This window comes from Robertmurraya mesotrionivorans (assembly GCF_050971805.1).
GTDB lineage: Bacteria > Bacillota > Bacilli > Bacillales > Cytobacillaceae > Robertmurraya_A.
The window spans coordinates 300679-358349 of sequence record NZ_JBPCCH010000004.1 but is presented as its reverse complement, the minus strand read 5'-3'; the positions used below and the strand labels follow the sequence as shown (position 1 = coordinate 358349).

The window sequence follows — 57671 nt, the reverse complement described above, 5'->3', positions numbered from 1 at the left end:
GGAACAATGGTACGAGGATCAACTACTTCTACACTGATTCCTTCTTTTTCAAGTTCCACTGCTGCTTCCAGTGCTTTATGGACCATAATTGCCGTAGCTACAATTGTTACATCTGTTCCCTCACGTTTGATATCTGCTTTACCTAATTCAATTTTGTAGGATTCCTCAGGAACATCACCCGTCGTTTTATACAATAGTTTATGTTCGTAGAAAATAACTGGGTTATCATCGTCAATGGCTGCTTTTAACAAACCTTTTACATCATAAGCTGTGGACGGCTGAACGACTTTTAATCCTGGAATATGAGCCATCCAAGCTTCAAGACTTTGTGAATGCTGGGCAGCAGCACCAGTTCCCGAACCAGCTGGTGTTCGTAATACCATTGGTACTTTTCCTTTGCCTCCAAACATATAACGGGTCTTCGCAGCTTGGTTCACCATTTGATCCATAGCGATCGTAATAAAATCAGAAAATTGAAGTTCTAATATAGGACGCATTCCTGTTAATGCCGATCCTATTGCCGCACCAGCAATCGCCGCTTCTGAGATGGGTGTATTACGGACACGTTCAGGACCAAACTCTTCAATCATTCCACGTGTTACACCAAAAGCTCCTCCATAAACACCGATATCTTCACCAAGAATAAATACATCATTGTTTTCCCGCATTTCTAAGCTCATTGCTTCCCTTACTGCTTCTAAATAGGTTATTTGTCTAGTAGCCATATTTTCTACTCCTCTCTTTACGCGTAAACGTCCTCTAGTAAACTATCAAGGGATGGTTCGGGGCTGCTTTCAGCAAATTTCACAGCTTTCTCGATTTCCTGGTTTGCTGCCTCCTGAAGTTGTTTTGCGGTTTCTTCTGTTAATACACCAGCTTCGATTAACGTTTCTTTAAAACGCTTGATTCCGTCTTTTTCTCTCCATTCTTTTTCTTCCTCACGAGTACGATATTTTTTTGCATCGCTCTTAGAGTGACCTTTCCAGCGGTAAGTTTTCATTTCGATTAAAGTTGGGCCGTTGCCACCCCGTGCATGTTCAACTGCTTCATGAACGGTATTCATGATTTCAATCATGTCAAGACCGTCAACCACATGACCAGGGATTCCGTAACCACTAGCACGATCAGCAATATTTTCCACACGAGTCATTTCTTTAACCGGACCTGACATCCCGTATTGGTTGTTTTCACAAATAAAGACAACGGGAAGGTCCCAGATGGCTGCTAGATTCACAGATTCATGGAAACTCCCTTCATTAGATGCACCATCACCGAAGAAACAAAGAACCACATAATCTTCTTTTTTCATTTTCGACGTTAGAGCTGCTCCTACAGCAAGAGGAAGACCCCCACCGACAATTCCATTTGCCCCTAAATTTCCTTTTTCTACATCGGCAATATGCATTGATCCGCCTTTTCCTTTACAATACCCTGTTACCCTACCGAAGAGTTCTGCCATCATCTTGTTAACATCGCCCTCTTTTGAAATACAGTGGCCGTGTCCTCGATGTGTGCTTATGATCTTATCTTTTCTGCCAATGACCGCTATAGAACCGGCCGCAGATGCCTCTTGGCCCACACATAAATGTGTTGTACCGTGGATCATCCCCTTCGCAAAAAACTGGTCAACCTTCTCATCAAAATAACGGATTAACCACATTTCTTTATATAAATCTTTTAATTTCTGTTCTGTAATCATCTCAGGAAGCTTTAATGTTTTAACCATCATTATCTGTTCCTCCTTTTACATTTGTTCTATACTGTTACATTTGTAAACATCATATAATCTATCCTCATTTTAGTCAAGTAAAAAACGCTAATTTTCTGATATTTTTTATTGGACAAAGATTGATACGACAGCATTGGTAACGGTTCCAAATGTGACCGTGAGTTTTAAAAAAGGGAAAAAGGGATCAAGTTTTTATGAAACTAGATCCACCTTTTCCCTCTTGTTTATTTCACTGAAATTACTGTTCCTTCATTAATAGTATTAGGGAAGGAATATGGGGCTGCAAACACTGCTCCAGGCAGAACTTCTTCCATAGGCTCCTGGAAGTAAATGGATACATGCCCTAATTCCTTAAAATTCTTGTTAGCAAGGTCACCTAATGCGGTAATGGTAAAACTCTCTTCACCAAACTGTATCGTACCACCCTGCTTTAATGGCTCCTCTTCTAGATTTTCAAATTCATGAATAACAGCCATTTCTCTTAATTCCTTCGGAGCTTGTGGACCAAATAAAATCAATATTTTATCTTCTTTAAACGTTGATACTAATACCCCAATTTCTTTTACTACTGATTTTGTCATCTTTATCCTCCCATTTGTTCGCTTGTCTCTTTATAATGTCACAAGTGGACGTTGTTCTGTGCTTGTTGGAAAAAGCTGATCTTGAAGAGATCGTAACTTCCAAACGGTTGTATTTGTATCTAATTCCACATCATCTTGAGTTAGGAATTGACCTGTCTTGATATCTCTTTTCGCAACTACTTTCCCACTGATTAAACCAATTGGAATATGGCCGTTTGCCTTCATGTCACGATGTGTTTCAAGGACACCACGCACGCTATAGCCACCAATTCCATCTAAGGTCTCACCTGCTTTAATGTCCCGTTTTGCCACAGCAACGGTTTCAGAAATCGGAGCTCCAAGTGGATGAATAGAAGAATCATGTTCTAATACTGCTTTTGCAATTGTGATTGGAGTTTCTAAACTAGCTAAGTGGTATGGACGATAAAACACATAGTGTGGTCCGTTACCAACTTTTAAATAGCGAAGTTCTTCGTCAACTGGCTCAAGATCACTTTTTACAATGACGAATACTCCTGGTGCTAAACCGTTTACATATTCTACAACGCCGAAGTTATCTAGTACTCCTCCATTTTCCTTTAGGTCTAGTTTATCAGCGACATCTTGAACAGTTGCAGATACACCGTGCATTCCGACTTTATCTGGGACTAAACCAATCGCATTACTTAAAAGATTCATTTCAGCCATAGTTTTTGTTCCATCTTGGAATGCAGCTAGCATATGTGCACTCATGTGCTTTGCCTTGGCTTCTGCTGCAGCTACGTCTGGATTAGATAGCGGGTTGAATGGATTGTTTTTTCCTTTCCCAGCAACCAATACTTCTAATCCCATTGTTTTGGCAAATTCATATAATTCTAGAGTCGCAGCTGGCTCATCCCCTGCAGAGCCTGTGTATACCAATCCAGCATTCGTAAACATTTGATACATAATTGAACCGATTGTTATATCAACTTCTACGTTAAGTAGGACAATATGTTTTTTCGAACGTAAAGCCTCCAGTGATACGTTTGCTCCTACTTCTGGAACACCCGTTGCATCAACAATCACTTCTACATGGTTTGACTGGATAACATCCCTGTAGTCATTCGTTACAACCATTGGATCTTTTCTCGTAGATTGTGAGGAATAATAATCAGCTGCTCTTTGTGCCGCCTGAACATTTACATCACAAACACCTGTTACGATCATACCAGGGATTTTTGAAATTTGTGCAATCATCCCAAAACCCATTTGCCCTGCACCGATTACCCCTACTTTAATTGGTGCATTTTCACGTTCACGTTGTAAAAGCTTAGTGTAAATTGACATGAATAAATTCCTCCCAAAAAATTTAATTAATACGCTTACATTTTCTTTTAGAATAGAAATCTTTTAATTACATTTTTCAGCCATATACAAATGTTATTGATTGTAACAATTCATTCACTTACGTAACATTTGTTACAATGCATATCATTTGTTCCGTACCCTTAGTTTAAGTGCTTGTGTAAGCCCTGTCAAGTCATAATATTCAAATATATCAGATAAAAGGGTAAATTAATGGAGTAGTTGAGGGTTGAAAAGGTTGTTTACGATTGCTGTTTAAGCCACTAAATATATTTGGGGAGTGTAGACCTATTCGACGTATTAAAGCCCAAACTAGAAAAAAGCTGCACAGTTGGAGTGCAGCTCGACTATTATCCTTCTACCAGCGCATTTCCTGTTGCTTCATCTGTAATCAGTACATGAATCAAGCCGCCTTCTAATGCAGCTTTGATGGCTTGAACTTTTTCTAAACCAGAAGCAACCCCTATTACTAAGGGAATCGCTTTCAATTTTTCTAGTTCAATAGCTATCACTCTTTCATTCCATGAATTGTCTACAGGTTTTCCAAATTTATTGATGAAGTTATAGCAAATATCCCCTACAATTTCGTGATCATTAGTGATTTGCTGATGATCTGAACCCATGTATGCTTTAACCATGGTAGAGTCCTCAGGACGTCCTCCAATCCCAACAACTGCGATATTGGATTGTTCTGCTAGATTTAGAGTGCAACGTATGGAAGGCTGGCGAATCAATACTTCCTTCCCTTCCTTTGTATCGACCATTACTGGAACATGGAGCAACTCATACTTGGATTGAAGTGCATTTCCCACTTTGGAAACAATACTATTGGAATGAATATCCACTTGTTCGTTCCCCATTCCCCCCACTAAAGGGACAACCGTAGCAGATGGAAATACCTGCACTGAATTGATTGCCTTAGCAACTTCTTTTAATGTTGTACCCGAAGACATCCCGATGATTTGACCATCCCTAATTACTCTCTGCAAATACTCAGAGGTCGCTTCACCTAATTGTTTTTTTGAAGACTCATGACCTACACTCTCAATACACACTACTTCACGTAAATTATATAGACGCTCAATTTTCCGTTCTAGATTTCTAAACTGATGAATTTGATCATCATGAATGATTATTTCAACAATGCCTTCCTCCCTCGCCTTTGTTAACACCTTTGAAACGAGGGAACGGCTGATTCCTATTTTTTCTGCAATTTCCGACTGAGTCGCTCCTTCGTCATAATACATTTGTGCGACTTTCACTAGAATCCTTCTATCTTGAATAACCATAGCGATCCTCTTCTTTCATAACATACTGCCCTTACAAAAACCAAAATTTTAATACATGCCAAAACTAGCAAAGTAGGCAATTACAACGGATACAATACCTGTGACTAAGCGGCTGTATAATACGGCAGGTACTCCGTAACGCACCGTTTCAGGTTTTGCCTCTCCAAGAGATAAACCAACGGGAATAAAATCACAACCTACCTGGCCGTTGATGGCAAATAGTGCAGGTAAAGCGTATTGTGGTGGAATATTCCCTAATGCGATTTGTGTACCGATTAATACCCCAATAACCTGTGCAATAACTGCCCCTGGACCTAATACTGGTGATAAGAATGGCAGAGTACAGACGATAACGATAACTAGAAGCCCCCACAGAGAACCAGCGAGTGGAGTTAATGCCTGTGCAATCCAATCACCGACACCGGTATAGTTGATAATTCCCATTAACATACTAACGAAGGCCATGAACGGAAGAATATTTTTAATAAGAATATCCATTGTGTCACGTCCAGCCTGATAGAAAGTTCCGGTAACGTTACCGATTCCTTTCGAAAAACGCAGCAAGAGATTATCTTTTTGCTGGCTAGCTACTTCTTTTTTCAACTCGGTATAGCTTTCTTTGAATTTCTCTTTATCTTTTGTATCGAATTTTGGCTCATCCGTTACTTCTTGTGCACCGGCGGACTGACTATAGCCTTCAGCAACCGCAACCTCTTTTGGTGTAACACCTGATACAAAGATATCATCCGTAATATATTTTGAAAGTGGACCTGACGGAGAAGATGGAAGAACATCGACTGTTAAGATACGTTTCATCGGATATACGCCAATCCTTGCTGTACCACCACAGTCAATAATGACACACGCCATTTCTTCTTCTGGATAAGATCCCTTAAACCCATCAACTGCCTCAGCACCAGTCAATTCTGCAATTCTTGCAGCAACGGGATGGATTCCTCCTCCTGTAATTGAAACAATTTTATTCTTCTTTGCATTAGGTTCGATATAAAGTCCAACACCCCAGCCACCTGATCCTTTTGATACAAATACTCCACGATATGTCGTCATCTACAACCTCTCCCTTCTATGCTAAGTCTGCGCCCTCTTTTTTCGCTAAATATTTTGTAATTAATTCTGTCACTATGCCACGAATTAAGATAACAACTACACCGACGATAAAATAGCGGACAGCTAAGTCGGCTACTGGCAGACCTAATTCTTGAATACCGTTTGCAATACCTAAGTATACAAACAGTTCACCTGCATTAGCGTAAGGAAATAACCCTGTTACCGGATGAACGAAAGATACCGCTGAATCATAAAAAGCTGGTTTTTGCTTTTCAGGTAAAAAACGACCGAAAGTATATGCCATCGGGTTTGTTAACATTAGAACTGAAAGAACTGGCATTAGTGTATATCGAAGGATAGTATATTTTGCAGCAAACTGAATGATTCTTGTTACTCTTTCTTCCCCGACGAATTTCATCATTGCATAAGTAAACGTTAATAGTACAACCAGTGTTGGAACAATTCCTGTTACTAGTCCCATAAAAGTTTCGCCACCAGCCTGGAACATCCCGATAAAATGTTCCCCTAACCATTTAATCCATTCCATTTGTTTGACCCCCTTTTTATACTCCCATTGACACTTTGTTCTTAGATATCGTTAACAATGCATTTTCACTCGCTTGTAACAATGCCTTACTATAAGCAGGAAGTTTGTTCTTCCCCTTTTCAGGAATCACATCATTCACATCACTTACAATTTCGCCCACATGTCTACCCTTGTATTTCTCCAACGGCTTGAACTTAGTTAGAACGGATATCCCCTTTAACATGTGACATTCATGTATAATGTAGTTGCGATCAACAACCAAAATGGCAATTGCTCCCGGCTTGAACTTTCCTCGTTCCATCCCTGAGAACATAAAATAACCATTATCGCCTTTGTAAACGCTAACAATTTTATCGATATTTCTCTTGTATTGCTTAATTTGAAAAAACGATAAAAGATACTGAACAATGAGAATCGTACAAAGTATAAAAGCAAGCTGCATAAAATCTCTCCTTTTCCCACTTCATAGTTTAGTAGATTCCTAGGCCTCCTCTCTTATAATAACGCTTTCATTTTACTTTAATTCGCGAACCAGGAACAAATGTTACAACTTATAACTTCAGCGAAGTTGTTTTTACATTTGTTACAGCGTTTAACATTTGTTATAAACTAAGAATAATAAAAAGTCCCTCCACTTGTCAATAATCTATAAAAGTAAAATTCTAATAATTCTGTAAGTGGGTAAATTTTGGTTGGTTATGATATTAAAAAGGAGTTGCCTCAGCAACCCCTTTTTCTTCTTACACCTATGATTTATCTTATTTATTTTTCTATTACCGCATAGCTATAGCTAATATTTCAAATGAATTTCCCCAAACATCCCAGTAGGCTCAATCACTTCAAACATAGAAATAAACTGTTCTTCTATTTTCTTTACTTCACGGTCTGCAGTGGTTGCCACTTCCACAACGATTTTGTTTTTCCCGTTTTTTAATAACCCTGTGAAGTCAATGCAGTATGGTGGATTGATTCTCTTTCCGATACTGACCCCATTAATCCAAACCTCCATAGCATCATATACGGATTCACATACTATTCGGGCTTGGCCGTTCACATCGACTAAATCGATTTCTTTCTCATAGCGAATAATTCCTGAGAAATTAGGTAACTTTCTTGAAATAGGGACCAATTCTTCCATAGTATCAAATAATTTAAAGTTGGGATATTCAATACTTCTAGCTAATGAGATAGACCAATTATTACTAATATCCATCTGGTTTTTATAATATGAATTTGGTCTCACAGATAAGTTAATTGGGAGTTCTTTATTGGAAGAGACAAAAACCTTGAAATCAAATGGAGGAATGTCTAGCTCTATTTCTAAACGGGATTTATTAACATCGAACGAAACTTCATACCATTCATCTTTTAATGCATTATATTCATAAACATATTTACTTTCAGGAATAGATACGCCACCGGAAAACTCATTGTACTCATCTTCATTATTGAACGTATAGATTTCATAATCCTTTTTACAATAATGCATGGTAACCAATTGAGTAAAGGGAGTTGATAGTTTTATTTCATCCAGATTTTCACTCTTAAGTTTTACTGGTAATTCATCTAAAGATAGTACTAAACAATGATCTAATTTAGAGAAATCTACCTTTTCTTCGTTCCCAATAATCGCTTCTGGAAACGCCTCAACAAAATAAATTTTCCCATGCTTATATTTTTCAATAAACGAAAGTAACTCTTTCGTAATAAATTGGGTATAAGGAACCACTAAGCACTTAAAGTTAATTGAATTTATTGTAAAAGTTTCGTCTTGAATAGCTGCTTGACTTTCAAGCATATCAATACTTACAAAGAGATAATTGATTTGTGATTGAGTAAGTTTTTTAGCAGGTTGTTGCATCTGCATATAATTCCCCGCCCACTCGGCTTCACCATGGTAAAGTATTCCTACCTGTGTGGATGGAACTCCACCGTTAAGCAATCCACTCAAACGGTTCGTATATTTCATCAGATGTGCAAAATGATTATACATTGGATTATTTCCACCTGCGTAGAAATGCGGTGGACAATCATCGTCTGGATATGAACTCATTGAAAAGGCATGAGGGACAAAGTGATTGATTCCCCTTACTAATAAGTGATCAACAATCCATTTCATATCTCGAATGCTTAATTTCCAGCCGTATGCACCAAACATTTCGCACATGGCACGTCCCTTTTTTAGAGGATCCAACACAGCCGCTGATGCACCTAGCTTAGCAAGGCAATAGTGATAGAATTCGCCATCCCCTTTAGAAGAATTTGCTCTTAGAAATTTATCTCCACCAAATAGTATTTGGCCCCCGATTACGTCTATTCCAGACATATGCTGTCCTGTCATTGCACGGAAATAATGCCCTGCACCTGTACCTAAGCGAGCATGCTGATTGTTATCTTCTATAATATGACCAATATATTCAACCTTGTGTTCCTCACACCATTTACCTAACTGTTCTGAAAAATTCTTGGCATATAATGCAGTGACGTGATCCATATAGGTCATTCGGAATGCAATGGTTTGTTTAGACTGTATACTATCTGTCCAAAGGAATGGTAGAAAACGTGGATAGTCATTTCTATTCTCTTTTAATCTATGTTTTAATTCCTCACTCCAAGGTAATGCCATCAGTTTTTTTCCAATAATCTCATCTTTTGCAAACCCTGTTGTGTTACCGAAACCTGGTTCATCTGAGAAAAATCCAGCAAAGGTTTTTCCAAACTCTTCTTTATAATGTTCATAATGTGGTTGATAGACCGCTTCTATTAAGGTTTCGACAGACTCACTATCTATAAGATTAATATATTCAGGGTTACCGCCATTTACACGTGTTAGATAAGTTACAAATACACGCCAATGACCTTTAGGAAACTTATACGTGAAATAATCATCCGTTACTTGAGTTGTTAAATCAATAAAGCTAGATTCATCAATTAAGTCCTTCTCTACTAAAGCATAAGCAACTATGCTAATTAATTGATTTCGGTTTTCCTCGTCTATTTGTTCCTGACTTTTTTTACGATCTCTCCATGACTTGTGTGGCTTACACATGGCCTTAACATCAATCGTTACCTCGTCTTTATATCCCCAAACATCCACTGTGTTGAAATGAATATATTGTTTTTTCCTATCAGGATATTTACGTAGCAACCCATTGGCGTATCCAGTTGGGAAATGGGCATCATCTAAAAGCCATATTTTCATACCTTTCGATTTTGCCGTTTCCATCATAAAATCCATGTCATCGAACCATTCTTTTTCCATAAAATGAGGATGAGTTCTAGATTCTACTACAAACGCCTTTATTCCACATTCCTCTATTTTTTCAATTTCTTTTAAAATAGTTTTTTGGTCTTCACCTTTTATCCATAAGAAAGGCATAATATAGTTATTGTCTTCTTCTATTGTGCTGTTGATCAAAGTCGTCACCTCATATTACTTTGTTATCTTGTCTGGAAAAGAAAAGATGCTTACATTAGAAATATAAGCAAATTTCAGAAGTTAAGCATCTTTTCTATTTGTATCCGAACTTACATTTCTAACTCATTATTAAGCTTACTATTTAAATCCATTTGGTCATTTTTCTTACTGTATCCAAAGAAGTACGACAAAATGAAACTTGCAGCAAATGCTATAAATAATGAAAGAAATCCATATAAATTATTTTGTAGTTCTCCTCCATAGGCGATTACATTAAATATACCTGAAAGTCCAGGGGCATACACTTTTACTTCTAGTATAGCAGCAGTTGCACCAGCTAATCCTGAGCCAATTAATGCACAAATCATAGGTCTTTTTAATGGTAACAACAGTCCAAATATAGCTGGTTCAGAAACGCCTAATAATGCTGTAGTACCTGTTGTATAAGCTAGTGTTCTGGTTTTCTTATTTTTTGTTCTAAGTGCAAACGCAAAAACTGCACCGGCAATTCCTAAAACAGAAGGTATAGCTAAACCTATTAGCGGGTCATATCCCAGTGTAGTCAGATACTGAATATATATAGGAATTAATCCCCATTGTAGCCCAAAAATAATAATTACTTGAAAGATTCCGCCGAAGATAAAGCCAGTAAGAATTGGACTAAAGTTGAAAATTCCATCTAAAGATGATGCCACAATATTTGTTAAGAACGTGATAATTGGCCCTATCACTAATAGAGTAAGTGGATAAACAATGATTAATGTAAAAAATGGAACAAATACCATTCTCAAAATACTAGGAAGCACCTTTTTGAAAAATTTCTCAACCTTTGCAGCAAAGTATGCTGCGAAAATAATTGGCATCACTGATGAAGTGTAACTGACAAGCTTCAATGGAATACCAAAAAATGTATAAGTTTCTCCAGATTTTGTTGCTTCAATTAAACTTGGATAGACAATAGCAGCACCAATAAGTAGTGTGATTAACGGATTTGCTCCAAACCTTTTACCAGCGGTATAACCAATTACGATTGGAAAGAAATAAAATACTGCATCCGATAGAGAGTGTAAAACAACATAGGCACCACTGGTTTCTGAAATAACTTCCAGTGAAGTAAGAATGGTAACAATACCCTTTAATAGTCCACTCGCTGCTAACAATCCAATGATTGGAATGAAAATGGCTACAATAGTCGCAAATAACTCCTCTTTAAAACTACCTTTTTTCTTTTCTGCTTCTTTCCCTTCTGCAGGTAGATTTCCTATTAGAGAAACAAAGTCAGAATGGACTTGATCCACATGATTTCCTATAATAACTTGAAATTCATCACCGTTCTTATTCGTCCCTAGTACCCCTTCTATTTTTTTAATCTCTTCTTCATTAATCTTTGAAAAATCGTTAAACCTTAACCTCAATCGAGTAAAACAATGAGTAGCACTTGTGATATTTTCTTTTCCGCCAACCGATTTCAATAACTCATTTACTAATTTTTTATATTTCATGAATTATTCTCCTCTGTGACCCATATTTTTAAGTTGTATTATGTTTAACTATTAAAGCTGCTAATGGAGTAAATGTCCCTTCTATATTCCAAAACCGTTATACTAGAATTTTTTATATCAGAAATATCAATAGAAGCATCTAACTTGTGAACGATATTTCTAATGGTATTCCCATGTGTTACGATAAGGATATTAGCATCCTTTATTTGGCTATTTGTTTCTACTACATGGTCTAAACCAGTAGATACTCTTTCCCAAAATTCATTGAACGACTCAGCATCATGGTAATTATCTGCTTCTTTCATTAAGTTCATGATCTCAGGCAAGGGGGTATTATAGAAAAATTCCATAACGTTTGTATATCCTTGAGATATTGCAATTTTCCCCCAAGCTTCCCCATTGGGTGACCCTTCGAATCCACCAAAAAAGCTTTCTCTAAATGCTCTCATCTTTATGAGTTTTTTCCCACGTAAACTTTCATTCTTCCTGCTTATTATTTTTGCAGTCTCTATCGTCCTTCCCAAATCACTGCTATACATTGCATCAAAACGGATCGTTTTCAGTTTATCAGCACATTCTTCAGCAACAATTATTCCTTCTTGTGTTAGAGGCGAGTCAGACCAACCTTGCATTTTGTCATATTTATTTAAATACGTTTGTCCGTGGCGTATAAGATAAAGTTTCATTTTCTCTCCTTTCCAATGTCCATAATTATTTGCTAATGTAATCGATTTCATTTAATCCGAAAAATTTTTAACTCTTATTTTTAAAAGGATGCTAGAATACTAATACGTATCTAGCATCAAATTGAAAATATGATAACATTTGTTATTCAAGCTCTAATACCTTTGTATTTGTACCAAAGAAAGGGACTGGAATATATGAAACTCTAACTCCTTGAGTTAATGTAAGTTCATGTGGTCCTTCCGGAAGTCCACCACTTTGTTCAACGAAAATAATCCCTTCTACCCCGTATTCCCACTTATAAGTTGTTACGGTCCACATTTCATCAAGTGTAAAGTAAGTCTCACCGTCTGGAGAAAACTTAATTCTTTCTCTTGGTACTTCTACTCCATCAACCGTTAACTGAATATCTTGGATCATAGACAATGGGATTCCTCGGTAATACGTGATCCTTGTACGTAACTCGTACCCAATAACTTCCCCATTTTTCTTAACATTTTTAAATCCCTTTTCAGATAGGACATAGTTATCAAACATTTCTTTTCACTCCTTACACGATATATTTTTTCAACATGTTTTGATGTTTCCGAACTTGAGTAACAGCATCAATTTCTGTGCCAGGTAACGCAAAGCGTCCACCTTCATATTCACTAGCAATATAACCGCTATAGTTCTTCTCTTTTAGATAATTTATAAACTCATCATAGGGAATGGAATATTCAATCCCTTCTTCTGTCATCTCCCAGAACTTTCCATGAAAATGTTTAATATAAGGAAGATATTGGTCTAAATCAGTAAATGGTTTATTCTCATATCCACCTGCAAAGATTAAATATTCTTGATCAATTTTACTTTTTATCATTGCTTGGACTTCAGCTGGCGCAGTTCCCGGGTGACTAATATGGAACACATCTCGACCCTCAGCAAATTCGTTATCAATGTAATCAGCTAGGTCCTTATTCAATCCTTGGTGAAGAAAGAATTCAGTAGATACTCTTGGATGCTTACGACAGAAAATTCCAGTATCCACTACTAAACCTAAATACGGGGAATTGACTCTAAACATAATATCAGTAAACTTTTTTGTTTCTGGATGATCAAGTCCCATCCCACCATGAATTTCTAATGCCATTACGACGTCCAATTCCTCAGCAAGTGGTAAAGCATCTTCAATAATATCCGTTGGTGTCAACGAAACTAGGCGCACGAGTTTAAAACCTAATCGATTAGCTAGTATAAGCTCGTTTTTTAACAATTGCAGATTCTCTTTTGAAGTTAATATTCGATTTCGATATAACTTTGTATTGATAAAAATATCATTACAAGACGGAAATATATGATATTTTTCGAGTAATCCCTTCCAATGTGCTACATCATGATCTGAAACAAAAGGGGCATTATGGAGCATTTGGTCACTTATTAACTCCACACCTTCAATCCCATTTTGATCTAACTCTTTTAAACAATCTTCTAATGTCATTTTCCCTCTAGCAAACTCATCTTGGTAGCTATACAATGATACCGCCGTTTTAATAGTACTCAATGACTTTTCCTCCTATTCATGTAAGTAAAAGCCTAAATTGTGTACGCTTTCATAGATAGCATAACTTTAATTTAGGTAATAAACCTTATTGTAATTATCCTGATAGGTATAATTTTATAATCTCTTTGTGACAGAATTTTCAGAAATTAAGAAAGGTGTAAATATTTGATGTAAGTTCTTAACCTTTGATAATAATTGAACAAGTATATATCAAAGGTTTGAACTTTGTTCGATCATATTAAGCAAAAAATTGGTTCAAATAGTTCTTACTAATTTTAATAGAATCCTTCTTTGAGGCTAGCGAATCCTCAAAAGATTTATCCTCTACCTCAATCACAGCATATCCCCGATATTGAATATCCGTTAGTGCTGAAACATATTTCCCCCACTCGACATCACCGAGTCCAGGTAGTTTAGGTAATATATATTGTAGTGGTGTTGCCATAATCCCTACGTCATTTAGGCGATCCTTATATACTTTTATATCTTTAAAGTGGATATGGAACATGCGATCTTTAAACTCATAGATTGGTTGAATATAGTCCATTTGTTGCCAAACAAAATGCGAAGGGTCAAAGTTCAATCCAAAGTTTTTATTTGGAATTAACTCAAATGCTTTTCTAAAAATGGCAGGAGTGGTCAATAAATTTTGTCCACCTGGCCATTCATCAAAGGTAAATAACATCGGACAATTTTCTATGGCGATCTTCACTCCAAGTTCTTCTGCAAACTCTACTATAGGTTTCCATATCTCGACCATTCTTAGTAAGTTCTCTTCAACGGTCTTATGCTGATCTCTACCAATAAATGTATTTACTAAATTCACATCTAGCTTTTTGGCTGCTTCAATACATTTTTTTATATGAGCTATATAATAATCACTTTTCTCTTGATCAGCATCAAGTGCATTGGGATAATAAGCAATCGCAGATATTTCAATTCCCTTTGACCCTGTATAACTTTTTATATAATCAACATCTAAGTTATCTACATCAATATGGGTAACTCCAGCATATTTTCTTACTGCTTTTCCTTTTGGCCAAGCACATAACTCTACACAGGAAAAACCATTTTCAGCTGCAAAATCAATTACTTCATCAAATGTACATTCATCAAGAATGGCACTATTAAATCCTAGTTTCATCAAATGATCCTCCTTCCTAGGTTTTATGAAAGCTCAATAACTTTTCCTGTCTCGGCTGATTTATAAATCGCCTCCAAAATCTGTGTTACAACTAACGCTTGCTCTGGCTTAACTACAGGTTCCGTATCATTTAAAATGCAATCAATCCATTGCATGGCTTCTGCATCACGTTGTTCTAACGTAGCACCTGAGAATCCAAATACTCCGCCTGCATCAGATGGTTGGGTTTGTACCAATTGCCCATGTGCAGCTTTATTGAATACAACATATCCTTGGTCCATAAATGCTTTTCCAAACATCTCTGCTCCGCCTTCTGTTCCACAAAGTGTCACTTGCGCCTCTTTTGGGTTGATCATGTTTAATGCCCATGAAGCTTCTAAATAAATCGTTGCCCCATTCTCCATTTTGATAAAACCAAAAGCAGAATCTTCTGTCTCAAAAGTTTCCGGATCCCAAGGTCCAAACATATTTCCTTCTGGCTTATCCTTAAGTTTTTGATAAGTTGATCCGAATACACTTTTTGGTTTGTAGTTATCCATAAACCAAAGTGTTAGGTCAAGTGCATGCGTACCAATATCAATTAATGGGCCTCCACCTTGTTTCTCTTTATCAGGAAATACTCCCCAAGTTGGTACACCGCGACGTCTTACTGCGTGGGCTTTAGCCATGTAAACTTCACCAAGTTCATTATTACGGCAAGCAGAGTAAGTAGCTAAAGAGTCAGCACGGAACCGATTTTGGTAGGCAACCGTAAGTTTTTTACCTGTCCGTTTGGCTGCATCCAGCATCTTTTTTCCTTCTTCATAGTTAATGGCCATTGGCTTTTCACACATCACATGCTTCCCAGCTTCTAGAGAGTCAACAGTGATATAAGAGTGAGAAATATTTGGAGTTAATACATGAATCACATCAATGTTTTTATCCTTTAGTAACTCTTTATAGTCCTCACACACAAATGCATCCTCTGTTCCATATTCTTTGGCAGCCTTTTCCGCTCGATCTAACTCAATATCACAAAAAGCTACCAATTCTACCTTATCTTTTAATTTTGATAATGCTGGAAGGTGTTTTTGATTGGCAATTCCACCACAACCGATAATACCGATTTTTAATTTACTCATTACAATTTCCTCCTTTATTTTGAGATCTTAATTTATAATATTTAAACATTGATTCCGCTTACATTCGTCTCGAATAAAACTACCTGGTTCGTCTCATCAGACAAAAATGCCGCCTCAATCACTTTCATTACACGTAGTACTTCCTCATTCTTTACAAGAATTTCTTCTCTTCCTTCAGTCACATCTATAAAATTATGATAAAATTCTCTTACATCTGCACTTAAACGAGGGATTGGGCTACTAGTAACAGTATCTGAGTCTCGTGGAGCCATTGTTTTCGTTAATCCTGCACCCGCTTCAATTGGAGTAGCATCTTTATCATTAATTTTTTTCAAAGTCATAACTTGACCATTCATTTCCCAATCCTCAATAATCGCTGTTCCTGTTGTACCACACATATACCATTTAGGTAGGGTAATATAATTACATGTCCCAACCTCTACGACTGCCGTCTTACCACTTTCGAAATTTACCGTAAGTCTAAATCCATCGTCTACATCATTCCCTAGAACATAACTCATTTTACAGTGCAAGCTAGTAATCTTTTCTTTTATCATGACTAGTAGTCGATCAATTAAATGAACTCCCCAATCTAGCATCATTCCTCCACCAAACTCTTTCTGGTGGCGCCAATCGCCAGGTATTCCTCGTGAACCCTGTACACGTGTTTCTAAATGGAATACGTCTCCCAAAACACCTTCATTATATAATTGTTTCATCACTAGATAGTCTTCGTCCCAACGTCTATTTTGGTGAACAACGAATACCTTATTGCACACTTCAGCAACCTTTAATATCTCTTCAAGTTCTTTACTATTTAGAGTGACTGGCTTTTCACAAATCACATGTTTTCCAGCCTCTAACGCTGCAATGGCAATCTCTTTATGGCTATCATTTGGTGTAGCAATTAGAACCGTGTCTACTTTTCTATCATTAATAAGATCCTCAAAACTAGCGTATACTTTAAAGTTATTCTCTACTGCATATTGTTGTCTATTTTCCAAAACATCATAAATACCAGCAATCTCTACTCGTTCTATTCCGCTTAAGATTTTTCCATGTTGGCTTCCCATACCACCGAAACCAACGATCGCAATGACATGTTTTTCTGACATATCGCATGAACACCTTTCTTTTAGTTTTACGTTATATGGTTATTTTACTGTCGCTGAAGCGAAACTTCTGCCATTCTCTTAATCAACTAAGCCAATATTCTTTATGTATTTTTATTAATAAAAATGAAAGACAAAAAAAGGTTAAAAATCAACTAGTGATTCTTAACCTTTCTATTTTTCAATCATATAATAAGTTGATATCAAAAAGCCTTACCTCATGTGGTTCAAGCTGAGCCTTCAATACAATTGACTGGTTTTCAACAACGGCATGCTCTACTTTCATATGTGGAACACAAATTTGTCTAAGATATTTAACCTCATCAGGCTTTATATCATCGACCGCACCAAATTTTAGCCACTCGTCGAGGACACTTCCATTTGCTCGATTTAGTTTTATCTCTTTTATACGGTATTTTCCGTTCCTTATTCCTTGTACTTCTAATGAACAATCAATATACTCTGTATTTTCAAAGATGTCATATTGTTCATTTATCCCCGTACTTCCTTCAGGATTTAAATAATAAGAGTACTTAAAATGCTTGTAGTTGAAGCACAGTATCTGATATCTCTCTCCTGTTTTCTTTGTGACAATATAATTGTCACCCTTTGCAACTACAGATTCTCCTAGTTGTTTTAACAACGTAAAAGCATGATAACTTGGCTTTTGAATGCCATTTTTAGTGACTAATCCGGCACCACCATATAAAAAGCTTTTTGAATCTCTAAAATCGCTAAAAATATCGGAAGACAACCAATAACCAATCATATTTACTTTATTTTCATTAAGGTTTTCAATTAGATTTTTTATTATATAAGCTGCTTTATAAGAACTATCGTTTAAAAAGTTACGATTGGAAATAGAGATATTCCACTCTGTAACGTTAAGTTCCAGATCCTCCAAACCTATTTTCTTTAAGGATTTTCTAATTTGAGTTAGCTTATTTTTTACAAAATCAGGATTGCCTGAGTGGAGGTTTTTTATTGGTATTTGTTTTTTATTGCTATATACTTCTATTGGAAATAAATAAACCGATAGGAAATCAGGTTGGAATTTTTGTTGCTTCCATTGATGAAGGAGCAAATCAAGCTTATCCCCCTCAATATCCATACTTAATCCACAGCCACCTACTTTTACTGAAGGAACAATTTCATTAACAGTCCTCTTAAATCCATTAAATATTCTAAAGTACTCCTCAAACTGATCCTGATTCGTATCTTTTGTCTTCCTTACATTCTCAGCCAAGTCTTTATCATTGTCTAAGTCTAGAATAAGTAAATCCGGATGTCTCCAGATTTCAAAATACCATGTCTCCACTTCTTCAATTCCATAACGTTCCACACATTGTAATAAGAATGATCTTGTTAGATTTCTCCATTCCTTCGATGACTTTTTACTGATCGCCTGAATAACTACCTTTTCTTCGATTGTCTTAGATAACACTTTCGGTTTCGGACCAATTTCAATAAAGGGTTTTAATTTGTTTTGAATTAAGAAATCTAATAATTTATTTGTATTTGTAAAATTGTAAGTAATTTTTCCGCCAGAACGATCTTCTACTAACATATCGTCACCAAACAAACCCCAAAACCTTGCATAAGTGAATCCAATTTCGTTTTGGAGCTGTTTAATTTGCTCTTGCATATCCGAAATTAATAAATCCTTGGCATAGCCAACATTGATTAATTTATTCCAATTCTTAGTAATGGGAGATGTATTCTCTATCTCTACCTTAATCTTCTTCTGTTCGGACAAAGTTGAACTGAACAGCTCAGTCTCAACTGGAGTTTTTCTTGTTGTTTCTGTAAGATAGTTCTTCAATTCTATCCAAGCTTCAGAGGACTCCTGATCATTTTCTTCAATTGAAATTCCCTCTTTTTTATCGACCTGCATTTGTTTCCTATAATCAACCGGTTTTATATGATACTGTTCATGAAAAACTCTATTAAATGCAGCTAGATTAGGAAATCCATTATCTAATGCCACTCGAGTTATTAATTTATCGGTATTTGATAATTCATTAACCGCATGTGCTAATCTTACTTCATTTACATATTGTGAAAAGGTTTTACCTGTTTGTTTTTTAAAGAACTTCGACAAATAAGGGCTCGAGAGAAAATACAAACCTGCTACATCATCAAGTGATAAAGGTTCCCGGAAATTACTTTGGATGTAATCTTTAATATCGGCGAGTCTCTCATCATGTCCCTTTAAGGTGACATGATGATCCAATGTTTGATGATGATTTTTCTTCATCAGCTTTGCTATAAGTAACGAGCTTAATTTGTATGCCTTTTCAAGAAACTCCATTGGGGACCCAGGATCTTGCTTCATATATATAGTTAAGAGCTCTTCTATAGCAATCTTCATTTCATGGTTGACGGAATTTTGTTTAGAGGAATTTCGAGAAAAAGACAAGTTTCTTTGAAATAATAATGAGGTTAGTTCATCATAATTAAAATGAATAATAACAAACAAATTATCCTGGTTAGATTGAAAGGAATGAAATTCATTAGAATTGATCAAAATGATTTCGGATGTAGATAAGTGGTAATCCTCTCCACTGATTTTCACCTGGAGATCACCCTTTATGACATAGATTAATTCAATATCACGATGAGCATGTTCTAAGCTAGATTTATGATTGATTACTGATAATTTTACGATATTAGAACTACTTGATGTTTGGAAAGTATTCATCTCATCCCTCCTTCAAACAAAACTACTTTGGAACTACTAACCATTAATATAGCATACAAATTAAGTTGACCGTAATTCATATTTCTATTTTACTACTCACAATAAAGGTTATATCCTTCCTTAATATCTTTCATTGGAACATCTAGATTAAAGAATATGACTTTATGCCTTCAATTAAAAACTTGATATAAAAAAGAGTCCTTGCAATCATTACAAGGACTTTTTAGAAACCGATACTTAATAAACATCAACCGCACATCTAAATCCTATATTACCGGTAGAACTATCCGGTGTATTTTGTGTTCTGGCTGCTACACGATAACGATTACAATATGATTTATGACATAGATAGGATCCGCCTTTCATCACTTTTGAGATTCCTTTTGCTGGACCAACAGGATTATCTGTGTTTTGATGAATTGGTGAGAACCAATCCGAACACCATTCCCAAACATTCCCAACTATATTGTACAAACCGAATCCATTGGAAGGAAATGAGTCTACAGGTGCAGTAGATAGATATCCATCGTCCAATGTATTTTGTAAAGGGAAATTCCCCTGCCAAATATTACATTGATGCTTTCCGTTGATTAACAATTCATCTCCCCAAGGATATTTTTTTCCTACTAGTTCCCCACGAGCTGCATACTCCCATTCTGCTTCAGTCGGTAGGCGTTTACCAGACCAGGCACAATAAGCCATTGCATCATTCCAAGAAACATGAATAACAGGATGATTCATTCTTCCATCTATTGTAGAATCTGGTCCTTCTGGATTCTTCCAACAAGCTCCATCAACTACAAGCCACCATGGAGTCCGACTAACACTATTTTTAACAGTTTGCTTTACATCTTCTGAAACCAATAAGTGAAACACAAATGACCAACCAAACCTCTCTGCCTCAGTAACATATTGGGTGTCTTCCACAAATTCAAGAAATTGTTTGTTGGTAACAGCATATCGGTCAATAGCAAAAGTATTAATGGTTACTTTTCTAACCGGACCTTCCCCATCAGCTGGAAAGCCTTCTTTATCGTTTGTACCCATTAAAAATTCTCCACCGGGTAGCACTACTAAGTTATCTTTATGTTTACGAGTATTACTCGCTGTCTTAGGAATTCTTATACTCTCAAAATCTACAGAAATTGGCACATTTTTTCTATTTACACTACAGCATGATTTAGCGTTCATTATATACCCTCCATTTTTAAATCATATAGATAAAAGGGGTTTCTGTTTCACTCTTGCTATGGGATGTTGAAGGGATTATAATTTTCTTTTCTTCAAGTAGTTTCTCTATTGATACGTATCCTATTTCCTTCTTATATTTAGTATTCCAACCAGCTCTATAAACAGTATCTCTCACAGGACCTTTCATTCCCACAAAATACAATTCTATATTATTTTGTTGTTTTAATTGTTCTTTAAACTCTTCTAGGGTTTTGCAGGAAGTTGAATCCATATCATTAACACCTGAGAAGTCCATGATTACCATATTTACTTTCGGCTTTGAATATAATAGATCTCCAACTTTCTCCTCAAGGTAAAAAATATTAGCAAAATGAAGCGATGAATCTATTCTCACAAATATTACATCATCAAGTGTTTTAGCTTCAGGGAACCTTTTTATATCTCGAAACTTCTTTTCCTTTTCTAGATATCCCAGTTCTATAATAGTTGATTTAAACATTCTACTAAGTAGTAGGAAGAAGCTAAAAATCGCGCCAATTAATATTCCCCACTGAATTCCAATGACTAATGTTGACAGAAACGTAACTAACCAACTCCAGCCATCAATAGGTTTAATTTTTATTAGATTTTTAAATTGGCTTAAATCTATCAGTTTATAAACCGCAACAATAATGATCGAAGCTAACACGGCGTTAGGCAAGTAATAGAAGTAGGAAGTAAAAAATAGAAGTGTAATTAAAATAAGAATTCCAGTAAACACAGACACCATTTGAGTGGCTCCCCCACTTTGGTGATTTACAGCACTTCTTGAAAAACTCCCGTTTATTGGTAATATTTGAAAAAAAGAACCGAAGACATTCGCTAACCCTAGAGCTTTTAACTCACGATTAGGGTTTATTTTATATTTTTCTTTGTCAGCAATTGATTTGCCAATTGCAAGAGATTCCATAAATCCAAGTAATGCGATAGTTAGTGCAGGTAATATGATTTGTTTAACTCCACCTATCGTAATGGTAGGAAAAACAAGAGATGGAAACCCACTCGGAACCATACCAACAATCTTTACCCCCACTTTATTTAAATCAAGAGTAGAAACCATCACAATGGAAACGAGAATTAGTAAAAGTGCAGTAGGAATTCGTGGACTTATCTTCTTCATAATCACTAAAATAGTAATACTACACACACCAATTAATAAAGTAGTTGAGTGTAAACCACCGATTCCCTTTAACACATCATGGATTAAAAGATGAACTTGAAAGTAATTCCCTAAATCAATCCCTATTAGATGTTTTAATTGACTTAAGGCAATAATAATTGCAGCTGCTGAGGTATACCCGCCTAATACAGAGGGAGAAATAAACCTCACAATAAAGCCTAGTTTAAAAACCCCAAATAAAAACTGAAATAAACCAACCATCAATGCTAATAAAATAACTAACGTGACGTATTCAAATGTTCCTGGTTGCCCCACTGCTGAGATTCCGGAAAACACTAATAATGAAGTAATTGCTGTTGGACCAACTGATAGATGTCTAGAAGAAGCAAAAAGTGCATAAATGAGCAAGGGGAGAGTTGATGCATATAAACCCATAACAGGTGGTAACCCTGCCAACATGGCATAAGCCATACCTTGGGGAACAAGCATGACAAAAAGTGTAATCCCTGCAATAAGGTCTTTTGTCAATAAATGACGGCTGTATAACTCCTTCGTATTTAGTAGGTTAACCTTTTTTATTATCATATACATCTTTCCTTCTAGTTCAATTTCGTTTCTGAAAAATTACTACCAGGGATACCTATTTAAAGAAAACAACTCCCTTCATGTAGAGAGTTGTTATACTATATTCTAATTATAATAAAATTCTTGATCTAATTAGACTATATTATTTTTCCATTTGACTCTATATCTTCTTTATACCAGTCAAATCTTATTCAGATATATAGCCCATTTATTAGTGTATCTTTGAATTCTTCAAAATCTGTTACATCACTTAGTTTTCTAATTAAATCTGGATTATGAACCAAGTTTTGTATAAATAAAAGCAGATCTCTTGCCTCATTACTCTTAGCTTGAGCAATTGTAAAAATAATGCGAACGGGGAGACCATCCCAATCAATAGGTTTTTTCATTATCCCTACGCCAACCTTCGTTATCTTAGAACAAAGCTCTATTGGGTGGACTAAGGCAATCAGATTCCCAAAGCATGTACTTGCTAATTCTTCCCGTTTTAAACAAAGTTCCTCAAAATTACTTGGCGTGATTCCTGTTTTACCTACTAACTGACACATCTCTGAAATGGCCTCTTTTTGTGTAAGAGCTGTTGAGTCTAAATTAGAACAAAATAAGTCTTTTGAAAAATACTTATTTATAACCATCTCAGTATCTTTTTTTACTTGGTACTTTATTAGCTTTTTTTCGTCACTCTTAGAAAAGAGCGGGCTTATTATTTCAACAGGAATGGATTCTACTTCCACAGGAACGGTTGAAAAGATAATATCTGGATCAAACGTAATTACTTCTTCCTTATTAAACAATGAAAAAGTAACCACGTTATTGGCTTTTGGAAATGATTGTTCAATCTTATATTTAAGTAGCTGAGCTGTCCCTTTTCCAGTAGTGCAGATAATCGCAATCCGATTGTACTTTTGCTTTACATCTTGAACATTACGCTCTAGGGCCAAACATATATGCATAGTTAAATAGGCAATATCGTCATCTACTAATTGTTTTTTGTAAATTAGACTAATTTCTTCAGCTAATATCACAGCAAGATTAAATGCAAAGGTAAACTGTTGTTTAATATCATCTAAAATTGGGTTTTTTAAATGAACATCCTTCTTTAATCGTAGAACAAGAGGACGTAAATGGAGCATTAATCCATCCCTTAGACTTTGATCATTCCACAAAGAAATATCATATACATGTTCAATTTTCTGTAAGAAACCATCAATAATCACGTTGATTTTAGGATCTTCTGGAGTTTCTTCTAAATTGGCACTTATTTGCCCCATAACGAATGAAAATAGATACATTACTTCATCTTTTGAGAAGGTAATATCTAAATTACTTTCTATCTTTGCTAAGATCGAACGAGTTAATCTATAGTCCAAGGTATCTTGCATTTCAATATCTGGGTGCAGGCAAATGTCTTTTCCCTTTTTAATTCTATTAATCATAATTCCTATATAAAAGACGATATTCTTCAAAATGACATCTGAAACAATGACTTCTTCTTTCCTAATTTCATCTATTACAATTGACTCAACGGCATCTATAATGAATTGCCCAATATAACGTTCTTCATTTAAATGGGCAGCAATCACCATTCGTTTCCCTAGTTCATCACCTTCGAGCTTCATCCCATAATGTGGTTTTGTTACTATTTTTAAACCGAACGAGTCAAAGATAGGCTTTATATCAGTTAATAATTTGTTAATCTTGCTCTTACTAACAAAGAATCCTTTACACATGTCATCAATAGTAAAATACTCATCATTATCAATAAATTCTTGAAGAACTAGCTCCTGTATATTTTGTTCAGAAAAGGAATATTGTGATACTTCAATTAGATCTTGAATGGCAACAATATCGTTTGCACGCAAAATATAACCTTGCCCTCTTTTTAAAAGTATCACAGCATCATAATCTTTAAGAACACTATTTATGTTGGAAATCATGCTTCGAATGGTTTTATCACTTAAACCTAATTCAAATAATATATTTTTCAAGGGGATATGTTCGTTACTTTTAAACAAGTAACTCAGCAATTTTATTTCATTTTTAGATAGATTCATTTACTCATCACCCTTTTAATTTCAGAAAAACCTTTAAAACCTCTTATCATTTCGATGCGGAACCATATCCCCTGTTTCAAAGAAGTGTTTTAACATACGCTCTTTAAAGCTTTGTATAATAGGAGTATACTCGTCATCATTGATGCGATTATTTCTTTCCATAGGATCTTCTGTTAATACATAAAATTCATCTTGTTCATATAATCGGTAGACATATTTATAGTTTTCATCTCTTATCATCATCGCTTTAGTATGCTGTGGCATTTGAGTTTGCTCTACTGTTCTAGCCCAGTATTCATTTGCTGGAGTGTGTCCTGCATCCATACAGTGATCCTCACCATCAAGTCTTCCACCTTCTGCAAAAACAACATCTCTATGGACATCTTTACCTTCAATTACATTCTTTAACGATTTTCCAAAGTGAGTATACTTTGGAGTAATCTGTAGAACATCGAGTATCGTCGCCTGGATATCGATTAACTCTACCATCGCGTTTGTTACACGTGGTTTTACTTCCATTCCTTTTGCTGGCTTTATTACTAAAGGCACATTCGTTAAGCAATCTTCAAATGTATTTTGATTTTTTTCTGCCATTTCGTAATCACCAGTATAGTCCCCATGATCACTAAAGAAGATAAATAGAGTATCATCATATAAATTCTTCTCTTTTAATTTATCTACTAATCCACCAACATAACTATCTAGTTGTGTTCCCATAGCATAATATACATGCTTCATTTCTTTTAATTGTGCATCAGTCCAATTATACAATTTTTGATTTTCACGTATTCCTCGAATAATACTAGGTTTTAATTCCCATTCTTCCACTGTTAGCCGGACCGGTTCAGGTATTTTATTTCCATCTATTTGATCAAAGAATTCTCTACCGACTTGATAAGGTGGATGAGGCAAAGATAATGCCAAATACACACAGAAAGGCTCTTCTCCATATAGCTCTTTATCTAGAAATTGTATAGCATCTTCAATTTGTTCCTTATCTGGATTGCTCTCCTTTTCAACGATTCCTCGGTAATGAGAGTAATCATACTCTTCTTCAATATCAACAGCTGTTGGGTTAGTTGCTTGTTTTTCCTTTAATTGACGCATTTTCTTAAACATCTCTAAAAATTTATCATCTCTAGTTGAACAGTAATTCGTCACATCTACATCTGCCCTAAGAACATCGTTTCGGCCGCCCCAATACACATGGTACCCATTTTCCTTTAAGGTTCTTAAAATATTGGGATCCTCTTCCCCCATTAAGTGATGCATCGTTCGAAAACCCTTCGTATGTGGGTACCATCCTGACAAAAAGGAACTACGACTTGGTACACAAACCGGGTTCTGGCAATAAGCATTCGAAAAGGCTACTCCCTCTTCAGCTAATTCATCTATATTTGGAGTGACCGTCGCAGTGTTACCGGTATAACTGATAGAATCTGCTCTCCATTGATCAGCAACAACAAATACAATATTAGGTTTTTTCATATTTTTTTAACGAGCAAAAACAGATATAAAAGTCTAATAGAATTTTATATCTGTTTTGCACGTCAAACCTCCTTTATATAATAGTTTAATATTTACGCATTTACTAATTGAACTGCTTTATTAAGAACCTTTGCACCATTCGCCAGAGCGTAGTCCCTACTATCGATGACATCACACGGCTTCCCATGTTCATCAGCTATTTTCTTTACTGCGCGAAGTTTATGGCGAATTTGAGGTCCAAGTAAGACAACATCAAAATCATTAATTAAATCAGCTAACTTATCAACAGAATGAGCTTCTACAGTCCAGTCACTTCTTTCAGGACCAAAAGAGTCTCTGATACTCTTTTCAATAATACTTGTTGAGATTCCACCAGCACATACTAATAATATTTTCATTTATAATACCTCCACAAATTTTTCTACTAAGTCACGAATCGTAATCGTTGTCATTAAATGATCCTGTGCGTGTACCAATAACACGGTCATCTTTACATCATCACCTTTTGCTTCTAATGTAAGCAAAGAGGTTTGACTTCGGTGCGCTTCTGTTAACTCTTTTTGAGCTAATCCAAATAACTCACTAATTTTCTCCTCATTTTTAGGCTTTAGATACTCCATTGACTCTAACAAATAACCACGAGCGTTCCCGCTTGCTAATATAATATCTAAACAAATCTTCTCTAAGTTCACATCTGTTGAATTCGTCATAAAATAAACCTTCTTTCATCTATTTGTTACAATTATTTTGCTGCTATAAGGTTTTCTTGTTTAGCTTTCATCTGTGCTCGTTCAGCCTCTTCTTCAGCCTTCTCTTCTTCAATCATCTTCTTTTCAAAGCGTTTATAGAATGGATAGTATACTGCTAAATCAACAGCGATTGTAAATAAAGCTACCAGTCCTGCCATTAAAGATGCAGATGCAGCCATTGCAATTAAAATAACTGGTGTTTGTGATGGAACATTTAGAATTGGAGGGTTAAACAAATGTAACCAATCTATTGCTGCATAAACAATTACGGTGTTTACAACAGGAACTGCTAAGAACGGAACAAATAAATACGTATTATATGGAATTGGGGACCCAAACATGGTAGGTTCACTAATATTAAAGATGGCGGGTACGATACCCACTTTTCCTACTTGTTTTAAGCCCTTAGATTTACTAAAGAAGTTTAGGACGGCTAGTGCAAAGACACCAGCTCCACCAATCATGATAAATCCAAACATAACTGGAGTGGTAAAGATTTTGTCGTAAGGAAGACCGTTAGAGTAATTGTTAAGGTTTACCGCAATATTTTGAAGTTCAATTGGTAAAATGATTGGCATAACAATACTTCCGCCATGGATGCCCATAAACCAAAATAAATTAATAAGTAACATAAAGAACCCAACTAAGAAAACGTTATCAAAATTATTTACTAAAGGGCCAAATACAGTCGTAATTAATGCAGGAAGCTTTAAGTTAAATAACCCCATAAGTACAGCATCAATAATAACAAATGCTGTTACACATGCTATCCCAGGTAAAATCGAATCAAATGCGGTTTTAACAAATGGAGGAACAGAATCTGGGAACTTAAATCCAATATTCTTTTCATGAAAGAATCTAATAATTTCTACACATAAAACTGATATGATCATTCCTGTAAAGATGCTAATTGCACCAAATGCAGACATATTTACTGTTAGGGTCGGAACATCGTTAATTAAGATACTTGAAGGCTGACCGACAATTAGAAAAAAGACCATCATGCTTATGGTAATCGCACCAGCTTCATTCAACTTGTAGTATTTTGCTAGATTATAGGTTAGTCCTAAGGTAAACGCAATCCCAATGATTCCAGTGGAAATGTCATTAATTCCTCTTAACCATAAATTATTGTCTCCCCACTTTGCCCAAGCTTGTAACCATCCAGCAACAAAGTTACTAGACTCTAAAACAGATTGAGGAATTGGAGGTTTTCCAATAATTACAGCAAGTGCACCAACAATCGTGAGTGTAAGCGTTGCTAATGTAGCTGTCATAATAGACTTTAAATAGCGGTTATTTGATGCCCAATCCGCTACAGGAGCCATAAACCTTTCTACTAATTCCATGATCTTATCAAACAACTTGTTTTCCCCCTTTAGTGAATAATTTTATCTCTTATACCTATTATTATAGATTTGTGATATTTTCTTTCAATTCACTCTTTTTCCACTTCAAAGAGAAAAAATTGAAATGAAAGTGTTTTCATACCAATGTGATTTTCATCATATCCATTGAGATGAAATTCTCCGTAAAATAGTTTTATCACATTTAGGAAGTGAGCAAAATGACAGTAGTATCTTTAACAAATTCATTATCAGGAGTCATGTGGAAAACGGTCTCGGAAGCTTGTAATCTAGCCTGTGATTACTGCTATTACAGTCGATGCAATGGGAAACCAGAAAATATTCAAACAATTGAAAATGATGTTCTTGAAAAATTTATCAAAGACTATATGGCAATAAAGAGAGGAGTAGTCCCCTTTGCTTGGCAAGGTGGTGAACCATTATTAGCAGGTCTTGATTTTTTCAAAAAAGTTGTTCATCTACAAGCAAAATATGCCCCTAAAAATACTATCATTAGCAACTCTATTCAAACGAATGGAACATTAATCAATGAAGAATGGGCTGCTTTTTTTAGAAAGTATAAATTTCTTGTGGGGGTAAGTTTAGATGGACCTGAGGGCATTAACGATGCTAGACGAAAAACTGGTTCAGGAAAAGGCAGTTTTCGCTCTATAATGAATGGAATTGAATTTTCACGTAAGGCTGGAGTAGATTTTAATATTCTTACTGTATTACATGAAAATAATATTAACCATCCAAAAGAATTAATGAACTTTTATAAGGAAAATGGATTTACTTACGTCCAATTTATCCCCTGCATGGATTTCCAGGCTCAAGATATCTCCCAAGCTGGTGCGTTTTTAATAACCCCTAAAGAGTATGGAGATTTCCTGTGTGAAGTATTTGATATTTGGTATAACGATGGAAATCCAGAAATGTCTATTCGCTTTTTTGACAATATGCTAGCTGTTTACCTGCATCAGCAGCCTCAAATTTGCACAAACCAAAAAACTTGTCCTACTACTCTTGTATTCGAACAAAATGGGGATGCTTACCCATGTGATTTCTTTATTGATCCACAATTCAAGTTAGGTAATATCGGTACAGACTCTATGGAAACTATCCTCCATAACGAGAAAATGGACAGGTTCTTATCGATGAAGCCTTCCCTTCCAGACTCTTGTGTATCATGCGAGTTTCTCCAACTCTGTCATGGTGGGTGCCCACGGAATCGAATGAATGAAAATGAACTATATGAAGTCGATTATTTTTGTAGTAGCTTTAAGCAAGTGTATCGATATACACATGTTCGAATGCAAGAAATTGCTTCTAATATTAAAAGGGTTCGTATGAATGAATTAAAGGCTAGGGGTTATCAGTTTCCAGAACGAAATGAACTTTGCTTGTGTGGGAGTGGGAAGAAGTTTAAGAAGTGTTGTGAGCTTTTATTAGCTTAGTTTAAAATTCGCACAACCACCCTATTAAATCAAACTTCATAGTTTTTGACCGAACGTATTCTATCAATTGTTGAACAGATGTTCCTCTGGCACGTAGAGGTCAGGGATTCGAGCGTCCTATCAACCATAGACGAAAAGAAAACCCTTGTGAAAAAATTCGCAAGGTTTTTTCCTATTTTCTTCTGAGTTGGTATTTTAGAACAAAGATGATTTGGAGTCTTTTAACATGTGGAAAGAGCACATGTTAATCAACAACATAATATTCAGTCGTTCCATCAAGTTCAGGAATCTGTTTATTTGTTATGAGCAAACAATCTTGAATATCAAACGCCTTACATAATGTATTTTTATTAAACTTTGAGCTGTCTGCTAGTACATAGCATTTATTTGAGTTCGTTTTGACAATACTCTTTTTACTTGCTTCTCGAAAGTCGGGAGTATTTACACCCACATTTAAACCAAAGCCACTGGCACCAAGAAAAGATTTATCAAAGTTTAAATTTCTTAAAGAAGAGTCTGTTAGAGGTCCTGAAATAGAATCCAAATTTCTATTAACCTCTCCTCCTACAATTGTAATGTTTTCTATGTGAGTACCATTAACCTCACTCAACACCTGGATATTTGAAGTAACTACTCTAATACCTTTTGATACAATGTATTTTACAATGGCTGAACATGTCGTGCCTGAATCAATGTATATCACATCATCGTCTTCTACTAAAGAAGCAGCAAATTTTGCAATTCTTTCCTTACTTTCTTTATTTAGTAACTTCTTTGTGCCTACAGGAATTTCATGTGAATCCAGCTTTAATTTAACTGCTCCACCTCGTAAAAGGACAATATAATTTTCGTCCTCCAGAATTTTTAAATCTCTACGAATGGTAGATTCAGAGACCCCCTCAAAAATTTTTAATAGATCTTCAATATAAAGGATTTGTTTATTTTCTAATTCATCCATTATCTTTTCTCTTCTGACATAAGGGATCATAATTTAATACCTCGATACATTTTTAGTAATATTTCGTTAAGTTTCTTAGCTGAACTAAAGAATAGTAATTCATAATAAAGCAGTCTATAAGTTATTTATCACACATATTCATTTAACTCTAATAGTGTTGGCATTGCATCTTGAGCGCCAATTTTGGTAACCGTTCTTGAACTAACTATTGAAGCAAATTCCCCTATTTTTTCAATTGGCCACTCATTCATAAGTCCGTAAGCTAATGCCCCAGTATAAGAATCTCCTGCTCCTGTTGTTTCGACTACATCTACTGTTTGGCAAGGAATATGAATAGTTTTCTTTCCATCATATAAAATACTGCCTTTTTCACCAAGAGTGATGATTAACAGATTATTAGTATATGGATAAAGCTTTTCACAAACCTTTTCAGCCTCTCTTAACGATGATACTCTCTCTCCAGCATAAAAACTAGCTTCCGTTTCGTTAACCACTAAACAATCCACCAGCTTTAAACAATCAACATCTATTTCGCTTGCAGGAGCAGCATTTAATATCACATAGCAATTATACTCTTTCGCCTTTTTAATGGTATATTCCACCACTTCTTTTGGAATTTCTAACTGCAATATAACGATTTTGCTTTTCTTAAATAGGTCTTCCACCTGATCGATATCTTCAATCGTCATACTGTAATTCGCACCTTTTGCTATGGTAGCAACCACACTTCCATCTGAAATTGCGTTCACAATACCAAGTCCAGTGTTTGTATCAGCCTTTGAAACATAGTCAGTATTCAAGCCATTCTTTTTCATTATTGCAATTAATTCAGAGCCAAATTGATCATTGCCCACCTTACCTACCATATAACTCTCCAGTCCTAACTTCGCACACTGTACTGCTTGATTGGCTCCTTTCCCACCTCCACAGAAAGTTACACTATCTGCAGTAAAAGTCTCGCCAATTTCCGGAAGTCGTTTTTGCTTAAGGATAATGTCATAGTTGATACTACCGACTATTGTAACCGCATTCTTTTCCATGGTTATTTACCTACCTCGATAGTTTTGGTATTACTTCTACCAACCCTCATACCTTTTAGTTTCCCTTGAATTACTTCAAAATAAGCTGCTACTACAATTATAGCTCCGGTTGCAATATATTGCCAAAAACTATCTACACCTACAACAACTAATCCAACTTTTAGAGTTGATAATAAGATAGCTCCAAGTAATGTACCGATCATATTCCCTCTTCCACCAGCCAGGCTAGCTCCACCAATCGCAGCTGCCGCAATTGCATTTAATTCATAAGTTTGACCTGCAGCTGGCTCTCCTGACCCTAGGCGTGCTAACAAAACCATACCAGCTAAAGCAGCACCAGCTCCAGAAATAGCATAAGCAAGCATTTTACTTTTGTTAACATTTACTCCTGATAAGAGAGTAGCTTCTTCATTACCTCCAATTGCATATATATAAGTCCCAAGTTTGGTATACTTTAAGATGATATGTCCAACAGCAGCAAATGCAAGAAGTACAAGAATTGACACTGGAAATGCTCCAAAAATATCTGAGTTAAAGATTGATCTGAAATTTTCAGGAATATCTAGAACTGGCCAGCCTCCAGTTATAACATAAGCAATCCCTCTGTATGCACTCATTGTTCCTAAAGTAGCAATGAATGGCTGAAGATGTAACTTTGTAATTAATAGACCATTAAATACACCCAATACAAAACCTATTCCCACTCCACATATAATAGCTAAGACAGGATTTAAACCACTTACGAGTAAATCACCTACAACTACAATTACAATTGCAAAGATGGATCCTACAGAAAGGTCGATTCCACCTGTGATGATTGCATAAGTGATACCTAAAGCTAATAATCCATTAATAACACTCTGGTCCATAATATCAAGTAAATTACTTCCACTTAAATAGACTGGTTCAATAATGGAAAATACAATAACCATAATAAAGATCGCTGCTACTAAGCTAAGTTCTCTACTATATTCCTTAGTTTTTAACATCTTTGTTTACCCCCATAGCATATTGAAGGATATCTTCCTCAGTTAGATTTTGATTTTCAAATTCTTTCACTTTTTTTCCCTCACGCATGACAATGATCCGATCACTTAGACCTAACACTTCAGGTAACTCGGAGGAAACAACAATTATAGATTTTCCCTTTTCAAGTAATTCTTCTAGGACTCTATAAATCTCTGCTTTCGCTCCAACATCGACTCCTTTTGTTGGTTCATCTAAAATTAAAATCTCAGCATCTGAGGAAAGCCATTTAGAAATCACTACTTTTTGCTGATTTCCTCCGCTCAAATTAGTCGTCATATAATGAGGGTTACTAGGTTTTAAGTTGATTTCGTCGATATAATAATTACAGTTCTCCGTTTTCTTTCTATGATTCACGAAGCCGTACTTAGAGAATTTCTCCATTTTAGTAAGACCTACATTGTTTGCATTATTAAAAAATTTGATAAATCCTTGTGTTTTTCTATTTTCTGGAATGAATCCAATTCCCATTTGAACACCTTGGCGAGGATTTTTAATATTCACAGGAACTCCCTTTATTTTAATGGTGCCACCTGACTTTTCCTCTGCACCAAAAATTGTTCTAACTACATCCGTCCTTTTGGAGCCAACTAAACCTGCAAAGCCTAATATTTCACCTTTATGAAGGTGGAAATTAATGTTTTCAAATACTCCATTCACATTTAGGTTTTCTACTTCCAATACCTTTTCAGCAGTCTTTGGAGACGGTTTGGTTCTTACCGCATAAGCTGAAACATCCCTACCTACCATTTTTTTTATTAATTGCTCTCTTGTAACATCCTTTAATTGAAAGGTATCTATATGCCTGCCATCACGAAGGACTGTCGCACTATCACAAATCTCGAAGACTTCATCTAGACGGTGACTGACATATAAAATTGTTATTCCATTTTCTCTTAAGTCATTAATAATAGAAAAAAGCGTTTGTACTTCTTGATTAGTTAGCGAAGCTGATGGTTCATCAAATGATATGAGTTTGGCATTATGATACAATCCTTTGGCGATTGCTACCATTTGCATTTCTCCTGTACTTAACGTACTCGCTAAATCTTCGCTTTTAAAGTTACACTTCATTTTAGTAAGGATCTCATTCGCATCATGATGAAGCTTTTTGTAGTCAATAAACATTCCTTTTCTTGGTTCATGACCTAAAGTAATATTTTGACCCACAGTTAAATCTGGAATTAGACTAACTTCTTGATGAATTTTTACAATTCCATCCTGAATGGCCTCATTGGCATTTTTATATGAAACTATTCGTCCTTGAATTTCTACCGTTCCTTCATATTCATTATTGACTCCATGGAGTGTATTCAATAATGTTGACTTTCCTGCCCCATTCTCACCCAATAGAGCATGGATCTCACCTTTTTTTATATCAAAACTCACCCCATCTAGAGCCTTTACTCCAGGAAAAACTTTTGAAATATTCTGAAATCTAACGATACTTTCTGTTTGCTTTTCCATTTCGATTCCCCTTTTCATACCTATAGTCGAATCCCATCAATCCGACTATAGGTATAAACTAGTATATTGTTACTTTGCTATTGTTGGGTCTGCCCAATTAATAATCTCTTCAGCTTGTGTATCTACATTCGTTTCATCAATTAACGCCTGAGGAGTCCAAATAACTCTAGGTACTTCCTGTCCGCCCAATTGACGAATGATCATTTCAACTGCTATTTGCCCTTTATATTTTGGGAAAGAATCGATTGTTGCATCCAGTTCACCCTTACGTATAGAGTCATAGGCTTCACCAATTCCATCTACTCCGACTACTAATATATCTTTCCCTGATTCATTGACAGCCTCTTGTGCACCTAAAGCCATCGTGTCATTATTTGCAAAAATAGCAGCTAGATCACCATGCTTTTTAATCCATGTTGCAGCAATATCCTTTGCCTTTGCACGATCCCAATCCGCATTTTGTTTTTCAGCAATATCAATGTTTGGAGCATTATCCTTCATCCAATTCTCAAACCCTAGCGTACGTTGTCTAGCAGCGAATGCTTTTGGCATTCCTACTATAATCGCAACCTTACCTTCTCCATTTAATTTTTCTGAGATCCATTCTGCCGCTGATTCCCCGTTTAAGTCTGCTTTTGGTCCGACAAAATTAGGAGCTTCCTTGATAATTCCATCATTAACGTTCATTACTGGGATATCCTTTTCAAGGGCACTTTCAACCCCAGGAACAAGATTGCTGTCTGAAATCGGAGAAAGTAACAATGCACTATACTTTTTGTTGATCATATCTTTTACAATGGCAAGCTGTCCTTCTTCATCCGATTCACCTTGTGGGGATTTGACATCAATTGTTAGGTTCATCCCTTTATCACTAAACTTTTGAGCCCCTGTTTCCATTCCTTCTTTCAATGTTCTCCAATATTCATTTTCGAATGCTTTTGCTACAGCACCTAATTTTATTTCTTCAGATAATTTAGGTACTTCCCCTAAGCTTGATCTTACTTCTTCATATGTTTGACCATCAGCATTATCTGGATTAAAAGCACCTGTATCTTTATCTGGAGATGCACTTCCACTACTGCTATTGCTACTACAAGCTGTCAATCCTAAAGAAATTGCTAAAACACCAGTTACGAATAAATTTTTTTTAGACTTTTTCATTTTTTATCCCCCTAGAATTTATTAGTAATCGCTTTCAAAACTTATAAAAAAAAATTTGTGTGCTTATATTTCAGTTAAAAATTACTTATTAACTTTTAACTCAAACATTGAAAAGAACATCTTGTTTACTGAAATTGCGTCGTTTTTCTCAATCGTTTTTTCAATTTCTGATAGCCCAAGCTGGTCTATTAAGCTACTAATAATATGAATCGCTTTTACATTTTGCCTAATTTCTGCAACTGGTTCCTCTCTAATAGGGAATGTATCAAAATAGATAGCTCCATCATAGTTATACTTTTTCAAATAATACATGAATTCTAGTGTCTGCATTAATGATACCGTCCCAACCATTAGGCCATCATCGTGAGTTCCGTATCCATCATTGATATGAACACCGAATAATTTACCTTTATCTGCTGCAAGACTTAAGCCATATGCAGGATTTTCTCGTTTCATGAGCATATGACAGTAATCAACTGTAACTCCAACGTTTTCACGTTTGATTTCATTTACCATTAGCAACGTTAGTCCAATACTATCAATTAATGCGTATGATCTTTCTTGATATGGCTTATATTCAATACTGATTTGTAAGTCTGGTGCATAATCAGCAAGTGCCGTTACATATTCCCTAACTTGACTCCAGGCTTTTTGATAATCAACTTGGAATGGATAGTCAAATCCGTCAAAGCCTAGCCATAAAGTTAATACTTTCCCACCCAATACTCTACAGGTATCTGCAGCCTCTTTACACAAAGTAAACGCGTCTTCAGCAATCAGCTTATTGTTGTTCCCAAATTCGCCATTTATAAAATGATTTCTAAACCTTAAAGCTAAACCATTTGCGCTAATGTTTAAATTTTTTAGGGTTTGATTGATCTCATCTACAGAGTAATTTGAAAAATGCTCCGGATAATTTAAATCTACACATGTAATTCCATCAATCTCTGAAACTTTTTCTAAAGCTTTAATAATATCTCTATCGACCTTGGGCATAATTGAATTTATCCTAGTAGCTAATTTCATTGTGAGCCTCCAATTTTTTAAATCTTCTTGTATTTTTTTCTTGAATTAAATTTAACACCATAATAAAGCGATTTCAATAATTTTTTTCATATTTTTTCATATTTTTTAACTTTTTTTCATATTTTTTAATATTTTTTCATATTTTATGTACTCAGTTATTTTATCTATCAAACAAAGACTACACATAATTCCTCTCTACTTTTTCCACAAAAAAAACACTCAAAAATGTTGATATAACAACATTTCTGAGTGTTAACATCGCTATAAAAGTTTGTATAGTTCATGGTAATCCTCTTCCTCAGTAAATTCATACCCTCTAATTTCACTTAATTCAGCAGGACGAATGGAAGTGTTGTTTTGTATTTGTTTTTTTCGGTATTGATGAGGTGTTGTGTGGAACGTATCTTTAAATAGTTTGTGAAAGGAATTTAAATTTGGGAAGCCACACTCTAACGCGATTTGGATGATGGACCGGTCGGTTTCTAGCAAATATCGAACCGCATGCTCTAAGCGTATCCCATTTATATATTTGATAAAAGACTGTCCCATATGATGTTGAAAATATCTGGATAGATAGGGAGCCGTAAGTTCTTCTGTATCAGCCAACTCTTGAAGTGTAATGGGATTCATATAGTGCTGCTGTATGTAATTGGTTAATCGGTTCATCCGTTCAATATCTTTTTCAGTGTTGATAATGACATTCTTCTTATCCACCTTAAAATGTGTAACCAGTTGATACACCACATCTAATAGAAGAGAGTGCACCTTAATTTCATAATTTTCTTCTTTTCTTTTGACAGCTAACATTAGATGGGCAAGCAGAGGTCGAATTATATTATAGGATTGTTGGTCCTTACTTTGAAAGGACTGACAATGGAAAGATTCGTCTTCAATATTATTGTGAAATTTTTTTATAAAGGTGATTGGTATCTGAATAAGTAAAAGTTTATTCTCTTGATCTGACTCCACCCCATGAACTTCATTACTGTTAATGAGCAAAAGGTCATTTTCCTTAAGTACATACTCCTCTCTTCCCACATACACATGTATTTGTCCTTTTAACACTAATAATAATTCAATTCTGTCATGCCAATGCATGGCCACATACTTTACACTCGTTATTAATGCGAATACAGGAACCTCTTCTTTAATTACAGCGCTTTCATATGGATATTTCATAAAAGGCAAGGCCTCCTACTTTTCTTGTTATCTATTTATATACTCATTTTTTTGTAGAAATCCTTTATTAAAAAACTTAGTTTTTCGAATATACAAAGTTATTAAACTTCGGTTATACTATATATGTAAGCGATTAAATTATCTACGGGGGAGCTATTATGGGGAAAAATTCAAAACCTAACGAGCCTATAGTTACGCATATTTTTACAGCAGATCCTTCTGCACATGTCTTTGAAGGAAAGCTTTATATTTATCCTTCTCATGATCTGGATCATGATGGGCCTTCAAACGATAACGGTGATCAATATGCGATGGAAGATTACCATGTGTTATGTATGGATGATGTAAACGAACCATGTGTAGACCACGGGGAAGCCCTTCACTTGAGAGATATTCCTTGGGCAAGTAAACAGCTTTGGGCACCAGATGCTGCTTACAAGAACAACACGTATTATTTGTATTTTCCAGCTAGAGATAAAGAGGGTATTTTTAGAATTGGTGTTGCCACAAGCACAACCCCTGAAGGACCATTTATACCAGAGGAAAATTACATACCAGGTAGCTTCAGCATTGATCCAGCCGTGTTCGTCGATGAGGATGAAAGAGCATACGTATATTTTGGGGGCCTTTGGGGAGGACAGTTGGAAAAATGGCAGGAAGGAACATTTAATCCCGATGCTGAAGGTCCATCGCTAACAGAGCCGGCTTTAGGGCCAAGAGTCGCAGAATTAAGTGACGATATGCTGACTTTCAAAAGTGAGCCTCGAGAAATATCAATAGTTGATGAAAATGAAAATCCAATTCTTGCAGGTGATGAAGAACGAAGATATTTTGAAGGTCCTTGGATTCATAAATATAATGATCTATACTATCTATCGTATTCTACAGGTACCACTCACAAGATTGTTTATGCGGTAAGCAAAAACCCACAGGGGCCCTTCGAATTTAAAGGAACGATACTTACTCCTGTCATCGGCTGGACCACCCATCATTCAATTGTCCAGTTTAAAGATAAGTGGTATCTTTTCTATCATGATTGCTCCTTATCAGATGGCGTAGATCATAAACGATCGGTAAAATACGCTGAATTAACCTATAACGATGACGGAACGATCGTAACAATAGACCCTTATGGGGATAAATAACATAGAACAGCTGGCTTTTACTAATAAAGGTCAGCTGTTTTTTTAAATTTCTAAAATACTTAGTTTATTTACTATACAAACTAAGTATAGAAAAGGTATAATAAACACAAGACAGGTTGACATGTTACATACCTTTCATAAAAATGAAAGCCCTTTCTTATCCCTGTCTAAATCTTACGTAAAAGGAGGGTTAGTTATCGGTTTTTAGAACACCTTAGTAAATTCTATTAAAAAAGGAGAATATCACATGCTTAAAGTATTACGTAAACCTCTCATTACAGGATTAGCTTTAGCCTTATTATTACCTGTTGGATTGAATCCTGCCGCTGCTGAAACGACAAATGAACAGTCTACTAGTGCTTTATCGGTACCATCTATAGCTGAAAGATACAAGAATTCCTTCACTATTGGTGCAGCAGTGGAACCTTATCAATTACAGGGCACAGATGCAGACGTATTAAAACGCCATTATAATAGTATTGTTGCTGAAAATGTAATGAAACCAATTAATATTCAACCAGAGGAAGGTAAATTCGACTTTACCGAGGCTGATAAGATTGTTAAGTTTGCAAAAGAAAATGGCATGGACATCCGTTTTCATAACCTCGTTTGGCATAGCCAGGTGCCTGAGTGGTTCTTCCTAGACGAAGAAGGAAATAAAATGATTGATGAGCAAGATCCAAAACAGCGTGAGAAAAATAAAAAACTACTTTTAAACCGATTGGAAACCCATATTAAAACGATTGTAAAACGTTATAAAAACGACGTGAAATCTTGGGATGTTGTGAACGAGGTAATTGATGATTCTCCTCAAAATGAAAGAGGGCTGCGTGAATCTGCTTGGTACAAGATTACGGGAGATGAATATATTAAAGTAGCCTTTGAAACAGCTAATAGATATGCAGCAAAAGATGCAAAGCTGTACATTAATGATTACAATACAGAAGTGACACCCAAGAGAACATATTTATATAATCTTGTAAAAGATTTACTTGAACAAGGAGTTCCAATTGATGGCGTAGGACATCAAGCTCATATTCAAATTGGCTGGCCTTCTAACCAGGACATTGAAGACTCAATTAATATGTTTGCTGACCTTGGTTTAGACAATCAAATTACAGAGCTAGATGTTAGCCTATATGGTTGGCCACCTAGACCAGCGTATCCAACTTATGCTGACATTCCAGCCGAAAGACTAGTAGCTCAAGCAGACCGCTACAATGCTATTTTTGAGATATATGAACGACTAGGAGACAAAATCAGCAATGTTACTTTCTGGGGCATAGCCGATAATCATACGTGGTTAGACGATCGAGCAAAGCAATACAATGATGGTGTAGGAAAAGATGCACCATTCGTGTTTGATCCTGAATATAATGTGAAACCAGCTTATTGGGCGATTATGGACTAAGAATATACGAAGCTAGTAGAACAGCTCTCATACCAGGAGCTGTTTTTTTCATACCATTTGAGTAAGTAAAAGGGCTAACTCTATGAGTCAGTAGTTCGGTTTTGAAGTTCAAAATTAGAACTAACCTTGCTATTCAAACGGTATTTCACACTTAAATTTACAGGCAATTTTATAAGCAAAAATGCTTGGAACATTGTGTCTCCAAGCATTTTTTACATTACTTTGCACTTGATTTCACTAAACTTGAAAAATAAACGGAAAAATTCCGTTTATTTTGGGAAATACCAACATTTCTCGTAAAATAAGCGGAGTTTTTCCGCTAAAATGAACCTAATCTTTAAATTTGGTTATATATAGATTAGTTAATCGGAATATATCCGCTTATATCTGCTTCTTGAGCCCCTACTATACACATTAACCGGAATTTCTCCGCCTATGAATTCCTATACCTCCACGAAAAAGTCAACAATGAATAACCAGTGTCTTTTTCTTCAGATAACTTGTCTTTCTACAATATTTTCTAACTTGAATATTCAAAAACCTACTTACCAACTTTAGGAAATCAATCCCCAATAAAATTAACAAACAATTCGAACACTGACACGAACTTTTGTCATCCTGTTAAAAGAGGGACGAATTATGGTGCAAAATACCATTACATTTATGGAAAGCCTTGATATTACAAAAAAATGTAGTCCAATTCAGTTGCGAATTGGACTGCTAATTTGTTTGCTAATTAAGTTTTTGTACTCGAAAACCGAACCCACTACTCTATGAGTTAGCCCTTTATCCTTTTATCCTTTGACAGATCCTGCTGCAATGCCTTCAACGATTCGGTCACTCAGAAGGAAGTATGCGATTAATACGGGGATAATACTAATCATCAAGGTTGCACCTATAGCTCCCCAATCGGTTAAATACTGCCCAACAAAGTTATTTACACCTACCGTAATTGTTTTCCACTTGTCCGAACTCAAGAAAGTATTTACAAACACGAATTCATTCCAGTTATAAATCATGTTAATGATGACCGTTGTTGAAAGTACCGGTATAGTCATCGGCAATGTAATTTGAAAGAATATCCTATGAACGGAACAACCATCCATTACTGCTGCTTCTTCGATCTCCCTTGGAATGGTCCTATAAAATCCAGTAAGAATCATAATCGTTATAGGTAAGTTAAACGCAACGTAAGACAAAATAATAGAAATGGGATTATCTATTAAATTGACTGATTTAAAGATATTGAATAGCGGAATTAATGTTGAATGAAGTGGAATCATATACCCTGCCATAAACAATCCAAGAACTAATCCACTTAGTTTCCAATACATTCTTGTAATGGCAAATGTTACGAAACTAGCAAGAATAACCGTAAGTAAAACCGCTACAACGGTGTATAATACACTATTAAAAAAGTAAACATCAATATGCCCTGCTGTCCATGCCTTTGCGTAATTTCCCCATTGAGGATCTTGTGGAAAGGCGAACGGGGACATACCGAATACCTCTTGATTCGTTTTCAATGAAAAAAGGAATAACCACACCAACGGGTACACTTGGACAATGGCAATCACTCCTAGGATAAAATAAAGAATTCCGTATCCTATTCTTGTTCCGATTGTTTTACTAGTTTTATACGGTGCCGCTAGAGTCGCATTTGTTTCTGTTCGATACGCAACCTTACTCATCGGTTTCACTCCCCCTCTTAAAATTGCACATCTTCTTTAGAAGATAATAATTTTTGAATGAGCCAAGTCATAATGAGACAGATGACCAATAAACCGAATCCTATTGCACTTCCGTACCCGAAGTTGTATTTACTAAATGCCTCTGTGTACATATAAGAAGCCATTACCTCACTCGCACCGTTTGGTCCGCCACCAGTTAATACAAAAATTAAATCAAAATACTTTAAGGAACCAACAATCGCTAGAATGACCATAACTTTTATCACACCGGTGATTAAAGGAATCTTTATTTTATAGGCTATTTGAATAGGGTTTGCACCATCTATTTTTGCCGCTTCAATCAATTCCTCTGGAACATTTTTTAACGCAGCATAGAAAATGATGATATAAAAGCCTGCATACTGCCAAACAATTGGAATGAATAGGGCATATAGTACGATGTTAGAATCAGCTAGCCAAAGTGGTGGGTTATCAACACCCAACATCACTAACAACCGGTTGATCATTCCATTAGTAGGATCAAATATCTTAGCCCAAAGTTGTCCGATCGCAACGGATGATAACAACATAGGAATTAAGTATATCTTTCTTAAAAAATTGGCTCCTTTTATTTTACTAGCTAATATAAGCGATAAAATAAGATAACCAACCAAGCTTACTGTTGAGAAAATACCAAGCAAAAGAGAATGCCAAGTACTTTGCCAAAACTTTTTGTCTTGAACTAACTCGATATAGTTTTCTATTCCGATAAACTTCATCTTCCCGATTCCGTTCCAGTCCATCAAACCATAATAGCCCGTTAATACGATTGGAATATAAATTAAGAGCAGAATTAATATTAACGCAGGAAGGACATAAAGAGTGATTACGAATTTGTTTGACATGACACTTTTCATTTCTGTACTCCCTTCTACTTTGAAAAGCGTTCCTATAAAATGATAGAGGGCATATGCAATATGCCCTCTACTTTTGAAAGATGAAATTACACCATCTTACTCTTGTTCTTCGGCAAGTTCGTCCACATGTTGTTTTACAAAATCCTTCGGTGTCACTTGTTTTCCAAATAGAGCCGTTACTAAATCATGGTGTAATTCGGATACAGCTGGGCTGGATTGAGTATCAAAATAAGTAGTAACGTTTGATGCTTCACTCAAATCTTTTAAAATTTCAATGTACATTGGGGCTAGGTCTAAATTATCTGTGTCAACTTTAGTAGCAGGAATAACCCCAGCATCTGTCACTGACTTTTCTCCCCATCTTTTTACAAGGTATGCTGAGAAGTCTTTTGCTTCCTTCTGAACTTTAGAATCCTTTGCTACGAATAATCCAACACCAGGGCCACCAACATAACTGTTGATATCTGTACCTTTACCGCCTTCATAAGTTGGGAACTTGAAATAGCCAATCTTGTCTTTAAATTCCTGCGATACATCAGGACTTGTAGTATAGTTTGGTAACTCCCAAGTAGCTGTTAGAAACATAGCTGCTTGTTCATTCATAAAGTAACCTTTTGCATCATCATTTGATAACGCACTAGATCCTTTTACAAACCCACCCATATCAACAAGGTTTTGCACTTCTTCCGCTGCTTTCACAATTGCTGGGTCGTCCATCTTTGCTTTTCCATGGATAACATCTGTTAAGATAGTAGAACCACCAATACGATCTGCTAGATACATAAACCAGAACGAAGCAGGCCATCCATCTTTAGCACCTACAGTAGCCGGAACCACTCCATTATCTGCTAATGTTTTGACAACATTCTTATATTCTTCAAATGTTTGTGGTACTTCAAGGTTGTACTTTTCAAAAATTTCTTTGTTATAGAAAACATAAGAAATGTTCAATTCTAATGGTAAACCATACGTTTTCCCATCTACAGCATAGGATTCTTTTACGCCAGGAATAAAAGCATCTTTTAGATTTGTATCAACAATATCATCTAAAGGAGCTAACATATCTCCTTCCACATAAGGCTTAATGAATCCGTCTGACCATGTCATCCCAATATCCGGTAACTCATTAGAAGAGGCTAGGACTTTAAGTTTTTCTCTGTATTGGTCAGGATTTAGGATTTCTGTTTCCACTTTTATATCTGTATGCTCTTTTTCATATTCTTCAATGATGTCTTTTACGATTGAAAACTGTGCATTTGAGCTACCTTCTGGCCATAAATGCATGAACTTGATTACTTTTTTACCATCGGCACTGCTTTCTTCCGTGGAACTAGAAGACGAACAACCTACTAATGCTAGAGAGACAAGCATGATTAAAGCCAATAAAACTGAAACCGTTTTCTTTTTTAACAATGAAATTCCCCCTATGACCTTTTACTAGATTTCCTTACATCTCTAATTTAACATTCTGATCATTCTGAAAATAGGTCACAACGATTAGGAAAAATACTACTATTTTTAGAAAGCCCTTTCACTATTGTTTTTTCGGTAGGCACTAGGTGTCATACCCTCTAATTCTCTGAATATCTTAATAAAATATTTAGCCGTTTTATATCCTGATTCTTCTGCTATATCGTTTATCGGAAGTTTAGTAGAAACTAATAATTCCTTTGCACGTTGAATTCTTCTTCTAGTGACATACTCACTGAAAGTTAAAGTGACATGCTCCTTAAATAGAACACTCAAATAACTCGGATTTAAATGCACATGTTCTGCTACTTCCTTCTGAGTCAATTCATTTTTTAAATTATTGTTAATGTAATCGATCGCTTCCCTGATTGGTACACGATCAGAGGGATGATGAGTGTTGGCATAGACAAGTTTCGTATCAACAACCTTTTCAATCATACCTGCTCGCTCTTGCTTTTCAACTGCTTGAATCGCCTCTTCAACAGCCTCAATTAACACCTTTTTGCTTATAGGTTTTAGTAAATAATTAATAACGCCAAATCGAAGCGCTTCCTGAGCGTATTGAAATTCTGAGTAAGCAGATATAACAATAATAACAGGAAGGATATTATGTTCTTTGGTGATCTGCAATAATTGTAAGCCAGTTATTTCCGGCATATTAATGTCTGTAATGAGGATATGAACTTTATGATTTTGCATGAAATCAATCGCCTCTTCTCCATTAGATGCGATGAATATTTGATGTTCCCCATTTGCCCAGTAGTCCAAAGTTTTCTTTAGCCCTTGACGTGTTCTTGGCTCATCATCTACAACCAAAATGGTCTTCGCATTCAACATTGTTCTTCCTCCCCGTTAACAGGTATCACAAAAGAAACCTTTGTCCCTATATTTGCTTCACTAACAATCGTAAGTCCCTTTCTTAAACGATCCTGATAGTACAGTTCTAGTCGTTTATGTACATTGGAAATGGCCATTCCATTCCCTTTTTTAGAGTTTATTCCTCCGGATTGCAAGGCCCGTTTGATAGATTCCAATTTTTCTTGTGTAATTCCGGGACCATCATCTTCTACAAGAATTTGCAAACATTGGGTGTCTGTCGTAGGTTGAATAGATACCGAAATCGTGCATGGTTTCAGCTTATTTCCAGCTCCATGCAAAACGGCATTTTCCACTAACGGTTGTATTAACAGTTTTGGTATTTTTACCTTTTCATACTCTGTTGGAAGGGTAAGATTCCATTTAAGGTGATCACCGAACCGCATTTTGATAATCTCCATATAGTTTTCAATATGGTGAATTTCTTCTTTGATCGTTACCCAATCATCATCCGTTTGTTTCGTAATCGTATATCGGAAGAGTTCAGACATAGCAACAACAAACTCGGCTAAATCTTCCTCATCCTTATCCTCAAGAGACCATCTTAGCGCGTCTAACGTATTAAAAAGAAAGTGAGGATTAATTTGTGCTTGAAGTGCTTTTAGCTCACTTCGACTTCGGGTGATCTCCTTCTGATAGACCATATTAATTAAATGATTTGTTTCCTTAACTAGCTGGTTATAGGTACTATTTAATTCGTTTATTTCATTTATCGTTGTTACACTCGGATTCATATATAAAGAACCTGCACTCGCTTGCTGCATGGTTTCTGTCAGTTTGATAATAGGCTTCGTAATATAAGTTGAAAGAAATAAAGAGCTGGTAAAAAAAATGATAAACCCAATAATTCCAGAGAGGATAATCCCCGTACGTAATACACTTATCCCTTCTGTAAGAGCCTTAATTGGCGTTAAAATAATAAGTGTCCATTCGGTTTCATTTGAAGTTTGTTTCGTAACCATATACTCCTGGTTATCTAATAAAATGGTTGGATCTTCATTTTTTAAGATTGGTACAAGGGACTTATCATAATTTGAAAGAATAGGCTTTATATCTTTATCAATTAAAATAGAATACTGATTGGACTCATCCTGGTTTGGAAACTGAAGATAACTTCTATAAATACTAATAAGGAGGTAGCCACCATTTGCGTAATCTCGCCCCATTAAGTTCACTCGTCTGAGTGCAAGAATATTGTCTGAGTTACTCGGATCATCTCCTATCCAGACGAGTCGACCATTTGCCTGATTCGCACGATGAATCCACTTTTCATCTATTCTAGTCATTAAACTTTTATCATCTAAAGGTAATAATCGTTTCATATTACTTGTGTATAGTTCAAAGGAAAAAATCCCTTCAGAGTTCGCTTGAATAATATTAACGATTCCTTCTAGTTGTTGTCGCTCTGAAAAACCTACTTCTTGTCCCTCGTAGGCGTCCGTTAACACTCTTTGAATATTTCCATTGGTCATCACTAATTTAGAAGCCGTACTAATTTGTTTATATAGAGATTCCAATCTACCATTTGCTTCCGTAGCCGTTTGATGAATTTGTTTATTCGCATTATTTTTTAACATAGCGGAAACTTGATTATACGTTAATGCGCCGACAATCAGTAAAACAATAGCGATAACAACGAGAAAAACCACTAGTATTTGATTTCGCAACGTGTTCCATTTATGTAATTTAGAGAACATATTTATTTCGCCCTTCTAAACGTAGGTAGTTTTTCTTTACTATAACTCAAAACTTTGAAACCGTTAACATTTTTTCTTTACTTCTAAAGACGAGACTATCAATTGATAGTCTCGTCTTTAGATTATTTCTAATATGGACCATATTCATTATCAATATTGAATCACATTAACTATGGTTCCAATCAAAGCCTATTTCTTTTAGAAATGCTCGTGCGAGAATCATATGACCTGCAGCGGATGGATGAACACGGTCCCAAGCTAGTGTAGCAGAATATAGTTCCTTTAATACAACATTAAAAGCTGCTTGGGTATCTATAAATAAACACCCTTCTTCTTCTGCTATTTTCTTTAACACTAACCCGTACTGATCCATGGTCTGCCGCATTTGGTCTAGTTCATTGCTTTCTATATAAAAAGGAGTCATAAGAACCATACCCTTCACAAAAGGTTTGGTCTCCTTTACAAGTTTTCTAAGGGTATCCTCGTATTCATCTAGATACACGTGCCATTCATTAATAAAAGGAGTGTCATACTGTCGCCAAACATCGTTTATCCCAATCATAATAGATAGCCAATCTGGCTTTTGGTTAATTACATCTTCCTGCCATCTGCTTTTCAAGTCGCGAACGGTATTCCCATTAATCCCCTTATTGACAACTCTTATCCCAAGTTCCGGATAAACCGCTTGCAATAGGGCATCAACATAAGAGACATAGCCCTTACCTAGAGCCTGAAACAACCCTTCTCCTTCTGGTTTTACTCGCTCACAGTCTGTAACAGAATCCCCAATAAATAATAGTTTTTGAGACGGCTCAATGATCATTTCTATTCCTCCAGAAAATATATTAGTAACCTGTTTCTATCATTCTAACAAAATCACCTAATGTATGGTTCTGAAGGATCATGATTCGAGGAAGTTCATATCGATTATTATGGTCCGTACTTAGACCTCCACCAACTTTGAATGCTCCTTTAAATCCAAGATCTTTTAATAGAGAAATCGTATCTGAATTATAGTTCCCATACGGATAGGCAAACGCAAAAGTAGTTCTACCCGTTAAGTCCTTAAGTGCTTCAGTAGCGTTATGAATCTCTACGTATTGTTCCTGTTTACTTAGGTTAGCTAAAAATGGATGGGTTACCGTATGATTTTGAATATCTACGCCATTTTCCATTACCGTTAAAATTTCACTTGCCGTCATATTCCAGCTTCCATTCACCCAGTTAGAAACGGTAAACTGTGTCGCCTTCATTCCATATTTCTGCAAGATTAAATATACGTACGGATAAAAGTCATTTGAATTATCATCAAAAGTAAGTAATATAGGCTTTTCTGGCATTGCAGCTTGCCCGTCCAGGATGTTAAAGTATTGCTTCATGGTTAAAGTTCGATACCCATTTTCTTTTAAATAACCCATATGCTTCTCAAATTCCTCGAGGCTGAATTGATAGGGATTGGTTGGATCAGGATTCGGTTTCACGACATGATATAACAGAACAGGAATTTTGATAGCAGTATTTTCCTTGGCGGAAGCAACTGGCACTTCAGCCATAGAGGGAATAAGTACAAGAGAAAAAGCTAGTAACATGCTCATTAGTTTCTTCAATCGAATCATCCTTTCTATAATCATTTCCTAAATTCACTTAACTGCTGATTCAATTCTTTTGTTTGTCTATATACCTGTTGATAAATAGCGAATAATTTTCTATAAGCTTTCACATTTTCTTCAATAGGAAGATATGTTTTGGATGTTTGAATAAATTCTTCCACACACTCCTTTAGCGATGAATACCAGCCACATCCATAGGCCGCTAACATGGCTGCTCCCATTCCGGGACCTTGTTCACTCGAAAGCTTTTCAATCTTTGCATTAAAAATATCTGCTTGCATCTGCAACCATACATCACTTTTTGCTCCCCCACCGATAGAGACGATTGAATCAATCTTTTTTCCACTGCTTCTGAAGATTTCGATTGATTCATTTAATGAAAAGGTGATTCCCTCAAGGACTGCACGAACAAAATGCTGACGTTCATGAGCCGCATCCGCACCAATAAAACTGCCTCGGATATTTGAATCCGCATGTGGCGTTCTTTCCCCGACGATATACGGAGTAAAGAGTAATCCATTACTACCGGCCGGTACATTTTCAATTCCATCTAAAAATCGATCAAATGCCTCGTCCTTTGCAAACGTATCTTTAAACCAGCTTAAACTATAGCCAGCTGCAAGAGTCACACCCATCGTATAATAGGCATTTTCTTCGCTATGATTAAAATAGTGAACCTTCCCTTGAAAATCTAAATCATTTCTTTCTTCATAGGATAGAACGACACCTGAGGTACCAATACTGCATAAAGTTTTTCCTTCAGACAAAATCCCTGATCCGATGGCGCCACATGCGTTGTCCGCCCCACCTGCAAATACTTTTGTAGCCTCCGATAACCCCGTTTCCTTTGCAAGTTCAACTGTCACCGTACCTACAAACGCATGTGATTCTACTAATGGGGGACAGAAAGTAGAGGAAAGACCAAAGACTTCTAACATTTCTTTACTCCACTCACGTTTTGTCACGTTTAATAATAATGTACCTGCCGCATCAGAGTACTCCATATGGATATTTCCTGTCATCCGGTAACGGAGATAATCCTTTGGAAGCAGAAACGTACAAGCTTGGTGAAAAATTTCCGGCTCCTGTTCTTTTACCCAAAGAATCTTTGGTAAAGTAAAGCCCTCTAACGCAGGGTTTTTAGTTAATTCTAATACCGTCTGTTGCCCGACAACCTCGTAAATGTCCTTACATTGTTTCGTTGTTCTCGTGTCATTCCACAAAATTGCATTCCTTAATACTTGATTGTTTTCGTCTAGTAATACTAGACCATGCATCTGACCTGAGAAACTGAGACCTTCAATATCCTCAATGTCACCGTCAAACTGTTCAACAAGTTCAGTTAAACCTGATATCGTTTTTTCTACCCATTCTTCCGGGTTTTGTTCACTATATCCTGATTTTTCAATAATGAGAGGGTAAGATTTCGTTATTTCATTACAAACCTCACCATTCTGATTAACAAGTAATATTTTTACCGCACTCGTACCGAGGTCAACACCAATCACGTATTTCATCTATATCATCCTTTCTATGAAAATGTGCTGGAGTAAATATACTGCCAGCACATGTTTCACCATTCTATTGATCGTTATTAAACAGTTACACTTGAAAGAGTTTCTAATAAATATTGGTTAATAATAGCTTTTAGGCGCTCTGTTCTACCTGATGTATTTTTGATTTCTGTTAATTGAAGAGCATACGCTTCAAGTTCACGGAAGTTGGTTCTTCCTTCTACGATTTCTAATCCAATTCCTTTTGTATAGCTGCTATAGCGTTCTTCAATAAAACCATCAAGCACTTTGTCTTCAATTAGTTTATTGGCAACTTTTAGACCGATGGCAAAAGCATCCATACCTGCAATATGTGCATGGAAAAGATCCTCTGATTCAAATGACCCTCTTCTCACTTTTGCATCGAAGTTTAATCCACCACTTCCTAAGCCCCCGTTTTGCAAAATTTCGTACATGGCTAATGTGTTCGTATACAAATCTGTTGGGAATTCATCTGTGTCCCAACCAAGTAGTGTGTCACCTTGGTTCGCATCTACAGAGCCAAGCATTCCGTTAATACGAGCTGTTCTTAGTTCATGCTCAAAGGTATGACCTGCTAAAGTGGCATGATTTGCTTCAATATTAAACTTGAAATAATCAGTTAAATCATGTTTTTGCAAGAATGCAAGACCAGTAGCTACATCAAAATCATATTGGTGTTTCGTAGGCTCTTTTGGCTTTGGCTCAATTAAGAATGGAACATTTAAACCAATTTCTTTCGCATAATCCACTGCCATATGGAAGAATCGAGCCAAATTATCCTGTTCGAGCTTCATATCCGTATTAAGGAGTGTTTCGTATCCCTCACGTCCTCCCCAAAACACATAGTTCTCGGCACCCAGCTCTTTTGCAACTTCTAGCGCTTTTTTCACCTTGGCTGCAGAATAGGCAAATACATCTGCATTAGGAGAAGTAGCAGCTCCATGGACATATCTTGGGTTAGTGAACATATTGGCTGTATTCCAAAGCAATTTGGTTTTGCTTGTTTTCATATATTCCTTGATCATGGAAACAATCACATCTTGATTTTCGTTGGTTTCCTTTAGGGTTCTTCCTTCTGGAGCAATATCCACATCGTGGAAAGCAAAGAATGGCACATTGAGCTTTTCAAAAAGCTCAAAAGCAGCTTCCACTCGTGCTTTGGCTAAATCCAACCCTCTTAAATGGTTCCAAGGACGAAGAGCTGTACCCACACCAAACGGATCTGAACCGTCAGCGGTAAACGTGTGCCAATAAGCTACAGAGAAACGGAGAATTTCTTCCATTTTCTTACCGTTTACAAGTTCTTCGGGATTGTAATACTTAAATGCTAACGGATTTTTTGATGCTGCACCCTCAAATTGAATTTTGTTAATTGATTCGAAATATGCCATGGTTATTCCTCCTAAAGGTATTAATTTTTTTGAAACTTCTTTTCTATTAAGATAGTTTATATATAAAACAAACTAAGTATATAAACTAGAATGCCTTATTAGGCTTGTTGTGTAACCTTATTTAATGGTACCGTTTTTTTACTCTCCTCAAGCCATAAAATACTTGTGACTCCGCGTGGATAATACTTGCTTCCTGAAATTTTTCCGGAAATAATTTGATCACTCCAGCTCCAAACGGATAATGTTGGATGTGTCAGCCATTTTACATGGGCAGCATCTGCCTGGGCTCCTCTTTCATCCCACTCCAAACCAAGAATTTCGCGGGCAATAAACTGACATAAGTAAATCTTACTTAGCCAAGAATTATTACTAGTAGAGGAAATTTTCCATCCACCATCTTCAAACAAGCAAACTCCTTCCATTAGAACGGTTTTCAAATGTGTCTTTAACACTTGAATATAGGCACCAAAACGGCCATTGTGATCTAAGGCATCCTTGTTATTTGTATAATATGGGAAGATTAGTCCTTCAATCGCAGGGATAATTTTCGAGTTATTTCCTTCTTTTATTACTGCTGGTATATACCCATCAGGAGTGATATGAGAGACAATGGTTGCTGCACATTTTTCAGCATGCGCTCCAGCCTCTTTTGATTTCTCCACTAGACCGTTTTCTCTAAATAGCTTTTCTAACGCTACATACGAAGCCCATGTTTTCCCTGCTAGATATATATTATTTCTTGCCTGACCAAGCGAAACATCTAAACTATCATACGTAGTAATTTCAGCTCCACCCATGACACGTGAAGAATCAAGCCCCATAATGCCATCGCGCTTATCTGGTTCAGGATGATCACGATTAAGCATGCTTTCAAAGCACCGAACAAATATATCTAAATTAGTTTTTAACCATTGTTTATCTCCAGTTTGTTCCACATAAACGGACGCGCATAACACCCAGTTCACTAACTGTTCATACGTCATATGAGAAAAACATCCATCTAATCCATATAGCTCATAAGAAGAATAGTGTGGTCTAGAGACGGTATTGGCCACTCCCATATCATGGGTAAAACTAATTCCACCTGTATATTCTGTTTCTTCTCCTGGAAAACGAACTTTATCTTCATAGCTAAAACGACTGACAAACATGTCTAACTCATTTTTCACTGTCCATGGATTCATTTTTAATTCGAAGAAAATTTGATCTACTGTCAGATCAAAGGTATTCATCATACGATATTCCCCTTCATTTACTACCCAAAAAGCTTCACCATTGGTATCTAGTAATTGAGTAGAGCCATAATAGCTTCGAATCGAATGAATCATCATAAACTTTTGATCGTCTGACAATTTCTCATCATCTACCAATCTATTAGCCTGCTTCGCACGACTGACAAAATCCTCAGCCTTCTCCAATGCATAAGCAGCAACAGATTCGATATTCGGAAAATATCTTGTGTAATAATACGAGGCATCCATACCAGCCGTTACATAGCCACCTCGATAGAAGCATATAGCAAACTTATAAGTTCGTTTTTGTCCTGCGGGAACATCCATTACGAGAGCACCGACAGGGCCTAATCCAAAGCTCCAATTTTCCTCAAAAGGAGTGGTTAGTATATTTTCTAAACTAAAGTGTAAAGCTGATTTCACTTCAGAATCATTCGTTGTAATAGCCGTTAAACGGCCTTGGCCCACACCTACAATGCCATCACACGCATCATCTAAACGTCGCATAGAACTGTATGGGTCACTTCCTTGATACCCGAAAAATGCACGACGCTTTTTGCTACCTTTTGTATTATCAATGGTAAGCTCTGCCCAAACAGCTGGAATGATCGCTTTCTTTAATTCTTCGTCTGTTGCGGATGAAGGGTCAGGTACAGATTCAACTTGAGTATATATTGTAAAACTCAAATCTCCTGCCTCCCAAGTGTCAGTTCCTAACTGAAAATGGCGATGGATTTCTTCCTTTGAATATGGACGAATAATACGAGGTTTATCTGGATTTGGATCCATATTTTCAATATCATAGCGCTTACTTTCATCATCTACTAGTTCAAAGAAAGGTAGTGCATCGTATGTTCCTTCCTGTTCACTAGATTCAACTCCGACATAAACACTTTTTCTTGGTGATCGTCCTAGCTCTAGATCCAATCCCCCTCCATTACCATAAAAACCAAGTGTAAAACTAGAAAACGCTCCAATTGGTGAATGATGCGCATTGAAAAGAATATTCTTAGCCATTTCTTCCCTACTCTCGTAAATGAAATGTATTATAAATTGAAATACTTACCAAAATCATCTTCTGAGGTGTAAATATTAGTATGTATATGTCAAAGACAGATTGTAAACGGATTCATTTCTAATAAGTAGAAGGTTCCTCCTTACAACATTCTTGACTAACTTAAGTTGATTATAACACCTATCATCTAAGTTTGTATACCCAATAAACAAAGTTTTTGTGTTAAAATATATTTACTATCAAACAAGGAGTTTTTAGTATTGGAAACCATTACATGGAATCAACAAGTTGTGAAAAAAAATAACAAAGCCCTCGTATTACAGTTGATTATGGAAAAAGAGCCCATTTCAAGAGCTGACATTGCTCAAGTTTCTGGATTAAATAAAGCAACCGTTTCTTCTTTAGTAAATGAATTATTAGCTGCAGATTTAGTTTATGAATCCGGTCCTGGGGAATCTAGTGGTGGCCGTCGCCCTGTTATTCTCCATTTTAATAAAATCGCTGGATATTCCATTGGAATTGATATCGGAGTGAACTATGTATTATGTGTACTGACTGATTTAAAAGGGAATATCGTAATTGAAAAAAATCAGACTGTTCAAAAAACCCCCTATGCTGCTACCATCGAGATTGTAAAGGAAATGATCCAGTCATTAATCGCCGAGATGCCTAGCAGTAGATATGGAATTGTCGGGATAGGAGTAGGTGTACCTGGAATAGTTAACAAAGAAGGTTCTGTTCTGTTAGCCCCCAATTTAGGATGGAAAAACACTCAAATAAAAAAGGATCTTGAGGACTTATTCCAAGTTCCCGTCATCATTGAAAACGAAGCGAATGCTGGCGCATTTGGTGAACAACAGTTTGGTATTGGTCAAGATTATCAAAACATCATTTATATTAGTGCAGGAATTGGAATTGGTGTAGGAATTATTTTAAACAAAGAACTATACCAAGGGAAAAATGGTTTTTCTGGTGAGATGGGCCATATGATCATTGATATTAATGGAAAGCCATGTAATTGTGGCAGCAGAGGATGCTGGGAAGCTTATGCTTCTGAACAGGCCCTGTTGGAGAAGGCTGGAGAAAATAGGAATTCGCTTGAAAACTTAATACAATTAGCTAACAGTGAAGATAAAAATGCTCAGAATTTATTTACAGAGATAGGTGCTTACCTTGGATATGGAATCAACAATATTATTAATACCTTTAATCCTGACCAGGTAATCATAGGCAATCGGTTATCGATGGCTAAAGAATGGATCGAGCAACCCATTCTTTCAACAATTGAAAATCACTCCCTTGCTTATCACCAAAACGAATTCCAACTAGATTTCTCGAAACTTGGTAAATATTCAATTGCGATTGGTATGTCTGCTTTTGTTGTTGAGAATTTTATTAAAGTGTAAACTCCATTAACTGCCTTAAAAATGAAGGACCCCTCAAGATACTATCTGAGGGGTCCGTTTTGAAGTGCTTTTCTTAAAATTCGTGCCAAAATGATAGTCGTATGGGCATCATTTTTGGTATATAAAAAATTAAAACTACACCCTTTTAAAAAAGATGATTTGTCATTAATCGAGTAATCAACAAAAGTAAAATAAGCGGAGAATTTCCGGTTAGATGCAGAATGGAGCACGTTTCGGGGTAAATAAGGGGAGTTTTTCCGCTTATGCAAAGCAGAATCTCCCCTTTTCAAATTTTTCTAGCCAATAGGCGGAATCTCTCCGTCTATTGAAGCTTTTTTTCATAAAAATTACTAATTAAGCGGAATTTCTCCGTCTATTTATCAGTTGGTGCTTAACCAGATGCCTCAACCAAAAAGTGCGGACCCTCTTGATCCTAGATGCGGGAATCAGCAGCTATTTATCGACCAGCTTAAACGGCACTGCAAATGCTAGGAGTTTTGAACCCCCTTTTTATTAAAATATACTAAGAGATACTTTTAACAATTTCACCTAATCCCTCAGTAATGGATGTAGCTGGACGCCCAAGAAGTTTTTCGAAATCATTGCTCTCAACTTCTAGTGTTCCTTCGCGAATATCTTTTTGGATGTTCACTAGGAAAGGGATAAGGAAATCTGGTACCCCGGCACCTTTCATGATATCAGCATAAGTAGCATCGTCCACTTGTTGTACAGGTACTTCCTTATTTAAAACTGTACCCAAAGCATACGCAATTTCTTCCTGCGTTAATAGCTTTCCAGATAATTCATAGATTGTGTTTTCGTGACCATTCCCAGATAGTACAGTTGCTGCTGCCTCTGCATAGTCTTGTTGCAATGCCCAGCCTACTCTTCCCTTTCCTGCTGAAGTTACCCAAGGAGCGCCTGCAAGTACCCCTTGAATGCTTGAGCTTTCGTTCTCTAAATACCAATTGTTACGTAAGAAAGAATATGGAATTCCCGTTTTAATAATTGCTTCTTCTGTTGCCTTATGAGTTGGAGCTAGGAAGTTTTTACTTTCCATTGCATTCGCTATGCTAGTATAAGCGATAAATTTAACCCCAGCACGCTCCGCAGCAGCTACCGCATTCGAATGCTGTCTAATTCTTGTGTCATTATCTCCATCAGCAGAGATGAGTAGAAGTCTGTCAATACCTGCGAAAGCAGAATCTAATGTTTCCGGACGGTCAAAGTCTCCCTGGCGAACTTCCACTCCACGAGTTTGATACCCTTCCGCTTTCTCTGGGTTACGAACACTTACAGCCAGTTGATTGGCTGGTACTGTTTTTAATAAAATTTCTACCACTTTCGTTCCTAGTTTTCCTGTTGCACCGGTTACTAATAATTTCATTTTTTCATACCTCCACTTATATATTATTGATTACCTGTATTTAATTTGAATACCTGTATTTATAATAGATACTTCTAACTATTTTGTCAACAAAACCTTTTTTATTTTTTACGAATGATAAGGTATAATACGTTGTATTCAAACTAAATACATGATTACTATGATATATAGTTTAATAATAATGAGGCAGGTGCATGAAATGTCCATTAGTAGTCGTTTTACTGTTGGGGTTCACATATTAACTCTTATTGAATTAAATAAAGACGGAATTAGCTCATCAGAATTCTTAGCTGGGAGCGTCAACACCAACCCGTCTTTGATCAGAAAAATTATGGGGATGCTCAAAAAAGCTGGACTAATAGAAGTACAACCAGGAATTGCTGGAGCGAAACTAGCGAAGGAATCAGCTACCATATCATTACTTGACGTTTATAAAGCAGTCGATGTGGTTAAGGAAAAAGAATTATTCAGTTTACATGATAATCCACACCCGGATTGTCCAGTAGGCAGAAACATTCAAGATTCGATTACTCCAATATTATCAGCCGCTCAATTTGCTTTAGAAAAGGTATTAGGAAATGTAACTATTGAAGAAGTGGTTAATGATATTGTAAAAAAAGAGAATAGTAACAGCTAAAATAAATTCTCAATATATCAAAGAAAACCCTTGTGCTAATCGCAAGGGTTTTCTAGGTGTAATCCTATAATTAGGCTTTTAATGCTAACTCAACTACACGGCGTGCAGATGCCTTTACTTCTTCTAAACCTGCAGTAATGATTTCTTGTGCTTTATCTGGCATAGCATTATGTCCTTCAATAATAACTTCATCAATGATCTGCATTCCAAACACTCCACCGAATACATTACGCATATAGTTAACAGCCATTTCCATCGGTGCTGCTTCAGGCGCTGAATAAACTCCTCCACGTGCATTTAAGAAGATTGCTTTCTTTTCTGGCATTAAGCCTACTAGGTTTCCAGAAGCATCATATTTAAATGCAAAACCAGCTGCGAATACATAATCAATAAACGTTTGTAACTTTGCAGGAATTGTTAAGTTCCATAACGGAAACGCAAAAACAACAACATCAGTGCTTGAAAGTAAATCCATTGCTTTTTGTTTCGCAGCTAACAAACTTGATTCAACGTCAGTAAGTTCTCCACCATTTTGAACCTTACCAAATGCATCAAAAAGTTCTTGACCAAAATAAGGTGTATCCTCTTCAAACACATCATAAGTAGTAACGTTTACGTCTT

General features: G+C 36.1%; 48 protein-coding genes (2 of these 48 only partly in view). 5 read left to right on the top strand and 43 right to left on the bottom strand.

Features of this window, described 5'->3' with window-relative positions; translation table 11 throughout:
- The 24 genes from ACRX5O_RS10130 to ACRX5O_RS10015 form a co-directional block, all read right to left on the bottom strand.
- Positions 1–725, bottom strand: partial view of an alpha-ketoacid dehydrogenase subunit beta gene (locus tag ACRX5O_RS10130; protein WP_433905827.1) — the 5' portion only. It extends 265 nt beyond the left edge of the window; only the first 725 of its 990 coding nucleotides appear in the window; its start codon is at positions 723–725; its stop codon lies beyond the left edge, outside the window.
- Positions 726–742: 17 nt separating this feature from the next.
- Positions 743–1726: a thiamine pyrophosphate-dependent dehydrogenase E1 component subunit alpha gene (locus ACRX5O_RS10125; protein WP_433905875.1), complete on the bottom strand. Its 984-nt coding sequence runs from the start codon at positions 1724–1726 to the stop codon at positions 743–745.
- 227 nt (positions 1727–1953) lie between these two features.
- Positions 1954–2310 carry a PTS glucitol/sorbitol transporter subunit IIA gene (locus ACRX5O_RS10120; RefSeq protein ID WP_433905826.1) on the bottom strand — a complete coding sequence of 119 codons (357 nt, stop codon included), beginning with the start codon at positions 2308–2310 and terminating at the stop codon, positions 1954–1956.
- 30 nt (positions 2311–2340) lie between these two features.
- Entirely contained in the window at positions 2341–3618 is a 1278-nt protein-coding gene (locus ACRX5O_RS10115; RefSeq protein ID WP_433905825.1) for an NAD(P)H-dependent oxidoreductase, read from the bottom strand.
- A 368-nt stretch (positions 3619–3986) separates the two neighbouring features.
- On the bottom strand, positions 3987–4925 hold the full coding sequence (locus ACRX5O_RS10110) for a sugar-binding transcriptional regulator (protein ID WP_433905824.1): 939 nt from the start codon (positions 4923–4925) through the stop codon (positions 3987–3989).
- Positions 4926–4973: 48 nt separating this feature from the next.
- Positions 4974–5993 carry a PTS glucitol/sorbitol transporter subunit IIB gene (srlE, locus tag ACRX5O_RS10105; RefSeq protein ID WP_119709617.1) on the bottom strand — a complete coding sequence of 340 codons (1020 nt, stop codon included), beginning with the start codon at positions 5991–5993 and terminating at the stop codon, positions 4974–4976.
- A gap of 16 nt (positions 5994–6009) precedes the next feature.
- A complete protein-coding gene (gene srlA / locus ACRX5O_RS10100; protein WP_433905823.1) occupies positions 6010–6540 on the bottom strand; it encodes a PTS glucitol/sorbitol transporter subunit IIC in 531 nt (176 codons plus the stop codon).
- 16 nt (positions 6541–6556) lie between these two features.
- On the bottom strand, positions 6557–6982 hold the full coding sequence (locus tag ACRX5O_RS10095) for a transcriptional regulator GutM (RefSeq protein ID WP_433905822.1): 426 nt from the start codon (positions 6980–6982) through the stop codon (positions 6557–6559).
- A gap of 348 nt (positions 6983–7330) precedes the next feature.
- Entirely contained in the window at positions 7331–9958 is a 2628-nt protein-coding gene (locus ACRX5O_RS10090; RefSeq protein WP_433905821.1) for a sugar-binding domain-containing protein, read from the bottom strand.
- Between the two features lie 110 nt (positions 9959–10068).
- A complete protein-coding gene (locus ACRX5O_RS10085; protein ID WP_433905820.1) occupies positions 10069–11460 on the bottom strand; it encodes a PTS transporter subunit EIIC in 1392 nt (463 codons plus the stop codon).
- 44 nt (positions 11461–11504) lie between these two features.
- Positions 11505–12146: a histidine phosphatase family protein gene (locus ACRX5O_RS10080; RefSeq protein ID WP_433905819.1), complete on the bottom strand. Its 642-nt coding sequence runs from the start codon at positions 12144–12146 to the stop codon at positions 11505–11507.
- A 142-nt stretch (positions 12147–12288) separates the two neighbouring features.
- The gene (locus ACRX5O_RS10075; protein ID WP_433905818.1) at positions 12289–12681 is read right to left on the bottom strand and encodes a C-glycoside deglycosidase beta subunit domain-containing protein; all 393 of its coding nucleotides are present in this window, start codon (positions 12679–12681) and stop codon (positions 12289–12291) included.
- Positions 12682–12694: 13 nt separating this feature from the next.
- Entirely contained in the window at positions 12695–13687 is a 993-nt protein-coding gene (locus ACRX5O_RS10070; RefSeq protein ID WP_433905817.1) for a sugar phosphate isomerase/epimerase family protein, read from the bottom strand.
- 238 nt (positions 13688–13925) lie between these two features.
- Positions 13926–14831, bottom strand: coding sequence for a sugar phosphate isomerase/epimerase family protein (locus ACRX5O_RS10065; protein WP_433905816.1), 906 nt, complete (start codon positions 14829–14831; stop codon positions 13926–13928).
- 23 nt (positions 14832–14854) lie between these two features.
- Complete coding sequence (locus ACRX5O_RS10060; RefSeq protein ID WP_433905815.1) at positions 14855–15952, bottom strand: Gfo/Idh/MocA family protein; 1098 nt, start codon at positions 15950–15952, stop codon at positions 14855–14857.
- Positions 15953–15993: 41 nt separating this feature from the next.
- Entirely contained in the window at positions 15994–17067 is a 1074-nt protein-coding gene (locus ACRX5O_RS10055; RefSeq protein WP_433905814.1) for a Gfo/Idh/MocA family protein, read from the bottom strand.
- A 178-nt stretch (positions 17068–17245) separates the two neighbouring features.
- Positions 17246–19765, bottom strand: coding sequence for a GH39 family glycosyl hydrolase (locus tag ACRX5O_RS10050; RefSeq protein ID WP_433905813.1), 2520 nt, complete (start codon positions 19763–19765; stop codon positions 17246–17248).
- A gap of 237 nt (positions 19766–20002) precedes the next feature.
- Positions 20003–20959, bottom strand: a complete 957-nt coding sequence (locus ACRX5O_RS10045) for a formylglycine-generating enzyme family protein (RefSeq protein WP_490885382.1) — start codon at positions 20957–20959, stop codon at positions 20003–20005.
- A 13-nt stretch (positions 20960–20972) separates the two neighbouring features.
- Positions 20973–22700, bottom strand: a complete 1728-nt coding sequence (locus ACRX5O_RS10040; protein WP_433905811.1) for a SulP family inorganic anion transporter — start codon at positions 22698–22700, stop codon at positions 20973–20975.
- Between the two features lie 191 nt (positions 22701–22891).
- Positions 22892–24754 carry a BglG family transcription antiterminator gene (locus ACRX5O_RS10035; protein ID WP_433905810.1) on the bottom strand — a complete coding sequence of 621 codons (1863 nt, stop codon included), beginning with the start codon at positions 24752–24754 and terminating at the stop codon, positions 22892–22894.
- A gap of 33 nt (positions 24755–24787) precedes the next feature.
- Complete coding sequence (locus tag ACRX5O_RS10030; RefSeq protein ID WP_433905809.1) at positions 24788–26242, bottom strand: sulfatase family protein; 1455 nt, start codon at positions 26240–26242, stop codon at positions 24788–24790.
- 92 nt (positions 26243–26334) lie between these two features.
- Positions 26335–26640 (bottom strand): PTS sugar transporter subunit IIB, encoded by a 306-nt coding sequence (locus tag ACRX5O_RS10025; protein WP_433905808.1) that lies wholly within the window; start codon positions 26638–26640, stop codon positions 26335–26337.
- The gene (locus ACRX5O_RS10020) at positions 26641–26952 is read right to left on the bottom strand and encodes a PTS sugar transporter subunit IIA (protein ID WP_433905807.1); all 312 of its coding nucleotides are present in this window, start codon (positions 26950–26952) and stop codon (positions 26641–26643) included.
- A 32-nt stretch (positions 26953–26984) separates the two neighbouring features.
- Positions 26985–28355 carry a PTS sugar transporter subunit IIC gene (locus ACRX5O_RS10015; protein WP_433905806.1) on the bottom strand — a complete coding sequence of 457 codons (1371 nt, stop codon included), beginning with the start codon at positions 28353–28355 and terminating at the stop codon, positions 26985–26987.
- 203 nt (positions 28356–28558) lie between these two features.
- Between ACRX5O_RS10015 and ACRX5O_RS10010 the strand changes: the two genes are divergently transcribed.
- Complete coding sequence (locus tag ACRX5O_RS10010; protein ID WP_433905805.1) at positions 28559–29794, top strand: anaerobic sulfatase maturase; 1236 nt, start codon at positions 28559–28561, stop codon at positions 29792–29794.
- A gap of 244 nt (positions 29795–30038) precedes the next feature.
- Here the strand turns inward: ACRX5O_RS10010 and ACRX5O_RS10005 are convergent, their stop codons facing one another.
- The 7 genes from ACRX5O_RS10005 to ACRX5O_RS09975 all read right to left on the bottom strand — a co-directional run bounded on the left by ACRX5O_RS10005 (position 30039) and on the right by ACRX5O_RS09975 (position 37651).
- A complete protein-coding gene (locus ACRX5O_RS10005) occupies positions 30039–30782 on the bottom strand; it encodes a DeoR/GlpR family DNA-binding transcription regulator (RefSeq protein ID WP_433905804.1) in 744 nt (247 codons plus the stop codon).
- A 98-nt stretch (positions 30783–30880) separates the two neighbouring features.
- A complete protein-coding gene (locus ACRX5O_RS10000) occupies positions 30881–31792 on the bottom strand; it encodes a ribokinase (RefSeq protein ID WP_433905803.1) in 912 nt (303 codons plus the stop codon).
- 2 nt (positions 31793–31794) lie between these two features.
- Positions 31795–32781, bottom strand: a complete 987-nt coding sequence (locus ACRX5O_RS09995; RefSeq protein ID WP_433905802.1) for an ABC transporter permease — start codon at positions 32779–32781, stop codon at positions 31795–31797.
- Positions 32768–34285, bottom strand: coding sequence for a sugar ABC transporter ATP-binding protein (locus ACRX5O_RS09990; RefSeq protein WP_433905801.1), 1518 nt, complete (start codon positions 34283–34285; stop codon positions 32768–32770). Before ACRX5O_RS09990 ends, ACRX5O_RS09995 begins: the two co-directional genes overlap by 14 nt.
- A gap of 69 nt (positions 34286–34354) precedes the next feature.
- The gene (locus tag ACRX5O_RS09985) at positions 34355–35446 is read right to left on the bottom strand and encodes a sugar ABC transporter substrate-binding protein (RefSeq protein ID WP_433905800.1); all 1092 of its coding nucleotides are present in this window, start codon (positions 35444–35446) and stop codon (positions 34355–34357) included.
- An 81-nt stretch (positions 35447–35527) separates the two neighbouring features.
- Positions 35528–36442 carry a sugar phosphate isomerase/epimerase family protein gene (locus ACRX5O_RS09980; RefSeq protein WP_433905799.1) on the bottom strand — a complete coding sequence of 305 codons (915 nt, stop codon included), beginning with the start codon at positions 36440–36442 and terminating at the stop codon, positions 35528–35530.
- A 291-nt stretch (positions 36443–36733) separates the two neighbouring features.
- Positions 36734–37651, bottom strand: coding sequence for an AraC family transcriptional regulator (locus tag ACRX5O_RS09975; RefSeq protein WP_433905798.1), 918 nt, complete (start codon positions 37649–37651; stop codon positions 36734–36736).
- 158 nt (positions 37652–37809) lie between these two features.
- Between ACRX5O_RS09975 and ACRX5O_RS09970 the strand changes: the two genes are divergently transcribed.
- On the top strand, positions 37810–38796 hold the full coding sequence (locus ACRX5O_RS09970) for a glycoside hydrolase family 43 protein (protein ID WP_433905797.1): 987 nt from the start codon (positions 37810–37812) through the stop codon (positions 38794–38796).
- Positions 38797–39043: 247 nt separating this feature from the next.
- Positions 39044–40207, top strand: coding sequence for an endo-1,4-beta-xylanase (locus ACRX5O_RS09965; protein WP_433905796.1), 1164 nt, complete (start codon positions 39044–39046; stop codon positions 40205–40207).
- A gap of 794 nt (positions 40208–41001) precedes the next feature.
- Here the strand turns inward: ACRX5O_RS09965 and ACRX5O_RS09960 are convergent.
- The 10 genes from ACRX5O_RS09960 to ACRX5O_RS09915 all read right to left on the bottom strand — a co-directional run bounded on the left by ACRX5O_RS09960 (position 41002) and on the right by ACRX5O_RS09915 (position 53622).
- Positions 41002–41898 carry a carbohydrate ABC transporter permease gene (locus ACRX5O_RS09960; protein WP_433905795.1) on the bottom strand — a complete coding sequence of 299 codons (897 nt, stop codon included), beginning with the start codon at positions 41896–41898 and terminating at the stop codon, positions 41002–41004.
- 17 nt (positions 41899–41915) lie between these two features.
- The gene (locus ACRX5O_RS09955) at positions 41916–42794 is read right to left on the bottom strand and encodes a carbohydrate ABC transporter permease (protein ID WP_433905794.1); all 879 of its coding nucleotides are present in this window, start codon (positions 42792–42794) and stop codon (positions 41916–41918) included.
- A 96-nt stretch (positions 42795–42890) separates the two neighbouring features.
- Entirely contained in the window at positions 42891–44165 is a 1275-nt protein-coding gene (locus ACRX5O_RS09950) for an extracellular solute-binding protein (RefSeq protein ID WP_433905874.1), read from the bottom strand.
- A gap of 147 nt (positions 44166–44312) precedes the next feature.
- A complete protein-coding gene (locus tag ACRX5O_RS09945) occupies positions 44313–45098 on the bottom strand; it encodes a response regulator transcription factor (RefSeq protein WP_433905873.1) in 786 nt (261 codons plus the stop codon).
- On the bottom strand, positions 45095–46837 hold the full coding sequence (locus ACRX5O_RS09940) for a sensor histidine kinase (RefSeq protein ID WP_433905793.1): 1743 nt from the start codon (positions 46835–46837) through the stop codon (positions 45095–45097). Before ACRX5O_RS09940 ends, ACRX5O_RS09945 begins: the two co-directional genes overlap by 4 nt.
- Positions 46838–47003: 166 nt before the next feature.
- Positions 47004–47660, bottom strand: a complete 657-nt coding sequence (locus ACRX5O_RS09935; protein ID WP_433905792.1) for an SGNH/GDSL hydrolase family protein — start codon at positions 47658–47660, stop codon at positions 47004–47006.
- A 22-nt stretch (positions 47661–47682) separates the two neighbouring features.
- Positions 47683–48444 carry a polysaccharide deacetylase family protein gene (locus tag ACRX5O_RS09930; RefSeq protein WP_433905791.1) on the bottom strand — a complete coding sequence of 254 codons (762 nt, stop codon included), beginning with the start codon at positions 48442–48444 and terminating at the stop codon, positions 47683–47685.
- Positions 48445–48464: 20 nt separating this feature from the next.
- Entirely contained in the window at positions 48465–49964 is a 1500-nt protein-coding gene (gene xylB, locus ACRX5O_RS09925) for a xylulokinase (protein WP_433905790.1), read from the bottom strand.
- A 77-nt stretch (positions 49965–50041) separates the two neighbouring features.
- A complete protein-coding gene (xylA, locus tag ACRX5O_RS09920) occupies positions 50042–51373 on the bottom strand; it encodes a xylose isomerase (RefSeq protein WP_433905789.1) in 1332 nt (443 codons plus the stop codon).
- A gap of 98 nt (positions 51374–51471) precedes the next feature.
- Positions 51472–53622: a glycoside hydrolase family 52 protein gene (locus ACRX5O_RS09915; RefSeq protein ID WP_433905788.1), complete on the bottom strand. Its 2151-nt coding sequence runs from the start codon at positions 53620–53622 to the stop codon at positions 51472–51474.
- 258 nt (positions 53623–53880) lie between these two features.
- Between ACRX5O_RS09915 and ACRX5O_RS09910 the strand changes: the two genes are divergently transcribed.
- Complete coding sequence (locus ACRX5O_RS09910) at positions 53881–55026, top strand: ROK family protein (RefSeq protein WP_433905787.1); 1146 nt, start codon at positions 53881–53883, stop codon at positions 55024–55026.
- 523 nt (positions 55027–55549) lie between these two features.
- Here ACRX5O_RS09910 and ACRX5O_RS09905 read toward each other — a convergent pair.
- On the bottom strand, positions 55550–56413 hold the full coding sequence (locus tag ACRX5O_RS09905; RefSeq protein WP_433905786.1) for an SDR family oxidoreductase: 864 nt from the start codon (positions 56411–56413) through the stop codon (positions 55550–55552).
- A 199-nt stretch (positions 56414–56612) separates the two neighbouring features.
- Here ACRX5O_RS09905 and ACRX5O_RS09900 point away from each other — a divergent pair, with 199 nt between their 5' ends.
- Positions 56613–57050 carry an Rrf2 family transcriptional regulator gene (locus ACRX5O_RS09900; protein ID WP_433905785.1) on the top strand — a complete coding sequence of 146 codons (438 nt, stop codon included), beginning with the start codon at positions 56613–56615 and terminating at the stop codon, positions 57048–57050.
- 70 nt (positions 57051–57120) lie between these two features.
- On the opposite strand, the gene ACRX5O_RS09895 is transcribed toward ACRX5O_RS09900, so the two are convergent.
- Positions 57121–57671: the 3' portion of an FMN-dependent NADH-azoreductase gene (locus ACRX5O_RS09895; RefSeq protein WP_433905784.1), read on the bottom strand. Its footprint extends 94 nt past the window's final position; only the last 551 of its 645 coding nucleotides appear in the window; the start codon falls outside the window, past its right edge; its stop codon occupies positions 57121–57123.

Bases quoted from the DNA above. Each gene is read 5' to 3' on its own strand.
- ACRX5O_RS10125 (WP_433905875.1), bottom strand. From the start codon at position 1,726: ATGGTTAAAACATTAAAGCTTCCTGAGATGATTACAGAACAGAAATTA.
- ACRX5O_RS10120 (WP_433905826.1), bottom strand. From the start codon at position 2,310: ATGACAAAATCAGTAGTAAAAGAAATTGGGGTATTAGTATCAACGTTT.
- ACRX5O_RS10115 (WP_433905825.1), bottom strand. From the start codon at position 3,618: ATGTCAATTTACACTAAGCTTTTACAACGTGAACGTGAAAATGCACCA.
- ACRX5O_RS10110 (WP_433905824.1), bottom strand. From the start codon at position 4,925: ATGGTTATTCAAGATAGAAGGATTCTAGTGAAAGTCGCACAAATGTAT.
- srlE (WP_119709617.1), bottom strand. From the start codon at position 5,993: ATGACGACATATCGTGGAGTATTTGTATCAAAAGGATCAGGTGGCTGG.
- srlA (WP_433905823.1), bottom strand. From the start codon at position 6,540: ATGGAATGGATTAAATGGTTAGGGGAACATTTTATCGGGATGTTCCAG.
- ACRX5O_RS10095 (WP_433905822.1), bottom strand. From the start codon at position 6,982: ATGCAGCTTGCTTTTATACTTTGTACGATTCTCATTGTTCAGTATCTT.
- ACRX5O_RS10085 (WP_433905820.1), bottom strand. From the start codon at position 11,460: ATGAAATATAAAAAATTAGTAAATGAGTTATTGAAATCGGTTGGCGGA.
- ACRX5O_RS10080 (WP_433905819.1), bottom strand. From the start codon at position 12,146: ATGAAACTTTATCTTATACGCCACGGACAAACGTATTTAAATAAATAT.
- ACRX5O_RS10075 (WP_433905818.1), bottom strand. From the start codon at position 12,681: ATGTTTGATAACTATGTCCTATCTGAAAAGGGATTTAAAAATGTTAAG.
- ACRX5O_RS10065 (WP_433905816.1), bottom strand. From the start codon at position 14,831: ATGAAACTAGGATTTAATAGTGCCATTCTTGATGAATGTACATTTGAT.
- ACRX5O_RS10060 (WP_433905815.1), bottom strand. From the start codon at position 15,952: ATGAGTAAATTAAAAATCGGTATTATCGGTTGTGGTGGAATTGCCAAT.
- ACRX5O_RS10055 (WP_433905814.1), bottom strand. From the start codon at position 17,067: ATGTCAGAAAAACATGTCATTGCGATCGTTGGTTTCGGTGGTATGGGA.
- ACRX5O_RS10050 (WP_433905813.1), bottom strand. From the start codon at position 19,765: ATGAATACTTTCCAAACATCAAGTAGTTCTAATATCGTAAAATTATCA.
- ACRX5O_RS10040 (WP_433905811.1), bottom strand. From the start codon at position 22,700: ATGATAATAAAAAAGGTTAACCTACTAAATACGAAGGAGTTATACAGC.
- ACRX5O_RS10035 (WP_433905810.1), bottom strand. From the start codon at position 24,754: ATGAATCTATCTAAAAATGAAATAAAATTGCTGAGTTACTTGTTTAAA.
- ACRX5O_RS10030 (WP_433905809.1), bottom strand. From the start codon at position 26,242: ATGAAAAAACCTAATATTGTATTTGTTGTTGCTGATCAATGGAGAGCA.
- ACRX5O_RS10025 (WP_433905808.1), bottom strand. From the start codon at position 26,640: ATGAAAATATTATTAGTATGTGCTGGTGGAATCTCAACAAGTATTATT.
- ACRX5O_RS10020 (WP_433905807.1), bottom strand. From the start codon at position 26,952: ATGACGAATTCAACAGATGTGAACTTAGAGAAGATTTGTTTAGATATT.
- ACRX5O_RS10010 (WP_433905805.1), top strand. From the start codon at position 28,559: ATGACAGTAGTATCTTTAACAAATTCATTATCAGGAGTCATGTGGAAA.
- ACRX5O_RS10005 (WP_433905804.1), bottom strand. From the start codon at position 30,782: ATGATCCCTTATGTCAGAAGAGAAAAGATAATGGATGAATTAGAAAAT.
- ACRX5O_RS10000 (WP_433905803.1), bottom strand. From the start codon at position 31,792: ATGGAAAAGAATGCGGTTACAATAGTCGGTAGTATCAACTATGACATT.
- ACRX5O_RS09995 (WP_433905802.1), bottom strand. From the start codon at position 32,781: ATGTTAAAAACTAAGGAATATAGTAGAGAACTTAGCTTAGTAGCAGCG.
- ACRX5O_RS09990 (WP_433905801.1), bottom strand. From the start codon at position 34,285: ATGGAAAAGCAAACAGAAAGTATCGTTAGATTTCAGAATATTTCAAAA.
- ACRX5O_RS09985 (WP_433905800.1), bottom strand. From the start codon at position 35,446: ATGAAAAAGTCTAAAAAAAATTTATTCGTAACTGGTGTTTTAGCAATT.
- ACRX5O_RS09980 (WP_433905799.1), bottom strand. From the start codon at position 36,442: ATGCCCAAGGTCGATAGAGATATTATTAAAGCTTTAGAAAAAGTTTCA.
- ACRX5O_RS09975 (WP_433905798.1), bottom strand. From the start codon at position 37,651: ATGAAATATCCATATGAAAGCGCTGTAATTAAAGAAGAGGTTCCTGTA.
- ACRX5O_RS09970 (WP_433905797.1), top strand. From the start codon at position 37,810: ATGGGGAAAAATTCAAAACCTAACGAGCCTATAGTTACGCATATTTTT.
- ACRX5O_RS09965 (WP_433905796.1), top strand. From the start codon at position 39,044: ATGCTTAAAGTATTACGTAAACCTCTCATTACAGGATTAGCTTTAGCC.
- ACRX5O_RS09960 (WP_433905795.1), bottom strand. From the start codon at position 41,898: ATGAGTAAGGTTGCGTATCGAACAGAAACAAATGCGACTCTAGCGGCA.
- ACRX5O_RS09955 (WP_433905794.1), bottom strand. From the start codon at position 42,794: ATGAAAAGTGTCATGTCAAACAAATTCGTAATCACTCTTTATGTCCTT.
- ACRX5O_RS09950 (WP_433905874.1), bottom strand. From the start codon at position 44,165: ATGCTTGTCTCTCTAGCATTAGTAGGTTGTTCGTCTTCTAGTTCCACG.
- ACRX5O_RS09940 (WP_433905793.1), bottom strand. From the start codon at position 46,837: ATGTTCTCTAAATTACATAAATGGAACACGTTGCGAAATCAAATACTA.
- ACRX5O_RS09935 (WP_433905792.1), bottom strand. From the start codon at position 47,660: ATGATCATTGAGCCGTCTCAAAAACTATTATTTATTGGGGATTCTGTT.
- xylB (WP_433905790.1), bottom strand. From the start codon at position 49,964: ATGAAATACGTGATTGGTGTTGACCTCGGTACGAGTGCGGTAAAAATA.
- xylA (WP_433905789.1), bottom strand. From the start codon at position 51,373: ATGGCATATTTCGAATCAATTAACAAAATTCAATTTGAGGGTGCAGCA.
- ACRX5O_RS09915 (WP_433905788.1), bottom strand. From the start codon at position 53,622: ATGGCTAAGAATATTCTTTTCAATGCGCATCATTCACCAATTGGAGCG.
- ACRX5O_RS09905 (WP_433905786.1), bottom strand. From the start codon at position 56,413: ATGAAATTATTAGTAACCGGTGCAACAGGAAAACTAGGAACGAAAGTG.
- ACRX5O_RS09900 (WP_433905785.1), top strand. From the start codon at position 56,613: ATGTCCATTAGTAGTCGTTTTACTGTTGGGGTTCACATATTAACTCTT.